The following is a 57671-nucleotide window of genomic DNA, read 5'->3' on the forward strand; positions in this document are numbered from 1 at the left end:
ATGTCGTCGACGGAGACGTCGAGGTGGATCCGCACCTTACCTAGTCGGGGCTCCGGCACTGGCTGGAAAACCAGCCGCGGCTGAGGGTCACCCCGCTCGCCCAGGTAGACCCAGCCCTCCTGCGACGGCCCGGGCTTCCGACCGAGCAGGCCACCCCAGAATCGGGCTACCCGCTCGGGATCACGGCAGTCGATCGTGACACCGGACCAGACGTTCGCCATGTACTGATCCTGACAGTGCGCCGGTGGGTGCGTCGGATGGCGGAGCTGGCGGGGTTAGCATCGGCAGATGGACTCGTCTCTGGACGCGCTTCCGAAGATCGGTGCGCCGGCGACCCGAGCCCTGCACGGCGCCGGGTACACCACCCTGCGGCAACTCGCGGGCATCCCCCGATCGGACCTGGCCGAACTGCACGGCATGGGACCGAAAGCGCTCGGAATCCTCCAAGCCGCCCTTGAGCAGCACGGCCTCAGCCTCGGCTGAGATTCGCACACCCAAGCACAGTTGCGGCTCGCCCGCCGCTCATCGGGTTTCGGCCTCCCCAGGAGGTCAGGCGTCGGCCTGTCGGCCGGCCCCGCTGAGCAGTCGGTCGCCGAGTTCGGTCCGCGAGTAGAGCACCTGCCGGCCCGCCCGGCGCGAGGCGAGCAGCCCGGCGGCGCGCAGCGCCTGGAGGTGCACGCTGAGCGTCGGCGCGGAGAGCGCCATCTGGGTGGCGGCCTGGCTGGTCGACATCGGCAGGTCCAGCTGGGCCAGCAGGGCGGCCCGGGTCTGCCCGAGGACGCCGGCGAGCGCCGAGCCGGTCTGCGCGGGGTGCTCCTGCTCCTCCCAGAGCCGGCCGAGGCCGCGCGGAGAGTAGGAGACGCTGGGGGAGTCCGGCTGCGCGGTCCGCACCAGGACGTCCGGCCAGGCGAAGGCGCACGGCACGAGGAGCAGGCCGCGCCCGCCGCAGTCGGCATGTCCCTCGTAGTACTTGACGATTGTCAGCGTCTGGCCGGCGAACAGGACCGACGGGTGCAGGTTGCTCATCATCCGGTCGACACCACCGTCGGCGAGGGCATCGAGCCGGTAGGCGATGTCGTCGTTGAGCAACGCCTCGATCCGGGGCCAGTCGGGGGCGATCGCGACCCGGTGGTACGCCTCGAGCGCCTCGGTGACGGGCCCGATGCCCGCGTCGGGCCGCTGGAGCAGCGCCTGGAGCAGGGCTTGCCGCCCTTCGCGCCCAGGCCCCTGCTGGGCGACCCGGTGGCCCGCCAGGTGCGCCAACTCCTGCGCCACGACCTCCGGATCGGTGTCGGCGATCCGGGCGAGCGCGTCCGCGAAGGTCGAGGACCGGCGATCCGGCGGCGGCACCAGGAAATCGGGAATGTAGCCCTCCGGACGCACCAGCGCCCGCAGTAGGTCGAGGTCGCGCTTGCGCAGCCGGCCCGATCGCTCGGCGAACCTGTCGATCCAGGGCCGGTGCAGGTGCCGGCCCTGCCTGCCGGCGGCCAGCGCACGAAGGCTGGCGACGGTCTCCGTGAGCGGCGAGGCGGCGAAGCGTACGCGGGTCAGGTCAGCCGCCGTGAAGTGCAGGTGGATCACGCAGCCGCTCCTTCCGATTAGGGCTGAGCCTAATCATGGCCGTGTGGATGCCACCACCGAAGACTGAGGACATCCACTTAGACCACACGGATGGGACATCGAAGATGCGTACGTTGATCCACACCGCCTTCGTCTCGCTGGACGGCGTCGTCGACTCGCCCGGCGGCGGCAGCCGATCCGAGGACCACCGCAGCGGCGGCTGGACCTTCAAGGACATCGAGTTCCGGCCCGAGGCGTACGAGCTCAAGGGTCGGGAGACCGAGGAGGCCACCGCGCTGATGTTCGGCCGGACCAGCTACGAGGCGTTCTCGCCGTTGTGGCCGGACATGGAGGACTTCGCCGCCCTCAAGGATCTGCCGAAGTACGTCGTCTCGACCACCCTCGGCGAGGACGCCCTCGTCGACAACTGGGGCGACATCACGATCCTGCGTTCCCTCGAGGACGTCGCGAAGCTCAAGGAGACCGATGGCGGCCCGATCTTCATTCACGGCAGCGCAACCCTCGCCCGCAACCTCGCCGACGCCGGCCTGATCGACCGCTACCATCTGCTGCTCTACCCGGTGCTGCTCGGAGCCGGCAAGCGGATGTTCAGCGACACCGACAAGGACAAGCAGATGCTGAAGCTGGTCGAGTCCGAGACGTACGCCAACGGCATCACCAAGCTCGTCTACGACGTCGCCCACTGAGGCCGCCGCCGTGCCCGAGCTGACCGGCCGTCCCTGATACCTCGCAAGGGTCAAGTGCTCACGACCTTGGCGCGGGCGGTCGGGCAGCGAACCCCGTACCAGGCGGAGATCCGCACCTGACCCAGCCCGCATGGGCCCGATACGGTTCGAGCGTGATGCCCGGCTCCGCTGACCCGCCCTTGGTCTTCCTCGATGTGGATGGAACGTTGATTCCGTTCAAAGTCCGGCACCCGGGCCGGAAGCCTGCTCTGGGCGGCGTCGCTCAGCCGGTGAACGACACCGGTAATCCTCTGCTCGACAGACTCGACCCGGACGACGGTCGTCGGTTGTTGGCGTTGGGATGCCAACTCGTCTGGGCAACGACATGGATGGTCGGGGCGAATGAGGTCATCTCACCGCGACTCGGGCTTCCGGATCTGCCCGTCGTCGAATGGCCGGACGGCGACGGCGATCCGCCGCACGGCCTGCACTGGAAGATCATCGTCCTGACGCGGTGGGCGGCCGGACGACCCTTCGTGTGGCTTGATGACGAGATAACCGTTGCTGACCGGCTGTGGATCGCAACGCATCATCCGGGGCGGGCGCTGCCGCAGCGTGTCGACCCATACGTCGGCCTGACCGACGCGGATTTCTCAGCAGTACGCGAATGGCTCGAGTCGTGCGACAGCGACTGATCCCGCAAGCTCACATGCCGCAAACTGCTCTGACGAAGCTCTGTCGGACTAGGAGGATGCATGAGAACGGGAAGGGTGCTCGTGATCGGTCTCGATCCCGTCAGGATCCCGGGCTGGGATCCTGAGCCAGTCCTGGCGGCGATCGCACGCGGTCAGGCGCGGTTCGATGATCATGACATCGAGGCCGACATGTGCCTGGTGGCACCCGACGAGAACGCCGAGGGCGCGATCGTCGAGGCGCTGACCCGGAACGAATACGCCTGCGTGGTGGTCGGGGGCGGCATCCGCAAGCATGAGCCGTTGCTCGAGTTCTTCGAGAAGGTGGTGAACCTTGTCCGGCGCCATGCTCCCGGCGCGGCCATCGCCTTCAACAGCAGTCCCGAGGACACTGCCGACGCCGCTCTGCGCTGGCTGCGGTAGCTGAGCCTGGGCGCCGGCCGAGCTGGGAGAAGTCAGCTCAGCGTGGCCGCCTTGCGCAGCAGCACTGAGCGTTCGCGCTGGTTGGCACAGAGCCGGGCCGCCAGCTCCAGCTCGGCACGCGCTTCCGGTCGCCGGCCGAGCCGGGCCAGCAGCTCACCGCGTACGGTCGGAACCAGATGCGAACCGGGGAGCCGATCCGAGGCGATCAGCTCGTCCACCATGGCCAGGGCTTGCGCCGGGCCCGAGGCCATGGCCACGGCGACGGCCCGGTTGAGCTCGACCACCGGCGAGGGCGCGACCCGGCCGAGCGCCTCGTAGAGCACCACGATCCGGTCCCAGTCGGTCGCCTCGACGGAGGGTGCCGACGCGTGGGTGGCGGCGATCGCCGCCTGCAGGCCGTAGGGGCCGAGGCCGCGAGTCGATGCCTTGGCCAGCGCGGCCAGCCCACGGCGGATCGCCGAGAAGTCCCACCGCCGCCGGTCCTGGTCCTCGAGCAGGACCGGCGAACCGTCCGGGCCGGTCCTGGCCGGGAAGCGCGCGGCTGTCAGCTCGCACAACGCGAGCAGGCCGTGCACCTCCGGCTCGTCCGGCTGCAGCGCGGCCAGCGTGCGGGTCAGCCGGATCGCCTCGTACGCGACGTCGGGGCGCAGCAGCCGGTCGCCCGACGTGGCCGTCGACCCCTCGGTGAAGATCACGTAGAGGACGCTGAGCACGCCGCCCAGCCGCTCCCGGCGTTCGACGGCTGGCGGCAGCTCGAACGGCACCCCGGCCGCCGCGATCGTCTTCTTTGCCCGGGTGATGCGGGCCTGCACGGTCGGCACGGGTACGAGGAAGGCGCGGGCGATCTCCTCGCTGGACAGGCCGCCGACCACGCGCAAGGTCAGCGCCACCCGGGCCTCAGGGGACAGCACCGGGTGGCAGCTGACGAACATCAGCGCCAGCACGTCGTCATCGATCCTGTCGGGGTCGACTTCTTCAGCGACCGCCGGGTCGGCCGCCAGCAGGGCGTACCGGTCCTGGAGTGCGGTTCGGCGGCGGATCGCGTCGATCGCCCGTCGTCGGGCCGTGGCCATCAGCCAGCCGGCCGGATTGACCGGAGAGGCGAGCGGCCACGACACCAGCGCCTCGGCCACCGCCTCCTGGGCCGCGTCCTCGGCCAGCCCGAAATCGCCGGTGAACCGGGTCAGCGCGGCGACGATCCGCGCTGACTCGATCCGCCAGACGGCCTCGACGTCGGCCGTACCCATCAGATCTGGCCGTTGCTCTCGCGCCTGGCCCGTTCCTTGACGATCCGCTCGCTGTCCTGCGGGACCTCGTCGTGCCCGGCCACCCGGCGGACCTCGATCTTGGACCCGCGGACCGCCGGGACCCGCCTGGCCCACTCGACCGCCTCCTGCTTCGAGGCGACATCGAGCAGGAAGTAGCCCCCGAACAGTTCCTTGGTCTCGCCGTACGGCCCGTCAGTGACCACCGGGGCCTCGCCGCTGAAGTCGACCACGACGCCCCGGCCCGGATCGTCCAGTCCTTCGGCCGCGAGGAGAACACCGGCCTTGAGCATCTCCTCGATGAACCGGCCGGTCGCGGCCATCGCCTCGTCGATCGAAGCCATCATGGCCGCGTTCGTCTCATCGGTGCCCCGCATGATCAGCATGTACTTCGGCATCGCGTTCTCCTCATCCGGCGGGGCCGTCTCTCGACCCTCGCAGCCACATGTCGAACGGGCGGCCCGCGGATCGACACGGTCCCGGAGAAATCTCTCGCCGCGACGCAGCTGGTCCCTTCGGCCCACGTTCCGTCCGTCAGACCGGCCGCTGAGCGATGGCTGACGCGAGCGCCATGCTGATCAGAAAGCTTAACGGCGCAGCTGCCGCGCGCCAGGTGCTGGCCGCCACGCTGACGGATGACCATCGGGTGATCCAGGTTCCGGCTGCTGTGCTGTCTGCCATGCTCGGCACGCCAGGTGGGACGCAGTGCCGGGCGCCATGCCGGCTGGCCCATGCTGTCAGAGGCCCGTGTAAAGATCGTCGCCGTGACGCGATGGATCTACAACGATCGCCCCGAGGGCGTCAGGTTCCTGACCGACCGGATCGCGGAGCCGGGCCGGACGACGATCGAGGACGAGATCTGGGACTGGGTCGTGCGCGGCCACGACGACGCCGACGACTTCGTCGACTACTTCGACGAGGACGAGGAGCGTCACGGCGCCACCGACGAGGAACTCAGGGCGGCGTACGAGAAGACACTGGCTGCTCGGCGCGAGCAGCAGCGTCAGTGGGGTGAGGTGCGGAGCAACCTCACTATCGCGTTCGCCGAACTCAATGAGGTCGGTGTGTTGGCCAGAGAGAACTTCAGCTGCTGTGGCACCTGCGCGGCCGCCGAGATCCACGACGAACGGGACGACTCCCGGCACTGGCACGGCTACCTCTGGTTCCACCAGCAGGACAAGGAGTCGCTGCTCGCGAGCGAGGACGGCGAGGTCTACCTCGGCTATGGCGCCTATCCCGAGGTGGACTTCGACGAGGTCGCCTACGCGGCCCTGCCGGAGGCCGAGCAGCAGGCCCGCTACCAGGCCGACCTGGAACGGGTGCTGGACGAGATCGCCTTCCCGGTGCTGCGCAGGCACGGCCTGCGGGTCGAGTGGAACCGCAAGCAGTCAAGACGGATCCGGCTCACCGGCGCCCAGTGGTATGCCCCGTTGATATGAGACCCGCTTGCTTGACGTTCTGGACCTACACCCGGCGTGGTGACTGCTCGGCGCCTCCGTCATGAACGTTCTCATGCTCCTCGACGAGGCTCCCGAGGCCCTACGGCAGAGCCCGCCGGAAGCCTGGTTTCACGAGATCGAGCGCTCGCTGGAGGACGCTCCGCAGGCTTGGATCACAGCGATCGCCGCCATCGGCGGACTCAGCGACGAACATGCATGGAGCTTGTTGTCGTGGATCGAGTCCGCTGCGAGCCACGTCGTTCGCGCCCACTCACGAGATGCCTTGGTGACGTCCGCATTCGCTATGGCGCTCGTTCTGCAGGGCGGTCTCGATCGGCGCGACTGCTCGATCGTCCCCTCGCTGCTTCGGAGAGCCGCCGAGATCGGCGGCTTAGACTTCTCCGCCAGTGTGACTCAGGGATGTGGCCGTGCCGGGCCGCTGGGGCAGGAAGCGCTATTTCTCCTTGTCCATGCCTCGGGGGAGACGCCGGCAACCCACGTCGAGTCGGGTTCGGGTAAATCCTTCTCATTCGAGCGGCGGAAGCCCGACTTCGATGTCGAGGCCCTTGAGCGCTGGCTCGAGGGTGATGGCCAATGAGCCGAGCGCCAACGCGTAGATAGGAACAACGCAACTGTGGGTCATGGGCCCCCGGCCGCGGAATTCACTCCGCGCCCATCACCAGGCCCTCGATGGTGTGCTTCTGGCGGATCGGCGTGAGCGTCTCCACCACCGGGCACCGCAGGTGCGCGCGTACCGAGGCGGGCAGGTTCTCCCAGTACTCCCGGGTGACGGCCATGTCGTGGTGCCCGGCGTTGCCCGCGCCGGGCTCGTCCACGCCGAGCACCAGGACCGGGCGGGCGAGCGTGGAGACGTTCGGGGTGCCCCGGTGGATGGTGAGCGCCGAGCGGGCGGAGATGTCACCGCGGCGGGGGTACTTGCGTACGGCTCGCGCCTGGTAGCGGGAGTAGCGCTCCTTGGGCGGGAACATCGCATGGTCGAAGTCGTCGCCCTCGTCCCACTGCGTACCCGGTGCGATTTCGAACGGTCCCATCTCCTCCACGGTGTCGACCGTGGTCAGGTTGAAGGCCAGTGAGGTGAGCCGCCGCTGCCGGCGGGTGTCGGGCGGCATCGGAAAGTCCCGGTGCCACGGCTGCATGGCAGCGCCGGGGAATGGGATGTCGAAGCCGAGCTCGACGATCTCGTACTCGGGCCCGAGCACGGCCTGGCTGACCGCGACCACCCACGGATGGGTGACCAGGTCGACGAAGCCTCGCAGCTGCTCCGGGTGCATTTCCACGTACCACCGCTGCGGGCCGCGCCCGACGGCGCCGTCCGGCCGGGCGCGGGCCTCGCGGAACGCGGTGTCGATGTCCTCGTCCACCCGCTGCACCCAGTCGACGGCGAAGGCGGCCCGGCAGGAGGTGATCCCGTCGCGGTAAAGGTCGCCGAGTGCCTCCACCGGGACCTCCCCGATCTCGACGGACTGCGGGTTACGAACGTCGGCGCTCATCGGATCCTCCCCTGGGTGGCGGCGGTCAGACGAGTATTACAACGTTGTAGAACGGGCGCAAGAGACCGCGAAAGGGGATCGGAGCCCGGGTGTATCCGGTGCACGACCGAGGTGCAGCGCCGCCTCGCGGCCGGGGCTGCTGTTCGGGTCGTCGCCCTGGTCCCGCCGCGGTTTCTTCAGGCCAGCAGACGTTCCCGCATCGTCGCGCCCAGATTGATCGCACCTACCGCGCGAGGGCCGGCCGGATCGTGCACGTGGAGGGTGTTGTTGCGGCGCATCAGCTCACGGACCGCGGGTGGCAGCCGGGGCGGGTCGTCCATGGCCGCGAGGACCTGCGCGGTGCTCGAGATCAGCCGATCGGCCAGGCCGGCGGCGTCGGTGTCGATCCGCACCCGGCCGTACTCCCAGCCGGCGGTGGTCAGATCGAGCACCTCGAACATACGGGTCACGAGCGGGTTCGGGTCGGTCACCCGGTCGAGCCGGGACGCCTGGCTGCCGATCACCGCGACGGCTGCGGACACCTGGGCGTACGGGTGGAAGCCGCTCGGCAATGCGAACAGTGGCCACCGCAGGGCCGGGCCGGCCTCCTTCCACAGCGGCCGGTAGTTCCGACGGTGGACCAGGAGTCGCCGGCCCGTCCGTCGGTGTATCTCCTGGGCCTGGGCCTGTAGGTCGGCGTGGGCCTCATCGGCGACCTGGCTGACGATCCGGGCCGCCACCACGAGGCCGTCGTCGCTGTTCAGCAGCCCGCTGACGGCCTCGACCTGCTCGGAGAACCGGATCTGCGCGCGGGCGCCGTACCGGTACTGGACGTCCTGTAGCAGCACCTGCTGCCGCCCCGCATCGAGCTGGACCCGCCCGCCGCCCAGCAACCGCCGGAGCCAACGCATTTCGCCTCGTTTCAGCAGAGCCGTCCCGGACCGCGGCAATGCTAATGCGTCGTGCCTGTCTCGATGGTGATGGGGTGGGAGGGAGGGACGCTCTGCGCCGCCCCTCGCGGTCGGCTGCCGGCCTGGCGCGTCCCGCACCCCTTCCGCGGAAGCCCTGGTCGGACCGGGGTCCGACCAGGGCTTCACGGCTGTTCTGCTGATCCGATCGTGTCAGGCGACGAAGCGGGTACGGCGACGGCGCGCCACCACGAACAGGGCGGCGCCCGCGGCCAGCAGAGCGGCGGCGCCGCCACCCAGCAGGATGCCGGACTGGCCGGTGATCGGCAGCGACGGGCCGTCCTCGCCCCCGCCGCCCGCACCGCCGGCCGGGTTCACGACCAGCTTGGCCACGTCGTTGTCCGACGTCACGTCAGCGGTCGAGGACTTCGCCGTGACGGTGCCGGTGAGTTCCCCGGCGGCGTCGACCCGCAGCCCGAAGCCCCACGTGACGGCCTGGTCCACCGCGAGCGGGTGGATGGCCGTCCGACAGACGTAGCCGGTGTCCGCCTTCGTGCAGCCGGCGGGCACCGTCGTCACGGTGGTGCCCGACGGCGGCGTGAAGGTGACGGTCGCGGCCGGCTCGGTGATGCCGGAGGCGTACGCGGGACCGAGGTTCTTTGACGCCGACGTTCGCGGTGACCGTGGCGCCCACGGCGGCTCGGACCTCTCCGCCGACGGCGCTCACGTCGGAGCGGTTGGTGCCCTCGACGGTGACGATCACGTGCTGCGTGTCCAGGAAGAACGAGTCCTCGGTCTGGGCGCCCTCGGCACGCAGCCTTCACGTGATGGCGGTGGTCAACTCGCGCCGCCTGGCGACGCCGAAGCCGGTGGTGCCGGCATGAGCGCGCGGCGAATGCTGGTGGTGGGTGCCCACTCGGCCGACTTCGTCTGGCGGGCCGCCGGCGCGATCGCCAAACACACGGGCGCCGGAGGTGAGGCCGTGGTGCTGGCGCTCTCCTACGGCGAACGGGGCGAGTCCGGCGAGCTGTGGAAGGACCCGGACCAGACGGTGGAGAATGTCAAGCGGCTACGGCACCTGGAGGCGGAGCGGGCCGCCGCCGCGGTCGGCGCCCGGTTGGAAGCGTTCGATCTGGGCGACTACCCGTTGCGGATTCGGGACGAGGACGTCGACCGGCTGGCCGGCCTGATGCGTGAGTACGCCCCGCACGTGGTCATCACCCACCCGGACCGCGATCCGTTCAACCCGGACCACCCGGTGGCGCACACGGCGGTGGCGACCGCCCGGCAGCTCACCGCCGGCGCCGGGGTGTCCAGCGGTTTCCGGACCGCCCCGCCCTCGGAGTTCCTGGTCTTCGAGCCTCACCAGCCCGAGCTGTGCGGGTTCGTCCCCACCGTCTTCGTCGACATCACCGGTGCGATGCCGGCCAAGCAGGATGCGATGGCGGCGATGGGCGCCCAGGGCTACCTGCGCGAGTACTACACGCAGCGGGCCGATCAGCGCGGCAACCACGCCCGCCGGGTGACCGGCAACGCCGCCATCCGGCAGGCGGAGGCGTTCCAACGGCTGATCCCGAACGTGGTGGGTGCACTGTGAGCGGCGGCGCGGCGGCCGTCGAGAAGGGCGTGATCGAGACGCTGACCGCCGCCGGGGTGGCCACCGTCTACGAGGCTGCCGGCCGGTGCGGCCTGATCGACGTCGACCTTGTCCAGGTCGTGCCGGGCACCCGGGTCGCCGGGCCGGCCCGGACCGTCCGCTGCGGCCAGGACGACAACCGGGCCGTGCACGAGGCGATGACGCTCGTGCGCCCCGGCGAGGTGCTCGTACTCACCATGCCCGAGCCGGCCCCCGTCGCCCTGCTCGGCGAGCTGCTGGCCACCCAGGCCAAGGTCGCCGGCGCGATCGGCGTGCTGATCGATGCCGCGGTCCGGGACGTCGACGAACTCCGGGAACTCGGACTGCCGATCTGGGCCCGCTGGCGCCGGGTACGCGGAGCGACCAAGCGCGAGCGGGGCTCGCTGGACGTGCCGGTCCGGGTTGGCGGCGCGACCGTCGAGCCGGCAGACATCGTGGTGCTCGACGCCGACGGGGCCGTGGTGGTGGCGCGGAACAGCGCGGCCGACGTCGCCGCCGCGACGAAGACTCGGATCGACAAGGAGACCGGACTGCGCGCCCGGCTGGATGCCGGCGAGTTCAGCTATGACCTGCACGGGTTGCGGACGCAGGACGAGTCCGGCGGCTGACCAGGAGCAGCCCGAGTCATGGTTGCGAGGCGCAGTTCATTGCCCGGCCGAGCACGACACCGCGGCGTTACGTGTAGGGAAGAGGAAGTCGACCGTGCCCGTGCCACCGGGCTGGCCTGGCGGCACGGGTAGACCGGGTTCGCTGTTCAGGACGTAGAACCCGCCGCTCCCGACCAGACGGGGTGTCACGGCCAACATCTGCGCTGCCATGGTCGCTCCGGTCGGCCGCACCACGCTGTCGCGCAGGAGTGTGAAGAGGTCTTCGTTCAGGTTCGCGACGTGACCCGTGCTCGGACGTGGGCAGGGACCCGGGTCACCGCCTGCGTCGGTAGCGCGTTCTCACGGGGCGAGACGGATGCCCGACTGGGTTCTCGTTGCCTCGACCTCCCACCGTTTGCCGAAGGCGGACACGTTGCTGAACTGGATCCGCCCGATCTCGGGCGGGATCTCGGGATCGAGGGTGAGTTGGCCGTCCCTGGGCTCCAGGCCGAGCATGGTGCGCATGAAGAGGATGGGCGCCGCGCTGGCCCAGGCCTGCGGGTTGCAGGCGGTCGGGTAGGGGACGGGGGCGCGGCCGAACGACCGGTCGTAGCCGGAGAAGGCCTCGGGAAGGCGGTGTTCGGAGAACTCTGCGGCGTCGAGCATCGCCATGATGATCCGGTTGGCCTCCTGGCGGAATCCGTAGCGGGCGAGGCCGTGAGCGATGATCGAGTTGTCGTGGGGCCAGACGGTGCCTCGGTGGTAGCCGATGGGGTTGTAGGCACGATCGGCCGTGGAGGTCGTCCGGACGCCCCAGCCGGAGAAGAGGTGTTCGGACATCAGGTGGCCGGCGATGATGGCGGCGCGTTCGGTGGGGACTATGCCGCTCCAGAGCAGGTGGCCCATGTTGGAGGTCATCAGGTCGATCTGCCGGTTGTCGCCGTCGAGACCGAGCGCGTAGTAGCCGCCGCGGTCGTCGATCCAGAAGTCCCGGTTGAAACGGTCGCGCAGGTCGGCTGCCTCCGCGCGGAGTCGGGTGGCCAGTGGGGCGTCGGCGAGCGGGCCGTCGGCGAACTCGGCGAAGCGGAGCTTGGCGTCGTAGGTGTAGCCCTGGATCTCGCAGGTGGCGATGGGGAGGAAGGGCATGGCGCCGGTGGAGAACAGGACGCCGTCCCAGGAGTCGCGCCAGCACTGGTTGCCGAGTCCCTGGGGCGAGCGGGTGGCGTACTCGACGTAGCCGTCGTTGTTGCGGTCGCCGTGTTCCTCGACCCAGCGCAGCGCGGCGTAGGCGTTGTCGCGCAGGTCGCGCACGAACTGGTCGTCGCCGGTCCAACGCCAGTACTCGGAGAGGAGGATCAGCCACAGTTGGGTGGCGTCGGCGCTGCCGTAGTAGGGGTTGTGTGGTTTGAGGCCGAGCCTGGTCAGCTCACCGGATCGGTATTCGTGCAGGATCTTGCCGGGCTCCTGGTCGCTGAAGTCGTCGAACTCGGTGGCCTGGTAGAGGGCGAGCGCGAGCAGTGCGCCGCGCGCCAGGTCCGGGCCGCCGCCCATCGTCTGGTAGGCGGTGATCAGCATGTCCCGGCCGAACACGGTGAGGAACCACGGCAGCCCCGCCGACAGCAGAACGACGGGCTCGTCCTTCAGCCGTATCTCGTTGCGTAGGGCGGTCAGATCCGCGGTGGACTTGCGATACATGGCGCTCAGCACGGCGGAATCCGTGTGCAGGATCGGTTTGGCGTTCTCCCAGCGAGCCAGGGGATCGTCGTGCTCGACGTCGAAGGCCTCGCCGAAGCCGCGGTTGGTCGGTGCGGTCTCCGTCTCGCCGTAGTCCAGTGGTACGCGCAGGTCGCATCGCCACTCCTGGTTGGGTGCCAGGCGTAGCTCCCACACCATCTCGTCGCCCACTATCTCGCTCGCCGGCGGGTCCGCCAGCACCTCGGTGCGGGCCCCGAAGGTGTGGTTGCGGTATATGAAGTCCAACCGCGAGCCGTCGGTGGCGTGTGCGCGGGTGATCTGGTGGGAACGATCCCGGACGGTCTCCTTGATCTCGAACAGGTCGGCGAAGTCCGTGCCCACCGCCAACCGGACCTGGATCGACACCGCCTTTCCGGCGTACGACTGCAGCTCGATGCGTTCGTGCATGCCGTCGCCGATGAACCGCTGCCGGCGTACCCCGATGGCGTTGGCGTGCAGGCCGGGGAGTTCGGGGTTGGCCAGGAAGAACGCCGCCGAGTAGTCCTCCACCGTGCCCGAGCGCAGGACGAGCAGCGGCGACCCGCAGATCGTGAGTTGCCACCGGTTCAGAAAGCGGGTGTCGTCGTGCACCAGCCCGCCGATCGAGCCCGGAGGCACGTCCCCGGCCGCGTCGGAGAACATGAACGTCCGCCGCTCGAGCACACCGACCGCGTCCGGTCCCAACTCGGGTGGGAGATTCCGTACCGTCTCGCTCGGGATGTCACTCGGACGCGTCACATCGGGCATCGGATCGGCCGGGGTGGGTCGGCGAGCGGTGTTCGTCACGGCGCACCTTCCGACGAGCAGAGAACGACCAGACGCGAGATGCCTTCATCGCTCAACGTAACCGCAGGCTGCGGCTGGCTCATCGGAATCCGGCGGCCGGCGGCATCTCCGGAGGCGGGGGCAGCCGCCGGCAGGTCGGCCCGCCACAATCCGGGTCTCGGCGGTACGGTGTCTGATATCGCTGGGTTTCGCCGTTTCGGTGAGCACCTATCGGGTTAAGACCGACGATAAACTTGAACTGTTCCAGAAGAGTGGACTATGTTCGGCAGGTGACGTCCGACTTCGAGGCGCAGCTGCGGGCTGTCTCGTTGCGGGTGACCCGGCCTCGGTTGGCGGTGCTCGCCGCGCTACGAGACCACCGCCACGTCGATACCGACACGGTGATCCGGCTGGTACGGGCTGATCTCCCCACGGTCTCCCACCAGGCGGTCTACGACGTCCTGCGGGCGCTCACCGATGCCGGTCTGGTGCGGCGCATCCAGCCCGCCGGCGCCACCGCCCGCTACGAAGCACGGGTGGCGGACAACCACCACCACATCGTGTGCCGCTCCTGTGGCGCGATCGCCGACGTCGACTGCGCCGTCGGCCACGCCCCATGTCTCACCGCCTCGGACGATCACGGCTTCGTGGTCGACGAGGCGGAGGTCGTCTACTGGGGCACCTGCCCCGACTGCGCGACCGAACGCACCGCCCAGTGATCCGCCAGTTCGGAAGGAAGTAGATGAGCGACACCCAGGACCAGGCCCCCGCCAGCGCGCAGGGCGTGGACAAGAAGGAGGCGGCCGGCTGCCCGGTCGCGCACGACTCCGTGACCTCGCAGGGCAGCGAGAGCGAGAACCCGGGGATCCCCTCGCCGACCCCGAAGACCGGTGGGCGTCCGCGTACCAACCGGGACTGGTGGCCCAACCAGCTCGACCTGTCGGTGCTGCACGCCCACTCCTCGAAGGGCAACCCGCTGGGCGAGAACTTCAGCTACGCCAAGGAGTTCGCCAAGCTCGACGTCGAGGCGCTCAAGCGGGACATCGTGCAGGTGCTCACCACCTCGCAGGACTGGTGGCCGGCCGACTTCGGCCACTACGGCGGTCTGATGATCCGGATGAGCTGGCACTCCGCGGGCACGTACCGGATCCACGACGGTCGCGGCGGCGCCGGCGACGGCGGGCAGCGTTTCGCTCCGCTCAACAGCTGGCCCGACAACGCCAACCTCGACAAGGCGCGCCGCCTGCTGTGGCCGGTGAAGCAGAAGTACGGCCAGAAGATCTCCTGGGCCGACCTGCTCGTGCTCGCCGGCAACGTGTCCCTGGAGTCGATGGGCTTCAAGACGTTCGGCTTCGCCTTCGGCCGGGAGGACGTCTGGGAGCCCGAGGAGATCTTCTGGGGTCCCGAGGACACCTGGCTGGGTGACGAGCGCTACGTCGGCGAGGCCGAGATGGCGCCCGAGGTCGGCGCGACCGAGATGGGCCTCATCTACGTCAACCCGGAGGGCCCGAACGGCAACGCGGACCCGCGGGCGGCGGCGTACTTCATCCGGGAGACCTTCGGCCGGATGGCGATGAACGACGAGGAGACCGTCGCGCTGATCGCCGGCGGCCACACCTTCGGCAAGACCCACGGTGCGGCCCCCGCCGAGAACCACGTGGGCCCGGAGCCCGAGGGTGCCCCGCTGGAGGCGCAGGGCCTAGGCTGGCTGAGCAGCCACGGCAGCGGCAAGGGCCGGGACACGATCACCAGCGGCCTCGAGGTGACGTGGACCGACGTGCCGACGCAGTGGAGCAACCGTTTCTTCGAGATCCTCTTCGGCTTCGAGTGGGAGCTCACCACGAGCGCCGCCGGCGCGAAGCAGTGGGTCGCCAAGGACGCCCCGGAGATCATCCCGGACCCGTTCGACGCGTCGAAGAAGTACAAGCCGACGATGCTCACGACCGACCTGGCGCTGCGTTTCGATCCGGCCTACGAGAAGATCTCGCGCCGCTTCCTGGAGAACCCGGACGAGTTCGCGCTGGCCTTCGCCAAGGCCTGGTACAAGCTGCTGCACCGCGACATGGGTCCGGTCAGCCGCTTCCTCGGCCCGTGGGTCGCCGAGCCGCAGCTGTGGCAGGACCCGGTGCCGGCCGTCGACCACGAGCTCGTGGGTGACGCCGACGTCGCCGCCCTCAAGGCGAAGGTCCTGGAGTCCGGCCTCACGACTGCCCAGCTGGTCTCCACCGCCTGGGCGTCCGCCGCGAGCTACCGCTCCACCGACAAGCGCGGTGGCGCCAACGGCGCCCGGATCCGTCTCGAGCCGCAGCGCAGCTGGGAGGTTAACCAGCCCGAGCAGCTCACGACGGTCCTGGAAACCCTGGAGGGCATCCAGCGGGAGTTCAACCAGGCCGGCGGCGCGAAGATCTCGCTCGCGGACCTGATCGTGCTGGCCGGCGCGGCCGCGGTCGAGAAGGCGGCGCGTGACGGTGGCGTCGAGGTGACCGTGCCGTTCCGCCCGGGCCGCACCGACGCCACGCAGGAGCAGACCGACGTCGAGTCCTTCCGGGTCCTCGAGCCGCGGGCCGACGGGTTCCGCAACTACCTGCGTCCCGGCGAGAAGACCCAGCCGGAGGTGCTGCTCGTCGACCGTGCCTACATGCTCAACCTGACCGCGCCCGAGATGACCGTCCTCGTCGGCGGCCTGCGCGCCCTCGGGAACAACGTCGGCGGCGCACAGCACGGCGTCCTCACCGACCGACCGGGCGTGCTCACCAACGACTTCTTCGCCAACCTGCTCTCCCCGGGCACCCGGTGGAAGGCGTCGGAGTCCGAGCACGTGTACGAGATCCGGGACCTGGCTACCGACGAGGTGAAGTGGACCGCCACCGCGGTCGACCTCATCTTCGGCTCCAACTCCCAGCTGCGGGCCCTCGCGGAGGTCTACGCCAGCCAGGACGCCCGCGAGAAGTTCGTGGCCGACTTCGTCGGCGCGTGGACCAAGGTCATGGAACTCGACCGGTTCGACGCCGCCTGATCCTGCTCCAACCGACGAGCTCCGGTCGATCCACGACGATCGACCGGGGCTCGTCCACCATCGGATGCCGGGCCAGTGGGGCCCGGCATCCTCGGCCCCGCACGTGAACCATCACCGCCGGTGCGCGCTGAGATCCGTCTCGGCGCGCACCGTTCGTCTGCGGGGGATGGTCGGTTGGCCACGGGCAGAGCCGCAGGCCCGCCAGCTCGTCCTGCTCCGACTTTAAGCCGATATGGTCGTTTCATGACGTATCTCGGAAGCGGCGATCCGGCTCGGCGGCGGACCGACTACAACCCGCCCTGGCTCGCCGATCTCGCGGACGACGTGACGATGGAGGGCGCCGTGCTCCACGGTGTCGTCCGCGGCGCCGACGCCGTGCGGACGCTGCTGTCGTACGCGCGGACGCTCTACGAGTACCAGGAGTTCGTCTTCGTCGGGAAGTACGGCGACAACGGCTACGTCGAGGACTACTCGTCCCGCATCCAGGGGCAGCCCATCGCCAACATCGCTGTCGTCTACCGAGGCGACCAGGGCAAGGTCCAGCACCTGGTCATGAATCACCGGCCCCTTCCGGCCGTACTGCTCTTCTCCCGTCTCATGGGCGAGCACTTCCGGGGAACGCCGTACGCCGAGTTCTTCGCCGCCCCCGAGTGAGCCCGAGGAGGACCGGATGTCCGACAACGCGACCCTGCGCTACGACGTGCTCGTCTCCGGCCTCGCGCCGGTACGGGACGATGTGCTGCCCAACGGCGAACGACCGCACTGGTCGCCCCTGGCGCACACGCTGATCCACGGGGCCCGCGAAGCCGTGGTCGTGGATCCGCCGATCACCGTCGCCCAGACGGACGCCCTCGCCGACTGGATCGAATCCTTCGGCAAGCGGCTGACCCACATCTACATCACCCACTGGCACGCCGACCACTGGCTCGGTACCGGGCGGCTGGTCCGGCGATTCCCCGACGCTGTCGCGTACGCCGGCCCGAGGACGGTCGACCGCATCGTGCGCAGTACCCCGGACGGTGTGCCGGCGGCCCTGTGGCGCGATCTGTTTCCGGGGCAGCTCGGTGACCCGCCGATCGAGATTCCGATCGGGCCGGTACCGTCCGGCGGCTTCACCGTCGATGGGCAGCAACTGCTCAGCGTTGAGGTCGGGCACAGTGACACCGACGACTCGACCGTCCTGCACGTGCCGTCGATCGGGCTGGTCGCGGCCGGCGATGTCGTCTACAACGTCCACCAGTATCTCGCCGAGGCGTCCGACGGCGGCCTGGACGGCTGGCGGGCCGCCCTCGACACGGTCGCCGCGCTCGCTCCCACCCATGTCGTCGCCGGGCACAAGGATCCGACTCGGGACGACGACGTCGCAGCCATCGGGCAGACCCGCGAGTATCTCGACGTCGCAGCCGAACTACTTGCCGCTAGGCCATCGCGCGAGGAGTGGTTCTCCCGGATGGTCGAGCGCTACCCCGACCGGGTCAACCCGTACACGGTCTGGCTGTCGGCCCGGCGGCTGCTGAACGCCTGACCAGATCCGGTCCGGTGTCCGGCTACTCGGTAGCACTGCGCGCAGCCGCTGGCGACCTCGCCGGGAAGGTGGCCGGACTCACCCTCTCGGCGGCCAGCAAAAGCGGACGACGTTCGTCCGCTGAGGTACGTTGGCTAAACGGACGAGGGGCGTCCGGATTTCGAGAAGGAACTACCATGTCCACGCGTTTCGTAGACAAAGTCATCTTGATCACCGGTGCCACCTCCGGCATGGGTCGGGCCGTCGCAGAGCGGGTCGCCGCGGAGGGTGCGAGGGTCGTCCTGGCGGCACGCGGCAAGGAAGCGGGTGAAACATTCGCGGCCGACCTGCGCTCCGCCGGGCGAGACGCGATCTTCGTGCCGACCGACGTGACGGTGGCAGCCGAGGTGGAGCAGCTGGTCCGGCAGGCGGTCGAGCACTATGGGCGGCTCGACGGTGCCTTCAACAACGTCGGCGCGGCAACCGCGTACGGCCCGGTCGACGAGATCGACGAGGACGCCTGGAGTGCCGACCTGGCCCTCAACCTCAACAGTGTCTTCTTCGGGCTGAAGTACCAGATTCCCGCGCTGCGGGCCTCCGGCGGCGGTGCGATCGTCAACAACGCCTCCAACCTCGGCGTCACCGGCGCGGCGGGGATGGCGTCCTACGCCGCCGCCAAGCACGGCGTCGTCGGGCTCACCCGATCGGCGGCACTCGACACCGCCGCGACGGGTCTGCGGATCAACGCACTCATCACCGGCGGCGTCGACACCCCGCTGCTGCGCGGCGCGATGGGCGCGAACCCGGAGGAGGCCATCCGTGCCGCCGGCGCGATGCACCCGGTGGGCCGGATCGCGCAGGCCGAGGAGATCGCCGCGTTCGCGGCCTTCCTGCTGAGCGAGGAAGCCAGGTTCATCACCGGGGCCGCGCTCGCGATCGACGGTGGCATGACCGCCGCGTGAGTCGGCCGAGGGTCCTCGGCGCGGTCGCACCCCGGCAGCGGGGTCACCGCAGCAGGCACCGAGGACCCTCCACCGACCGGACGTCAGATCGAGGGTCACGGTCGCTTTGTGCGGCAACGCCCCAATCCGCTGCGCCGGACGTGATACGAATTCTGGGCAGGATTGTCCGGAGGAACGGGGGCGGTGGCGCAGGCGCGGTCGGGGTGGATTCTGCGCGGTCAGGACACCCCCCGCCGGATCTCCTACCTGGAACTCCTCTTCGACCTGGGTCTCATCGTCGCGCTCATGCGGCTGTCCGACCGGCTGACCGGCGACCTCGGTTGGAACCACGCGCTGGAGACTGTGGTCCTGCTCGCCGCGATCTGGTGGGTCTGGACGGTCACCGCGTACACCACCGACTGGTACGACCCCAGTCTGCCGATCGTCCAGCTGATCGTCCTCGGCGTGCTGTTCGGCGGACTGCTGATGTCGCTGGCCATCAGCAGCGCGTTCGAGGGGGTCAACGGCATCGTCTTCGCCGGGGCGTACGTGGGCCTGCACCTCTGTCGCGGGTTCATCCTCATCACCGCCCTGCGCGGTCACGCCCTGCAGAGGCGGCCCATGCGGGTGCTCATCTGGTTCTGCCTCACCGGCGTGCTGTGGGTGGTCGGCGCGTTCCTGCCCAGCCCGTTCCGGTTGGTGCTCTGGGCGGTGGCTATCGCGACGGACTACGCGGTCGGCCTCTTCGGTTATCCGCTGCCCCGGCTCGGCCGCTCCGGCCCGGAGGAACTCCGGGTGGGTGGCGAGCACCTGGCGGAGCGCTACCGGCAGATGTTCATCGTCACCCTCGGCGAGATCATCCTCGTCGGCGTGCGGCTGTACGGCGACCCCCCGTTCGTGTCGCTGCAGACGGGGGGCGTGATCCTGCTCTTCGCCCTGACGGTGACGATGTGGCGGATCTACATCGTCTACGTCGCCGACCATCTCGCCACTGGGATCGACCACGCCAACAATCCCGGCCGGATCGGGCTGGTCGCGGCGTACGCGCATCTGGTCATGGTCGCCGGTGTGGTGTTGGTCGCCGCCGGTGGTGACATCGTCGCGCGAGACCCCGTCGGCGAGACCAGCCCCACGAAGCTGGCCATCGTGGTCGCCGGCCCCGTGGTGTTCCTCGTCGGCCGCACCGTGTACGCGCTGGTCGTGTTCCGCGCGATGCTGTGGCGGCTGCCTATCGGCGTGGTCGCCCTGTCGCTGGCGGCGCCGATGACGCAGGCGCTGCCACCGATCGCGATCGCCGCCCTCATGACCATCGGAATGATGGCGATCGCCTTCCTCCCGCACTGGGGGCAACCGGTGTACCGCACCCGCTGGCACATCCGTACCCGCTGGTGACCCGGCCGCGACGCGTGCGCTCTCGGTCTTTGTGACCCAGGTCACTTTCGATGAACTTTCACCTGCCGGTCACGTCCGGAGCACCGGATACCTCTCGCGTTCATCTAGGGAGAATGATGCGGTCAGTTCGTACGTTATCGGCGCTGGCGCTGCTGGTGCTGGGCGTCTCGGCGGTGGCCCCGGGCGGTGCGCCGGCGTCGGCGAAGCCCCGGGCCGCGAAGCCGGCGACCACACCCGCGGTCGCGTCCGAGCCTCGGACGGTCACTCTGCTCACCGGCGACACCGTCCACGTCGGCACCGTCGACGGCCAGACGACCGTCGACGTCGTGCCGGGCAAGGGACGGGAGCGCATCCCGTTCATCACCCACAGCGCCGGCGAGGACGTGCGGGTCATCCCCGCCGACGCCGTCGGCCTGCTCAACCGGGGCAAGCTCGACGAGCGGCTCTTCGACATCTCGACGCTGGTCAGCTTCGGCTACGACGACACCCGGGCCACCCTGCCGCTCATCGTCCAGCACAGCGGCGCCGCGCCCGCCGGCCTCGCCGGTGCCCGGACCACCCGGGCGCTGCACGGAGCGAGCGCCGTCGCCCAGAGCCGCGCGGACGCGGTCTCCTTCTGGAACACCATCACGTCCACGGCGGGAGGTGCCGAGCGGCAGCTGCGGGCCGGGTTCGACAAGATCTGGCTTGACGGGCTGCGCCGACCCACCCTCGACGTCAGCGTCCCGCTGACCGGCGCGCCGGAGGCCTGGAAGGCGGGCTGGACCGGAACTGGGGTGAAGGTCGGCGTGATCGACACCGGCGTCGACCAGACCCACCCCGACCTCGCCGGCCACGTCGCCGCCGCGGAGAACTTCACCGCCGAAGCGGACGCCCTCGACCGGGTCGGTCACGGTACCCACGTCGCCTCCACCATCGCCGGCACCGCCGCCGCGTCGCAGGGCCGTTACAAGGGAATGGCGCCCGGCGCGACCCTCTACAGCGCCAAGGTCTGCACCCTGGAGGGCTGCCCGGAGTCGGCGATCCTGGCCGGCATGACCTGGGCGGCCGAGCAGGGCGTCAAGGTCGCCAACATGAGCCTCGGCGGCCCGGACAGCCCGGAGACCGACCCGATCGAGGCGGCGGTGGCCGACCTCACCCACCGCTACGGCGTGCTCTTCGTCATCGCCGCGGGCAACAGCGGTGAGGCCGGCGAGTCCACGGTGGACTCGCCGGGCAGTGTGTCCGAGGCGCTGACCGTGGGCGCCGTGACCAAGACGGGCGAGCTGGCCGGGTTCTCCGGCCGGGGACCGCGTGCGGGCGACGCGGGCATCAAGCCGGACGTCACCGCGCCCGGCGTCGGTATCCTCGCCGCCCGCAGCTCGACCTCCGACCTGTGGCCGGACGACGCGAACCCGCAGTACACCAGCATGAACGGCACCTCGATGGCGACTCCGCACGTGGCCGGCGCGGCGGCGATCCTGAGCCAGCAGCACCCGGACTGGACGCCGGAGCGGATCAAGTCCACGCTGATGGCGGCCGCCAAGCCGAGCGCCACGATCGGGGTCTACGAGCAGGGCGCCGGCTTCCTCGACGTCGCCCGGGCGGTCCAGCAGACGGTCACGGCGAGCCCGGTCAGCGTCGCCTTCGAGCGGGGCACCGCGGCACAGACGCGCACGATCACGTACGCGAACAGCGGCTCGTCCCCCCGTACCCTGGCTGTCTCCCTCGACGCCAAGGACGCCGACGGCGCCCCGGCGCCGGCCGGCCTGTTCAGCCTCAGCGCCTCCTCGGTGACCGTCCCGGCCGGCGGCACGGCCACCGTGACCGTCACCGTGCGGGCCAGCGCCGACCTGCCCGACCGCTACTTCGGCGGTGAGGTGACCGCCACCGGCGGCGGCTCGCAGGTGCAGACCCCGGTCGCGCTCGACATCGCCCGCCACCAGCTGAATCTCAAGCTCGTCGGGCCGGACGGCGGCGCGCCCACGCCCGATCAGGGCTGGGTGACGGTCCTGACCGACCTGGACCGGCAGACCCTCCTGGTGCTCGGCGACCCGTCGGCCACCACGTACCGGATCCGCGCGGGCCGCTACCTGGTCCAGACCTACCTGCAGAGCGGCGACCCGTACTTCCCCCAGATCACCTCCCTGGTTCGTCCGAGCCTCGACCTGACCCGGGACCAGGCCCTCACCATGGACACCCGCCTGGCGAAGCCGATCGCGGTGTCGGTGCCGAACCCGAAGGCCACCGCGGTCTTCCAGGAGTCCGGCTGGACGATCCGCACCGAACAGCCGCAGATCTGGGGCAGCAACGACCCGTACGGCACGCTGATGAACGTCCCCTTCGACCACGTGCGGACCGCGCAGATCGGGGCCGGCAAGACCCCGGGCTTCGTCTCCTACGTCCACGGAATGTGGGGCCAGGTGGCCCAGGACGGCAGCCTGCACAACAGCCCGTACGTCTACCGGGTCTACCTCTACGAGCCGGAGAAGATGATGACCGGGCTGACCCGCAAGCTGCGCGCGGGTGACTTCGCCACGGTCCGCTCCCAGATCAGCGCGGACGTGGCCGGCGTGCCGGTGGCGCGTACCGCGGTCGCGCACGCACCCGGCAACTCACCGGTCTACCGCGACGAGCGCACGATCCCGCCGAGCTTCACCTACGACGTGCCGAGCACCATCACCGAGTACTACAACCAGGACAAGAAGGCGGTGTGGCAGTCGACCTCGGCCCAGCAGGGCTACACGTACTACCAGTCGCCGTGGACCAGCTTCAAGCCCGGGCGTACGTACAACGTGAAGTGGGCCAACGCGGTGGCCGGGCCGGTCTTCCCGGAGCCGAACTTCGGCCAGCAGTACGCCACCCGCTACTGGGGCGACACGATCGGCGGGCCGGGCCCGCTGCACGGTGACGGTGCCGGGCACATGGGCTTCCGGCACGTCGTCGGTGGCAGCGTGCAGGTGGACCTCTACCGCAACGGCGTCAAGATCGGCGACGCCAACCAGGCACCCTGGACGTGGGACGTGCCCGCGGCGAAGGGTGACTACCGGCTGGCCGCGACCTTCCGCAGCGACCCGGCGTTCTCCCTGTCGACGCTGGTCGACGCGGAGTGGACCTTCAAGTCCGCGCACGTGGGCGACGGCGACCTGGTCAAGCTGCCGATGACGGCGATCCGGTACACCCCGGAGCTCGACATCGACAACCGGGCGCCGGCCAACCGGCTGTTCGCGATCCCGATCTCGCTCGACCGCCAGGTCGGTGCGGCGCCGGGCCGGACCAGGTCGCTGACCGTCGAGGCGTCCTTCGACGACGGCAAGACCTGGCGGAAGCTGTCCGTGCAGCGTTCCGGCGAGAAGGCGGTCGCCTGGGTGCGCAACCCGGCCGGCACCGGCTTCGTCTCGCTGCGGGCCGCCGCGGCGGACACCAGCGGTAACACGGTCAAGCAGACCGTCATCCGCGCCTACCGGTACTGAGCGTGGCACCCGGACGCGGCGCCCACCGGCGTCGCGTCCGGGTCACCGGTGCCACAGCAACCGGTCGCGGATCCGGCGGGCCATCGGCGAGTCCGTCCCGTCGAGCTCGGCGAGGGCCTCGTTCCACGCCTGCCGAGCCAGGGCCGGCTCGCCGTTGGCGGAGTGGAAGTCGCCGACGGAGACCAGCACCTCCGCGGTGTGATGGGTGGCCCGTACGCCGCGGAAGGTGTCGATCGCCTGTTGCCAGCTCGCCAGCGCGTGCGGCAGGTTGTCGATCATCGAGTACGTGTGCGCCAGCCAGGACTGGGTGGTACCCACCCCGTGCAGGTCGCCGAGCGCCTCGAACTGCCGCCGCGCCTCGACGAACCTGCTCAGCGCCTCGGCGTGCCGGCCGAGCCCGCCCTGTGCCCGCCCGATGGCCAGCAGGGCAGTGGTCGCACCCCGCACATTTCCCTCGGCCTGAAAGAGTGCCCGGGCGGCCTCGGAGTGCCGTATCGCCTCGTGGTAGCGCCGCTGCTCCAGCCGGATCTCGGCGATGTTGTTCTCCACGTGCCCCTGCTCGGTACGCCGCCCGAGCCGCTCGAAGAGCGTCCGGGCGTGTTGCAGGTGCGACAGCCCCCGGTCCAGATCCGCCAGGAAGTAGCAGGCGCCGGCGAGGCTGCGGTGCAGCAGGGCCTGCGCGGCGGGGTCGTCCCCGGTCGCGGCGAGGGCGCTGCCCACCACTGCCGCCCACTGCTTGAACTGCGCGGTGTCCTGGAAGAAGTTCTGCAGGGCCAACGCGATCTGCCAGGCCGTGCGAGGCCGCCCTCGCTCCTTGGCCCGCGCGACGATGTCGGTCAGCACCCGCTGCTCGGCGGCGAACCAGGCCATCGCGTCGTCCCGCCCGGTGAAGCCCCGTCCGGTGACCCCACGCTCGGACGGTTCCGGCTCCGGCAGCGGCACCTGCGGCAGCAGGAGCAGCTGCGCCGCGTACGCGCTGAGCTGGTAGTAGTCGTAGACCCGCTCGATGGCGGCGGCCCGCTCGGCCGGGTCGTCGTGCTCCTCCCCGAGCTCCATGGCGTAGGCGCGCAGCAGGTCGTGCATCCGCCACCGGCCGTCGCCGGGCTGGACCAGCAGCTGCGCCCCGAGTTCGGCGAGCAGGCCGCGGGCGGAGCGCAGGGACAGCCCGCCCAGCGCGGCCGCCGCTTCGATGCTCAGCTCCCCGGCCGGGTGCAGGGGCAGCAGCCGGAAGAGTCGGGCTGCCTCGGGAGTCAGGGCCTGGTAGGACCAGGAGAAGACCGCTTCCAGGTCGGCGTGCGAGTCTCCGAAGCCGGCCAGCCGGCCGTCGGCCTCGGCCAGCTCACCGGCGACCGCGGGCAGACTGATCCCGGGCCGGCCGACGCTGCGGGTGGCGACCAGCGCCAGGGCCAGCGGCAGCCGGCCGCACCGCGCGATGATCTCGCCGACGGCGGCCGCGTCGGCGTCCGCCGCGTCGCCGAGCCGGCGGGTGAGCAGCTCGCGGGCCTCGGCGTCGGTCAGCAGGTCGAGGTGCAGCGGGTGGGCGCCCGCCGGGCCCGTCACGCCGGTGATCCGCCGGCGGCTGGTGGCGATGACGAGACTGTCGCCGCTGCCGGGCAGCAGGTGCCGGATCTGGTCCCAGTCGCGGCAGTTGTCGAGCAGGATGAGCATCCGGCGCTCGGCCAGGATGCTGCGGTAGAGGCCGGCCTGGGCGTGCAGTTCGGCCGGGATGGCGGCCGGCGCGACCCCGAGGGACCACAGGAAGCCGCGCAACGCCTCCGCGGGTGTCATCACCGAGTCGCCGGAGTCGAAACCGCGTAGGTCCGCGTGCAACTGCCCGTCGGGGTAGCGGGCGGCCACCCGGTGGGCCAGGTGCACCGCGAGGGTGCTCTTCCCGACGCCGGGCATCCCGTCGATGACCAGCGCGGTGGTCCGCCTGTCTCCGGCCAGCAGCTCTTCCACGGCGGCCACGACGCCGCCGCGGCCGGTGAAGTAGGGGTGGTCGGGCGGCAGCTGCGCCGGCGGCTCGGCCCGGGTCGACGCCGGGGCGTCCTGGTCGAGCAGGCTGTCCCGGGCCGCGCGTAGTTCGCCGCCGGGTTGGATGCCGAGCTCGTCGGCGAGCCGGTGCTCGATGTCGGCGTACGCCGCGAGAGCCTCGGCCCGCCGGCCGTCGGCGGCGAGGGCGAGCAGCAGCCGCGCCTGCAGCGCCTCGTCCAACGGCTCGTGTTCGGCGGCCAGCCGGATCGTGGGCAGCACCGCGTGGGCGCGTCCGGCCCGCAGGGCGGCATCGGTCGCCGCCCGGACGGCCGCGAACCACTCGCCGTCGACGGCGATGAACTCCGGGTGGGCCCGTCCGCCGGCCCGCAGGCCCGCGGCGCACCGGTCGCGCCACAGCGCCAGCGCCTCCCGGTAGAGCTCGACGGCCGGCTCGCCGGAGCTGTCGGCGGCCTCGGCGACCAGGCGCCGAAAACGCAGCAGGTCGAGTGACTCTCCGTCGATCCGCAGCTGGTATTCGGCGCCGTCACGGATCAGCACCGTGCCCGCTGCCCGCGTCGGCAGGCCCGGCTCGAAGCGCCGCCGGAGCATCCCGACGTGCCGGTGCACCACGTTGACCGCGCTGGGTGGGGGATCGGACTCCCAGAGCAGGTCGACGATCTCGGCGACGCTGACCGCGCAGCCGGCCCGGACGAGCAGCAACGCCAGGATCAGCCGCTGCTGCCGGGTGCCCAGGTCGATTTCGGACTGGCCGCGCCAGGCCCGTACCGGGCCGAGAACGGCGAAAGAGAGCGGGTCGGTCATCGTGATGCGATCCGTCTGGGGCTGGTTGCCACGTCGCCGAAGCGTGGCAGGGCCCGAGCCGTGAGCCGGGCGCACGTTGCGGCACTGTGAGCTGCGACTCAGCGCCCGATCTCCGGCCGGGTGGGAATCGTGGCTGATCAGGCCGCTTCGAGGCCGGTGCGTAGGGCCCGCAACGCGTAGTGGGTCCGGGACTTCACCGTGCCGATCGGGACTCCCAGCCGGCCCGCGACCTCTTCCGGTGACCGCCCGACCAGGTAGACCTCGGAGAGCAGACTGCGCTGCGCCGGGCTCAGCCGGCCGAGCGCTCGCCGGATGGCGTGCGACGCCAGGGCGGTTCCGGTCGTGTCGTCCCCGGCGGGAATCCAGCTCATGTCGACGAGATGGACCTCGGCCGGGCGGCCCCGCCGCAGCCGGACGCCGTCGATGACGAGCCGCCGGGCGACGGTGAAGAGCCACCGGCGGGCGGCGTCGGGCTCGGTCGGCACCGAGTCGAGGTGCCGCCAGGCACGCAGCATCGTCTCCTGGAGCAGATCCTCGGCGCTCTGCCGCTGGCCGTGGGTCAGCACGAGCAGGAGTCGCAGCACGGCGCGCGCGTGCTCCGCATGCAGCGCGGTCAGGCGCTCGGCCGGGCCGGCCGGTGATTCGTCGGATGCCTGCAGCACGGCATGTCCCCCACACGCAGGAGCAACGGTGACTGAGGCAGGAGCCTAGGGACGATCCATGCGAATGGACTGACGCGGAAGTGCGGATCGAGTGCCGTCGCCGTCCGCGTTCGGTCACGGACCGGACGTGACCGCCGCGAGCAGGCCGGCCAGCCGCCGGCCGGTCGGGGTTTGTGCGTACGGGATCAGGGCCAGCGCCTCCTGCCACGCCCGCACCGCGGCGTCCTGCTTGCCGGTGGCGGCGAGGGCGTCGCCGAGCATCGCCAGCACCTCGGCGGCCGGCGCCGGCGCCGCGGCCTCCTGGTAGGCGACGGCCGCCTCGCGCCAGCAGTCGACCGCCGCACCGAGCTCCCGGCGAGCGGAATGCGCCTGGCCGAGCACCTCCCACGCCTCGGCGATGCCCAGCCTGTACCGCGCAGCGCTCGACAGCGCCATCGCCTGCTCGGCGCAGCGCACGGCCTCGTCCGCCCGGCCCAGCTCGGCGTTGCTCGCGGCCATGATCACCAGGGTGTCTGCGAGCAGTTTGTCGTCTCCGACCGCCCGGGCCGGCCCCAGCGCCGCAGCAAGCGTCCGGAGGACCTCCTCGTGTCGCCCCTGGGCGCCCAGGATCATCGCCCGGTTGATCCTGGCCCGGGGCTCGTCGGGCAGGCCGAGCCGGGCGAGCAGCTCGACCGCCCTATCGAGATGCCCGACCGCGGTCTCGTGCTCCCGCCGGAAGTACGCCGCCCCGGCCAGGCTGCGGTGCATCCGGGCCTGCCCGACCAGGTCGCCGCCCGCCTGGGCGGCCTCGAGGGCCACCTGGCCGGTCGTCGTCCATTCGGCCCACCGGCCACTGCGGTCGAAGAAGTGCTGCATGCCCAGGGCGAGCTGCCAGGCCTCGGTGTGCCGGCCCTGGCGGGCGGCCCGACCGACCAGCGCGATCAGGACCTGCCGCTCGGCGGCGAACCAGCGCATGGCGTCGCCGTGGCCGGCGAAGCGCAACAGGGGTTCGCCCGGCCCCGGCTCGATCATCGGATGGTCCTCGGAGGTCAGCAGCCGTCGGTCCGCCTGATAGCAGGTGGCCCGGTAGAACTGCAGGCAACGCAGCTCCGCGGCGGCGCGCTCGGCCGGGCTGTCAATCTCCTCGCCGAGCTCCCTGGCGTAGGCCAGCAGCAGGTCGTGGGTGCGGTAGCGGCCCGGCAGCTCCTCGCTGATCAGGTGCGCTCGGCTCAGCTCGCCGATCAGCGCCCGCCCACTGCGCACCGGGACGCCGGCCAGGCCCGCCGCTCCGGCGATCGAGATGTCGGGGCCGGGATGGATCGGCAGCAGCCGGAAGAGCCGGGCGGCCGGGGCGGAGAGTGCCTGGTAGGACCAGGAAAAGACGGCACGCAGGCCGTTCTGCGGGTCGTCGCCGTCGAATCCGTCCAGGCTTGAGGGCGCGTGGGCCAGCTCGGCGGCGATCTGCGCCGGTGGCGTCCGCGGCAGGCTCGCTGCGCGGGCGGCCACCACGGCCAGCGCGAGCGGCAGCCGCCCGCAGCTGGCGATGATGGCGTCGATCGCGGCCGGGTCCGCCGCGACGGGCTCGGCGCCGAGCGGCCCGAGGAGCGCCGCGCGGGCCTCGTCGAGGCTCGGCAGGCCGACCGGCAGCGGGTGGGCGCCGGTCGTGGTCAGCAGCGTACTGAGCCGGCTGCGGCTGGTGACGATCACCAGACAGTCGGGGCTGCCGGGCAGCAGGTGCCGGATCTGTTCGGCGTCGCGGCAGTTGTCGAGCACGATCAGCAGGCGCCGGCCGGCAAGGCTGCTGCGGTACATGCCCGCCAGGGCGTGCAACTCGGCGGGAATGCCCTGCTGGGGCACCCCGAGCGAGCCGAGGAAGCCGCGCAGCGCCTCGGCCGGGCTCATCGCCGGGTCCCGCCCGTCGTATCCGCGCAGGTCGACATAGAGCTGCCCGTCCGGGTAGCCGGCGGCGAACTCGTGAGCGAGGTGGACGGCGAGGGCGGTCTTACCGACCCCGGGCATGCCGTCGATCGCGAGCACCGCCGGCCCGCCCGGGCGCGCGACCGCCGCGCGGGCCTGGGCGATGAGTTCGTCCCGGCCGCTGAAGAAGGGCAGGTCCGGCGGCAGCTGCGCGGGCCGGGGCAGCGGCGACGGTGACTCGGTACGCGCCGGGCCGGTGCGCTGGTGCAGCAGCCGGTCGTACGCCTCCCGCAGCTCCTCGCCCGGATCGATGCCCAGGTCGTCGGCGAGCCGGCGGCGCACCACCCGGTACATCTCGACGGCTTCGGCCTGGCGGCCGTCGGCGGCGAGCGCGAGCAGCAACCGGCTCTGCAGCGACTCGTCGAGCGGGTGCTGCTCGGCCGCCTGCCGCAACGGCGCCAGCACCGCGCTCAGCCGGCCGCAGCGCTCGGCGGCGTCGGCGGCCTCGCGTACCGCCTGGGCGCGTTCGGCCTCCACGGCGAGGAACGCGGGATGCAGGCGCGACGCCGGTTCCAGGCCCGCGGCGCACCGGCCGCGCCACAGTCGCAGCCCGTCGAGGGAATGCCGCAGCGCCGTTTCCGGGTCGCCGTCCTGCAGGCTCCGGCCGGCCAGCCGGCTCAGCGACCGGAACTTCAGCAGGTCAAGAGACTCCTCGTCGGCGCGAAGCCGGTAGCCCGAGAGCTCCCGCAGGATGTGCCGGCCCGTCGAGCGAGTGGGCAGGCCGGGTTCGAACAGCCGCCGGAGCATCCCGACGTGCCGGTGTACGACGTTCGCGGCGCTGGCGGGGGCCTCCTCGTCCCAGAGCAGGTCGACCAGCTCGGCCAGGGAGACCGGTGAACCGGCTCGGGCCAGCAGCAGTGCGAGGACCAGGCGCTGCTGGCGGGCGCCCAGATGCAGCTCGGCGCCGGCGCGGACGACCCTGATCGACCCGAGCACCGAGAACCTGATCGTCTCGCCCGCCTGCGCCCGCACGCCGGCAACGGTAACCGGCCGATCGGCCGCCTTGGCGACCGCAGGCCCGGGGTGGGACGACCATCAAGCGCCAACTTTTATTTCTACATGCAAAAGTTTCGTTGTATCGATCTAAAGTGATAGTGTCTGCGATCAATCTTTCGTTCGCGAGATCCGTACTGACCGGTCCCCGGGAGGACGTGGCACGGCTCCCTCCAGGCAGGGACCCCCACCCACAGGAGGAACCATGACCGCACCGAAGCGGTGGCGCTGGCGCCGCCGATCCGTGCTCGTGGCCGCAGGGGCCGCTCTGGCTACCGTGCTCGCCGCGGCCCCCTTCGCCCCGGCGACGGCCGCACCCGTCGCCGCCGACGTCCCGCCCCAGGAACCCGGCGTCACCCTGCGCTCGTACGACATGGGAACCGCGCTGTCGGCGCTGTGCACCCTGAAGCCGGCGCAGACGCCGAACGTCGACAAGCTCATGCCGCAGGTCAACTGGACTACCACGGACGAGTTCGGGCTCTCCGACCGGTTCATCAGCCACGTCATCGCCAACCTCGCCGTGCCCGCCGACGGTGACTACACCTTCCGGCTAACCAGCGACGACGGATCACGGCTGACGATCGGCGATCAGCGGGTCGTCGACCACGACGGGCTGCACGGCGAGACCGCCAAGGAAGGGGCGGCCACCCTCAGCGCCGGCCTGCACCCATTGCGCCTGGAGTTCTTCGACAACGGCGGTGGCCAGGTGCTGCGCCTCGAATGGCGCCGCCCGGGGGCGGCCGACTTCGAACTCGTACCGAACTCCGCGTTGAGCACCGACGCCGGCGTCGTACGCGTCACGGCGCCGGGATGGAAGTACTGCGAGGGGGCGACCGACTCGGCCGGCGACGGCCTGCCGCTCGACCGGGTGCACCCGGGCTACACCCTCACCGACCTGCGCCCCGAAGGGCTCCAGCCGCAGGTCACCGGCATGGCGTTCCGGCCCGACGGCGACCTGGTGATGTCCACCTGGGGCGGCACCGACAACGCGACCGGCGAGATCTACGTGGTCGAGGGCGTCACCGGCCAGACCAGCCCCGAGCAGGTGACCTACCGCAAGTTCGCGGACGGGCTGCGCGAGCCCCAGGGCGTCGCGGTGGTCGACGGCGTCGTCTACGTCAGCCAGAAGCACGAGCTGACGGCCCTGCGCGACACCGACGGCGACGGCCTCGCCGACGACCGTCGCACGGTCGCCACCTGGCCCTGGGGCGGCAACTTCCACGAGTTCGCGTTCGGCCTGTTGCACCGGGACGGCTACTTCTACCTCAACCTCTCCGTCGCCATCAACCAGGGCGGCGCCACCACCGTGCCCCAGCCCGCGCCGAACCGCGGCACCTCGATCAAGGTGAACGCGAAGACCGGCGAGATCACCTACGTCGCCGGCGGGCTGCGCACCCCCAACGGGATCGGATGGGGCCCGCGTGGCGAGGTCCTCGTCACCGACAACCAGGGCGGCTGGCTGCCCGCCTCCAAGCTGGTCCAGATCCAGCAGGGGGCGTTCTACAACCACTACACGACGCCCGCGGGTCCGTTCGACGACAAGCCCGTGACGCGTCCCATCGTCTGGATCCCGCAGAACGAGATCGGCAACTCCCCGTCCACTCCGGTGCTGTTGAAGCAGGGACCGTACGCGGGGCAGCTGGTCGTTGGCGACGTGACCTACGGCGGCCTGCAGCGGGTCTTCCTCGAGAAGATCGAGGGGCAGTACCAGGGAGCGGTGTTCCGGCACACGCAGGGCCTGGAGGCCGGCGTCAACGAGGTCACCCTCGGCCCCGACGGCGCGCTCTACACCGGCGGCCTGGGCGCCGGTGGCAACTGGGGTCAGGAGGGCAAGCTCACCTACGGCCTGCAGAAGCTCACACCCAACGGCACCTCGGTCTTCGAGGTCAAGCAGATGCGCGCGTCGCACGTCGGGTTCGAGCTGGAATACACCAAGCCGCTGTCGGCCGAGACCGCGCAGGATCTCGCCGACGCGTACCAGGTGACGCAGTGGCGCTACGGCGCGACGAGCCAGTACGGCGGTCCCAAGCTCGAGCTGGAGACGCTCAAGGTGGCCAAGGCCGAGCTGTCTGCCGACGGCCGCACCGTCAAGCTCAAGATCCCGGGCCTGAAGGAGAACCGCGTGGTGCACGTGCGCTCCCCGCGTCCGTTCTCGTCCGCCGGCGGCGAGGAGCTGTGGAACACTGAGGCCTGGTACACGCTCAACGAGATCCCGGGCCGGGTGGTGCAGCCGCAGACCTTCTTCGAGGCCGAGGAGGGCCGTACGGTCGGCGTCGGCATGGCGACCGACCACGCCGCCTACTCCGGCGCAGGCTTCGCGGCCGGGTTCGCCGGCGACGGCGCGTCGACCCGCATGTCCGTCGATGTTCGCGAGGCCGGGACGTACGACCTGGCGATGCGCTACAGCAACGGCCCGAACCCCTACTCGGGCGAGAAGCAGCTGAGCCTGTACGTCAACGGGAAACGGGTCGAGCAGACGGTCTTCCCCTCCACGGTGACCTGGGAGGAGTGGGGCACCGTCAACACCACGGTGCGCCTGGACAAGGGTCGCAACCTGGTCGAGTATCGCAAGGAGGCCGCGGATTCCGGGCACGTGAACCTCGACGTGCTCGCCGTCCGGCCGCACGGCAAGCGCATCACGCTGTTCAACGGTGGCGAGCTGACCGAGTGGCAGCACACCGACGGGCGCGAGCCCGAGTGGGCGGTCGCGGACGGTGCCATGACGGTGCGCAACGGGGATCTGCGCACGGTGCAGGCCTTCGGCGACTTCCGCCTGCACGTGGAGTTCAACCTGCCGCTCTACCCGCCGGACGTGACCGGCCAGGCGCGCGCCAACAGCGGCGTCTACCTGCAGGACCGCTACGAGATCCAGGTGCTGGACTCGTTCGGCATCGACCCGCCGCAGACCAACGACGCCGCAGCCATCTACACCCAGAAGGCCCCCGACGTGAACGCGGCGCTGCCGCCCGAGACCTGGCAGACGTACGACATCGACTACCGCCAGGCCCGCTACGACGCGGCCGGCAAGAAGGTGGCGAACCCGCGCGTCACCGTGGTGTGGAACGGCGTCACGGTGCACGACGACGTCGAGATCCTCGGCCCGACCGGTGGCAGCCGGCCCGAGGGTCCGGCCGCGGGCGCCGTCCGGCTCCAGGATCACGGCAACCCGGTCCAGTACCGCAACATCTGGATCGAGCCGCTCGCCGGCTAGTTTCGCCGGTGCTCAGCATGCGGGCGGCCGGACCGGCTATCCGGTCCGGCCGTCCGCACGCGGCCGCGCAGCGACTCGGACGGAACGGCTCCCGTTGTGCCTTCGGCCCCGCGGGCTCAGCTCTCCGGCGCCGGCTCTGGCCCCTGGTCCGTCCGATCCTCGGGCCTGATCTCGGCCGAGTCACGGGGCGCGTCGCCGTCCTGGCGTCGGATGGCCAACTCCTCCGCCGCGACCATCACGGCGATCACCACGATGAGGCAGACGACCGCGGCGAGGGCCGGCATCAGCGTGGCCAGCGGGAACAGCAGCAGGCAGGCGGCGCCCGCGCCACCCCGACGCCAGGCGATCCGGTGATGGATTCGCCAGTGGGTGTAGGCGAACGTGAACAGGAACAGCGCGCAGCCACCGAAGAGGAGCATCGCCTCACGGGGTGGCAGTGCGTGCAGCGGAGCGGGCACCGCGTCGGCCAGCCCGACGGCGAGGGTGATGATCCCGAAGCTGAAGGACAGGTGGCCGTAGACGAGGATCGCGCGCCGTACGTCCGGCTGGTCCCGGGCCTGCTCCAGCGCTCGCCGGAGTCGGACAGGCCGTAGCCGAAGTACGCCCACCAGAGCGCGCCCACCAGGACGTAGGCGGCACCGATGGCGGTGAGCCGGGCGAAGGTCAGTTGGCCGTCGACGGCCACCGCCCCGACCTGGATCACGGACTCGCCGAACACGAGGATGATCAGTAGTCCGTAGCGGTGCGTGAAGTGCACCGGCCGCACCCTGGTCTGCGCGACGAGGTGACGCGCCACCCAGGGGCTCAGCAGGTCGATGGTCGCCGCAGCGGCCCACAGGGCGATCCGGGCTGTTCCCTGCATGAGGGCGCCCGCCAGCAGCAGCGGCCCGGTGAGCAGGAAAACGCCGTAGGACCGACGAAGAGGACCCGCCAGACCGGGCGCTTGCGCAGGGCGAGCCCGGCGAGCAGCACCCGGCCGGCGAGGTAGATGGCAACGAAGAGCAGGCCGTGCTCGTGGTAGGCCCGAGGGATCGTCAGGGCCATCAACAGGCTGCAGAGCCCGAGCGTGAAGATCCCGACGCGGTCCAGCACCGGATTGACGTCGCGTTGGTTGGTGTAGAGCGTCACGCCGCCCCAGGCCCAGTAGACCGGCACGAAGAGGATCAGCGTCAGGCCGATCCCACCCCAGCTGTGGTCCTCGTGCAGCAGGTGGGAGAACTGGGTGAGCGCGAAGACGAACGCGAGGTCGAAGAAGAGCTCTTCCCAGGTCACCCCTTTGCCGCCTGGTCCGGGTCGCATCGCCGGCCGTCACCCGTCGGCTGCGGCGCGGGCAGGTGGCGCCGTGACCGTGGGCGGCGCTGCGGGCCTGCCACCCGCCGTCTGCGCGAGCGTCGCCACCACGCTGCCTCCCACCGTCGCATCGCCGACGAGGCGAGGTTAACCGCGGTGATCGTCGTGCCGTGGTCGAATGCGGCGGGGTCGCCGGGAGGGGCGGTTGGTCGTCCGCCGTCGACGGTGACCGATCGCCTCGCACGCCGAAGCATCGCCACATCAGTGCCTTAACCAGCCGTTTCGGCCGGTTCTCGACCGGGAATCATCTGGAGTGCCCGGCAGAGACGAGAGGTGACGATGAGCGACCACGCGGCGCGCCCGAAGACCCTCGCCCGGCGAGCGCGCGTGCTGCCGCTGGTCATCGCCCTGATGCTTCCCGCCGGGTGCGGCGCCGGCGAGGATGCGGCCGATCCGGCTCCGTCGCTCACCGCGGCGCCGACCGCAACGGCACCATCGAGCCCGGCCGACCGCCCGTCACCCACCGCGGACGCGCAGGTCGTCATCCCCACCTCCGCCTTCATCGAGCTGCCAGCGGACATGCGGAAGGTGCCCCGAAGGTCGACGCCCACCGAGCAGGCCCTGCCGAAGCTGTGCGGCAACGAATTTGGTACGGGCGGCCGACAGGTGAGTGCGAGCGCCTCGATGACCGTCACCTACAAGCGGCCCGGCGATCCCGCCAGTAACGTCCCGCAGGGCATGCTCCACCAGACGATCTTCACGTTCGACGGCACGGGCGCCGTGGACTACCTGCGACGGGTTCGCGACGCCGTGGAGGCGTGTCCCTCCTACGCCGAAGCGGGATACACCGTCACCGTCGAGAGCCGGCCACTGCCCGGCGTCGGTGACGAGGCGATCCTGCTGACCCGGACCTGGCCGCAGACGAGCCTGAACGGGGAGCGCACCGGTGGCGACGCGAGCGGCCAGATCGCGGTGATCCGCGTCGGCGCGGTCGCGACCGTCCTCGACGACCGGGGTTGGGAGGGCACCAGCGGCAGCCCCGATGTCATGGACCGCGCGGTGCGCGAGGCCGTCCGCGCCGTCGAGGCCTGGCGAGGCTAGGCCGCATCGGCTTACGGCCTGAACGGCGCCGGCGGACGGGGGCGCGAATTCGGTGCGCGCGGGCGCCCACTGTCCTTTTCACTTCCGCTGGCGGATACCCCTGAGAGGGTTCAACCTCTCAATCCGGACGAAGAGGCCTGGCGACAGGCGCGGAGTCGGCCGTTCTGCTCAACGTTCATGAAGCTTTGGGTCGGGTAACGGCAGGGAATGGCGCAGTACACGAATCCGGAGCTCAGACAGCAGATCAAAGAGGAGATAAAGGCCTCCGACAAGGGCGGGCGGCAGGGGCAGTGGTCAGCGCGCAAGTCGCAGTTGCTCACCAAGGAGTACGAGAAGCGCGGCGGGGGCTACCAGGGGCCGAGAGACGAGCGGCAGAAATCACTGCAGCGGTGGGGCGCCGAGAAATGGCAGACCAAGGAGGGGTCCACCCGGGCCCGCCGCAACGGTGAAACAAGCCGCTACCTGCCCAAGCAGGCGTGGCAGGAACTCTCCGAGGAGCAACGGCGCTCCGACGACGCCAAGAAGCGGCGGGCGTCCCGGACCGGCAAGCAGTACGTCTCCAATACGGGCGCGGCCAAGCAGGCACGTAAGGACGCCTCGTCGGCCGAGCAGTTGTCAGGCCTGCCGGTCGCTGAGGCGATCAAGCTCGTCCCGGGCCTCGACACCCGCCAGCTCAAGGCGGCGCTGCGGCGCGAGCGCGACGGCAAGGCCCGCAAGACGCTGATGCGGCGGATGGAGTCGGAACTCGACCGGCGCTGACCGCGGGAACGGCACAGGGACCAGGCTTGCCAACATCAATCACGCTTCGGGTAGCCGTGCCAGGAGTGCCACAGGGCGGCATAGGCACCGTCGGCGCGAGCGAGGTCTTCGTGGCTGCCGAGTTCGGTGATCCGGCCGTCCTCGAGCACTGCCACCCGATCGGCGTCGTGGGCGGTGTTGAGACGGTGTGCGATGGCGATGACCGTGCGCCCGGTGATGACGGCGGCGAGTGCCCGCTCGGTGCGCCGGGCGGTTGTCGGATCGAGCGCGGCGGTCGCCTCGTCGAGGATCAGCGTGTGCGGGTCGGCGAGTACGAGCCGGGCCAGCGCGAGTTGCTGGGCGTCGGCGGCGGCGAGTTCGCGGGCGCCGTCGCCGAGTTGCGTGTCGAGGCCGTCGGCCAGGTCGGCATACCAGTCGGCGCCGACGGAAAGCAGTGCGGAGTGCATCTGTGCGTCGGACGCGTCAGGCGCGGCGAAGGCGAGGTTGTCGCGCAGCGATCCGATGAAGACGTGGTGCTCCTGGGTGACGAGGGCGATCCGACGCCGCCGCTCGGCCGGGCTCAGGTCGGTGACCGGGTGGCCGCCAAGGCTCACCACACCCTCGCGCGGCGCGTCGATTCCGGCGAGCAGCCGGGCGAGGGTCGACTTCCCGGCGCCCGAAGGGCCCACGATGGCGAGACGTTCGCCGGGGCGCACCTCGAGGTCGATTCCGTGCAGCACGTCGTGGCCGTCGGCGTACGAGAACCGCACCCCGCGTACCACGAGTCGCTGCGCGGACGCCGCGTTGCGCGCTTCCGGTATCCCGGCGGGGCCAGCGGCGGCCGTGACGGAGCGCGACCCGCTTTCCGGTTCGGTCTTCCTTCCGACGCCCAGCACGCGGGCGAACGACGCGAGGCCACGTTGTGCCTGCTCCATCCACTGCAGCAGCCGGTCCAGAGGCTCGATCGCCTGCTGGAGATAGAGCGCGGCGGCGACGACCTCGCCGAGCGTCACCATCCCGTTGGTCAGGAAGAATCCGCCGATGAGCAGCACCGCGGCGATCGGAAGCGCATAGCTCGCCTCCACCACCGGGAAGAACACGGACCGCAGGGCCAGGGTTGCCCGGCGGGTGGCCCACACCTGACCGATGCGCCGTGTGCCGTACGCGATGCGGTCGGCACTGAGGCGGAGCGCCTCGACGGTGCGGGCACCCTCCGCGGTCGTGGTCAGCGCCTCGGTCAGCTCGGCGGTCGCGGCCCCCTCGGCCAGGTACGCCGGCCTGGCGCGACGCAGATACCAGCGGGTGACCGCGAAGATCGACGGTAGTCCGGTCAAGGCGACCAAGCCGAGCAACGGATGCAGCAGGAAGATCGCGCCGAACAGGAGCGACAGTTGTGCCGAGGCGATGACGATGACAGGCACCACGTCCCGGACGGTGGTGCCGACGGTTGTCACGTCCACGGAGCTGCGGGTGGCAAGGTCGCCGGTGCCGGCGCGCTCGACGACGGAGATGGGCAGGTCGAGCGCCCGCGAGACGAAGTCCTCGCGCAGCCGGGCGACGGCGCGCTCACCGAATCGGTGGCCGGCGTACTGGGCGTACCTGGTGAGCAGTCCCTGGGCGAGCACGCATCCGCCGATCGTGAGCGCCAGGCGGTCGACCGCGCCGGCGCCGGCACCGGCGGCGACCTCGTCCACGATCCGGCCCAGCAGCCACGGTGCGGCGAGCCCGGTGACAGCCGCGGCGCCGTGCAGCAGCAACACGACGGCGACCGCGCGGCGGTCCCGGGCGATGAGGTCCCGCGCGGCGCGGCGGACCGCGGTGCGGTCCGCGACGGGGAGTCCGGTCACCGCAGCGCGCTGTCGACGTCGGAGGAGTCGCTGTCCCGGGATACCAGCGCCCGGTAGCTCGGGTCCCGCTCCAGCAGCTCGACGTGGGTGCCGACGGCCGCAATCCGGCCTTCGCGCAGGTGCGCGACGCTGTCCGCGCAGCCGAGCAGCAACGGCGACGTTGCCAGCACGATCGTCGTTCGCCCGGCCCGCGCCGCGCGCAGTCGCTGCGCGATGCGCGCCTCGGTGTGCGCGTCCACGGCCGACGTCGGGTCGATGAGGATCAGCACGTCCGGTTCGGCGAGCAGGGCACGGGCGAGGCGTATGCGTTGTCGCTGGCCGCCGGAGAGGGTACGGGCGCGCGAGCCGACCGGCGTGGCGAGCCCGTCCGGTAGAGCGTCCACGACGTCCTGAGCCGACGCCGCACGCAGGGCCGCTCCGATGTCGGCGTCGCCGATGCCCGCCCGGGTTGACAACATCTCGCGCAGCGTCCCGGCGAACAGGTAGGAGTCGTGGTCGGCGACGAGGATCCGGGCCCGTACCTCGTCGAGTGCGATCCCGGCCAGCGGTACCCCGCCCCACGTCACGTCGCTGGCGACGAACCTTCCGAGGCGGTCGGCCAGCGCGACAGCCTCGGCCGGGTCGGCGGCGGCGATGGCGAGCAGCCGACCGGCGGGCACCGTCAGCCCGGTGGTGGGATCGTGCAGTTCGGCGGATCGGTCCGGCGCGGGCAGGACGTCCGTCCCGCCGGCGTGCGACGGCGGCGTGGCGTCATCCGGGGCAAGGTTGAGCAGAGCGACGATGCGCCGGGCCGCGACCCGGCCCCGGATCAGCTGGTAGCCGCCCTCCAGCAGGAACCAGACCGGCACGATGAGGACCGCCACGTACCCGTACACGGCCACCATCTGCCCGATGGTGATGTCGCCGGCCGCGGCCATCCGTGCCGCCAGCCAGACCACGGCGGCCAGGAAGAGACCCGGGATGACGATCGTCAGCGCCTCGATCCAGCTGTTCACGGCGCCGACCCGGTATCCCTCGGTCAGCAGATTCTGGGAGCGGGCCGCGTACCGGCGGGCGAAGAGACCACGGCCACCGACCCCGGCGAGTACGCGCAGCCCGGCCACGATGTCCCCGGCGCGGGTGGTGAGTACGCCCTGCTGGTGCCGGTAGACCGACTCGACCCGTTCAAGGCGGCGTAGCAGCGGCCCGACGACCAGCACCACCGCGGGTGCGCCGAGCAGCACGAACAGCGCGAGAATCGGGGAAACCGACCACAGCACGACGGCGACGAACGCGTACGCGAGGACCGCGCCGACGCCCGGCCCGGTCAAAGTCAGCACCGCCGAGGTGTGCGTGACATCGGTGCCGCCGACGGTGGCGACCTCCCCGACGGCGAGCTTGCGCGGCAGCACGGCGCCGATCCGGGACAGGTGACGCAGCAGGACGGCCGCGGAGCGGGCCGACGCATCCTCCCGGACGAACGTCATCGTGCGGTGCCGCATGATGCCCAGGTAGGCCAGGCCCACGCCCGCGACGACGATCGCGGCCACCCACCACAACAGCGCCCGATGGTCGTGCGTACGCAGCCCGTCGTCGATGGCGCGGGCTACGAGGTAGGGCCGGACCGACAACCCGAGCATCCAGGCGGTACCGATCAGACTGCCACGCAGCACCCGCCACGGCTGGCAGCGGACCAGCCACCAGATGTACCACATCGGCCCCCTCGTATCCGGTGAGCCGGGCTCGGGATGAGGAAGCTGTGGGGGCACCTGCTCAGGCTACCGATCAGCTCAGGACCATCCAGCTGTCGCCGCGTCCCATCCGCATCTCCGCAGAGACCCAGCAGCTCCCAACTTGGTAGGAATCGTCGCCGAATCGGGTGTCCCGGATGCCCTCGAGGACGCCGCCGCACCGCTCGATCGTCGTCGTGTCGACGGCGGTGCCGTAGAGAAGCACGGCGTCATAGCCGGCGATGAAGCCGCTGGTGCCCGAACCGTTCGGCGCGGTTGTAGACGCGTTCGGCGAGGCCGTTGACAGCGTCTGCGACGTCGCGGGGTCGGCCCGGCGATGAGCAGCTCGGGGTTGACGCGTGTGGTCGGCCCGGCTGCCCTGGGCCTGGGGAGGGCTACGCTTCTGCCGTGATTGACGTGCAGGGTCGAGGGAGCGACGAGCGGCTGCGTCGTATTGAGGCCGTCACAGATGCGGCTCTGTCCCAGCTTGACGTCAGCGATCTTCTCGAAGAGCTCCTCGACCGTATTCGAGAGGTGCTGCGGGTTGATACTGCTGCCATGCTGCTGTTGGACGTGCACGCCCAGCAGTTCGTGGCCGTGGCGGTGAGGGGGCTGGAGGAGGAGGTCCGGCAGGGCTCTCGGATCTCGGTCGGCCGCGGCTTCGCCGGTCGGATCGCTCGTGAGAAGCAGCCCGTCAGCCTGGACGACGTCACTGCCGGCGACGACCCGATCCTGTTCGACAGGGGGACTCGCTCGCTCTTGGGTGTGCCCATGTTCGCCAGCGGCGAGGTCATTGGCGTATTGCATGTCGGCTGCCTGCGGCCGCACCGATTCACCGCTGACGACGTGCAATTGCTGCAACTCGCGGCCGAGCGGGCAAGCCTTGCCAGCCGAACCCAGGCCAGCAGCCTTGACCGCACCGCCGCCCTTGCATTGCAACGCAGCCTGCTGCCCACCCACCTACCCAACGCGCCCGGTGTGGACATGGCCGCCCGCTATGTTCCCGGGCACGACGCTGGCGTCGGCGGCGACTGGTACGACGTGTTCACCCTCCCCTCCGGCTGGCTGGGCGTCGTCATCGGCGACGTGACCGGACACGGACTGCCCTCGGCAGTCGTGATGGGCCGCCTCCGCAGCGCGCTGCGCGCCTACGCCCTGGTCTGCGACGACCCGGCCCAGGCGTTGACGCTGCTCGACCGTAAGATCCACCATTTCGAGACCGGGAACCTCGCCACGGTCCTGTACGCCATGATCTCCCCGGACCGCGCCACCATGCAGATGTCCCTGGCGGGGCATCTGCAACCCATACTGGCCACACCAGGACAGCCGGCCGCCACGCTGAACATTCCAGTCGATCTTCCATTAGGTATTGGCCCACATCGAGCTGTCCGTCGGCGCACCGAGGTCGCATTCCCCGTCGGGTCGGTGCTGATCTGTTACACCGACGGGCTCGTCGAACGCCGCGGTGAAATCATTGATGTTGGCATCGAACGGCTCCGCTCAGCCGTCGAACCAGGTCCCGCCGAGACGGTCTGCGCCCGCCTCATGGCCGCACTCGCCACCCAACAGACCACCGACGACATCGCCCTGCTCGCCATCCACGCAACCGACAAGGCGACGCTTGAAGAAGCCTGAGCCGATGTGTCGATTTGTGGCTCCGGTTGGGGGAATGGCCGGCAACATAATGCGCCGCGGTTGCCTGTGCCAACCCCGCTACCGGGGCAGGTGAACCCGATCCGACTGTCAGCCCGCGGTTCGGGCGTGGTGATTCAGCCCTCGGGACCTATCGTTACTGGACGCCGCTGACCTGCCCCTGCCGCGACTCGCTCGCCCAGCCGCAGCGGCAGCCCCGGCCGGTTCACTCTGACCGGCCGCTCCAGCGCCGTCGCCCGTACACTGCATCTGACCGGTGCCAGCCACGTCTCCGGACTCACCGTGCTGTGGCCAACAAGGCGGCTGGACACGCACCTCGGAGGCCACCGCATGAGACTGTCCGTCGCCACCCGGACCGATAGTTTCGTTCATCCCGCCCTCCTCTACAGCGACCGCGAGGAGTACCTGGCCGGCATCGTGCCGTTCATCCAGGCCGGCCTCGCGGCCGATGAGCCGGTCATGGTCGCCGTACCGGGGGACAATCTTCACCACATTCGCACCGCGCTTGCCGGTGATGCGGACAGGGTCCAGTTGCACGACATGAGCGTGGCCGGGCGCAACCCCGGGCGGATCATTCCCGGCGTCCTGCTCGCCTTCGCGGCCGCCCACAGCGGGAAGCGGGTGCGCATCATCGGCGAACCCATCTGGGCCGGCCGTACCGCTGTCGAATACCCCGCCTGCGCCCAGCATGAGGCCCTGATCAACACGGCGTTCGTTGGCCGGCAGGCCACCATCCTCTGTCCGTACGACACCAGTCGCCTGGACCGGAGCTGGCTCGACGACGCCTACCGGACCCATCCGATCCTCCAGACGGGCAGCACGGTGTGGGCGAGCCCTGATTACGCCGACCCGATCGCAGTGGCCGCCGGGTTCAACCTGCCGCTGCAGGACCCGCCCGCCCACGCGAGCACCATCACCGTCAATTTGCATGCCCTCCCGGGCATCCGCCGGCTCGTTACCGCCGAGGCCATCGCGGCCGGCCTGCCTCCGGACCGAGTGTCCGACCTGACTCTGGCAGTCAACGAACTAGCTGCGAATACGGTCAAACACACCACCGCCGGCGGCACCCTCGCGGTCTGGACCGACCACACCCGGCTGATCTGCCAGCTCACCGACACGGGGCACATCACGAATCCGCTCGCCGGCCGAATTCCCGTGCCACCGCAGCAGCCCGGCAGCCGTGGACTCGTCCTGGTCAATCAACTCTGCGATCTCGTCCGCGTCCACACCAGGCCGGGTTCCACCACGATCCGCCTTCACATGCACCGCTAGCGCTCGTCTGGGCGGTGGGGCACCCGGGCCCGACCTGGACGCGACCGCGTCCCATGTTGCTACTTCTTGTTCTGTCGCAGGGCTTCCTCGAGTTGGTCTTCGAGGATGACGATCCGGCAAGCGGCGTCCAGGGCGGTGCCCTGGTCGACCATCTCGCGGGCCCGGGCGGCCAGCCGCAGTTGGTAGCGGGAGTATCGGCGGTGCCCCCCAGTGGAGCGGTGGGGGTCGATCAGCTTCGCCTCGTCCAACCGGCGCAGGAAATCCTGCGAGGTGCCGAGCATCTCCGCGGCCTGACCAATGGTGTAGGCGGGGTAGTCCTCGTCGCCGAACATGTCATCGGGGTTTTGCGTCATGTCACCTCCACGTCGAGGGCCCCGGCGCTCAAGCGCCGGGGCCCAGGGTTACGGGTCAGAACACCATCTGCCGACATGAGCGTCGGCTCGTCGTATCCGCACCTGCCGGAACTGAAGGCTTCAGGTGCGAGGATCGCATAAGCGTGACCGGAGACCACCTCTCGTTCGATGGAAACTGCGGTGTCCGCCTGAGCCAGGATTGATGGCCGACGGCGGGCGATCCAACGGTGCGCGGCCCTCCCTTTCCTCTACTTTCATTTCCCTTGCCGATGTGCGGTCCACCGGTGTCGGAGCCCACGCGACTTCATGGCCCCGTACAGGTACGGCGGACATCAGCTGGAGCCCCGAAGGAACCTTGGCCCCACCTGCGTTGCCCCGTCGCGCGTCACGTCGGGGCTGACGTGCTTCTACTGCCGTTCGGGAAAACTCTCCCGCTCCTGCGCCCGTCGTGACCCCACGGCCGGGCGGTCCGTCTGCGTCTTGGTGGTTCTCTGCTCTCGACTCGAGGAACATTATCCCGTGCCGCCGAGGATGTCTAGTTGTTCCGGCATAGATTTCCTGGCTGGCGGTCAGTAGGCTCAGCGGCTGGCCGAGAGGCATCAGGGGGAGCTGGCGGGTGACACGGTGCAGATCACCACGGACGTCGACATGAACGGTGTCGCCATTCTCGGTCCCGCCGGCGATCTCGATGCCGATACCGGCGAAGACCTCACCGAGGTGATCGCCACTGTCCTGACCCACTACCGGGTGACGCACCTGGTGGTGGACCTCGCCCAGGTGTCGTCGCTTGAGCCGGCCGCTCTGAGCACCCTGCTGCGGGCGCGGCGAATGGTCCTGGAAGCCGGCGCCACCTTCAGGGTCATGCGCCCGCACCACACGGTCCGACGGCTGCTGCACCTCGCCGGCACATGCCAGCTACTCATGCACGGACGGCCACCGGCGAGACTTGACGGCGAGACCTGACCTCGCCTGGGGCGGCCGGCTGCCGGCTGGGGACCGAGCGCATGTCCGAGCTCATGGCGTTCGGGTCGTGCTGGGTGGGCGGGTGGTCCCGTCCGAGGTCGTGGCGGGGGCGTCCCCCCGCCTCCTCGTGCATCGCGCCATATTGCGCTTCGGTCACGGCAAATGGAACCCGCGGCCGTACGCGCAGGTGTCACACCCGCCGGGCACCCGGCTTGCCGTCGTCGGTGACGAGCGTGGTGAGGGTGTACATCGGTGCCTCGGGGTTCAGGACGGTGTCGGAGACCCGGAAGTCGACCCGCCACTGTTCCGGCGTGACGTCGACCCGCATGTAGCCGCGCTGGTTGTTGGAGAACACCATGTGCGGGTTGTCCGCTGTGGGGCCGTAGATGGTCGAGATCGGACCGTCCCCTCCGCTGCTGATCGAGGTGCCGAGGTATTCGGTGGCCAGCGTCTCGGAGTTCGGGTCGCTGAAGTCTGCCTTGAGGTTGAACACCCAGTTGCGGTGCGCGTCGCCGGTGATGACGATCGGGTTGGACGGCCGATGGCTGGCGATGAACTGAAGCAATTGGTCGCGGTCGGCGACGTACCCCTCACCCCAGCTGTCCACCGAGTCGAAGGTCACGCCCGAACCGGCTTTGTGGTCGAACGGCGCAAACTTGGTCTGGTTTCCGATGACATTCCACCGGCTCGTCGAAGCCGCCAGACCTTCCTGGAGCCATTGCTCCTGGGCGTCGCCCAGGATCGTCCGATTCGGGTCGAGTGCGCCCGGGGAATAGCCCTTGACTGCTTGGGCGGCGTTCCACTTGGCCTGACGGGACCGGTACTGCCTGGTGTCGATCAGGTGGAACTGGGCAAGGTCACCGAAGCGCACACGCCGGTAGAGCTGCATGTCCGGGCCGTTCGGCAGGGACGACCGCCGCAGCGGCATGTTCTCGTAGTACGCCTGATAGGCAGCCGCGCGGCGAGCGAGGAACACCTCGCCTTCGGCGCCACCGCCCGCGTCGTCGGCGTAGTTGTTGGTCACCTCGTGGTCATCGGGAATGACGATGAAGGGCGCCGAGCTGTGGGCGGCCTGCAGGTTCGGGTCGGTCTTGTACTGCGCGTGCCGGATCCGGTAGTCGGCCAACGTCATGATCTCGACGTCGGGCACGTGGGGACGGTTGATCGCGGGGTTGCCGGCAGAGGGCCCTTGGTAGATGTAGTCGCCCAGGTGTACGACCAGGTCCAGGTTTTGGGTGCCGATGTCCCGGTAGCCGACGAAGTAGCCGGCCGGGTAGTTCTGACAGCTTGTCACGGCAAGCCGCAGCCGCGAGACGGACGCGTGGAAGGCCGGAGCGGTCTTCGTCCGGCCCACCGGGCTGATCACCGGGCCGAAGCGGAACCGATAGAAGTACTCCCGTGCTGGTTCCAGGCCGGAAAGCTCGACGTGTACCGAGTGACCGAGCTCCGGTGTTGCCTCAACCGCCCCGCGGCGGACGATCCGAGCGAACCTCTCGTCCTCGGCTACCTCGTAGCGAACCCCGAACGTTTCCCGAGGCATACCGCCGTTGCCGTCCAAAGCGAGTGGGTCGGGGGCGAGTCGGGTCCAGAGGACGACACCGTCGGGCAGGGGATCGCCGGACGCCACGCCCAGGCTGAACGGGTGGTCGAAGAAGGGTGGCCCGGCTGCTGCCCGCCCAGGATTGGTGACCGCGCCGCCGACAACCGCGGCAGCTGTTCCGAGTCCTCCCAGGGCCAGCAACTTTCGCCGGCTCAGACCAGACGTCGTGGGGAGTGAGGCGTCGGGGTGGTCCATATTGATCGGTCGTCCTTCCGTCCTGGTCCAGCGGCCCAGGTCATCCTGAGGAGTTGGCCGCGAGCAGCCAGGGCGGCGTCGTCGGTCGGCCTTGTTTGGCGGCACGGGTCTGGCCTGGATCCCACCGGGCCAGGGCCGCGGCGGCGGTACGCCGCCCACGACCGGCCCGAAATTCCGCGTTCGACCGTCGCAGCTGGCGGTACAGAGCCGATCAACGGGACACCACCGGCAGGGAAACACTGGCTTGCTAGATGATCTTTACGGCGGCAGGCACCGAGAAATCTGACGCCGGATCGTCGGTGCCCAGGCTCCGGGCACGCCGGCGGCACGGTGCCTGAGCAACCAACGTCCCGACCGCTTGGGGTTCCCTTGCCCTGGGCGACAGCGACGAGGGTTCGCAATCGTCTCGCGTTCGAGGGCGCGTGAGTGGGGCCGCCCGCGGGGCCGCCCCACTCACCGCGTCAGCCCTGCGCGACCAGGTAGATCTCCTGAGTGCGGTCTCGCTGGGTACGCATCGCACGCCGGTCGCTGGTGAAGACCACTGCTCCCTTGTCGACAGCCGGCCACGTGCCGTTGCCCAGGGTGCTCACCTGGACCGGAGGGGTCCAGCCCGAGGCCGTCCTGCGAGAGGTGAAAACCTTCCAGCGCCAATCCGCGGAACGGGAGTCGTACCAGACGGCCCGGACGGTTCCGTCACGGTCGGCGGCGAGCCGGGGCCGTTGGCTCATCGCGTTCGGGTCGAGCGCGACCGCCTCCGACGGCGACCACATCACGCCGTCGGCGGACCGGCTCGCGCGCAGCATGAGGTTCACCCCGGCGGCCGAGAGGGCCTTGGTCTCCCACATGACGACGTAGCCGCCGTCCCGGTCCACCGCGACGCTCGGGTGTCGGTCGGCCGCGTCGTCGTTGGCGCTGACCCGGACCGGGGCACCCCAAACGCTGCTCGCGCCTGGCCGCACCGCGGCCAGGATCTCCCAGTTGTCGGGGTTGGTGCCGCCGCTGGCCGGCTGGCCGGCCGGCGGGGTGTGGCCGGTCCAACCCGCGTCCGGGTCGAACCGGTTGTCCTGCCAGGTCACGAGGATCCGCCGGTCCTCGGTCACCGCGACGGCGGGGAAGAGCGAGGCCGGGTGGATCGGCGAACGGGCGTCGGCGGGCGTACCGGGGGCGATGACCTTGCCGGCGGCGGAGACGTTCACCGGCGCCCGGTCGACACCGACGACCTGGACGTGGACGTCGAACGCCCCGCCGCTGTTCTCCGCCCACGCGACGACCGGGTGTTCGCCGTCGAGGAGGGCGAGCGCCGGGTGCTCGGCCCGGCCCTGCCCGGTGCTCAGCTTGACGGCGGACGCGAAGCTGCGTCCGCCGTTGCGGCTGTGGCGCAACCAGATGCCCGGCCGGTGTGGTTGCTCCTGGCCCTGGGCGTCCTGCCAGACAACCCATACGTCGTTGCCGGCGGCCACCACGCGGGGCGCGCGGGCGGTGCCGGAGTGGCCGGACAGGACGACTCCCTTGTCGGCGTGCGTGTCCCCGTACCCGTCGAGCCGGCGGTAGACCACCGACGTCCGGTGGTCCTCGTGGACCTCGGCGACGACGTGGGTGACGCGACCCTCCACGGCGACGTCAGCGAACCCGGCGAAGCCATCGCGCTCGCCCACCACCAGGTCGGCCCGGTCGTCCGTGCCGGCCGGCGCGGGTAGCGCGATCTCGGGGGCCGGCACAGCGGGCCGCCGCACCGACAGGAAGACCGGCGACGTGGCGCCGCGCAACTGGTCGGGCAGGTTCTGGTCCGCCTCGCGTCCGGACAGCTCGCCCGGGGCGCGGACCTCCACCCGGTACCAGGTGTGGTCACCGGTCACGGTGAGCGGAACCAGGTAGGTGTGGTCGTCCCTCTCCGGGACACAGGTGGCGACCGGTCCTGCCGAGCGGCCCGGGGCGGCGTAGACGAGCACCTTCATACCGGCGGCCCGCTTGACCCGTACCCGCAGTGCCGCGCGCTTCGGCAGGCGCTGGTCGTCCAGGATCACCTCGTCGCCGCCCATCGCCTCGAACCGGCCGTCACCGTCGACGTCGGCCTCGATGGTGACGAACGGCCCGTCCGTACCGAACGACAAGGTGGTACGGCCGGCCTTCAGCGCGTCGAGGATCGCGCGGACCGAGCGCTCGGCGGCGAAGACCCAAGTGGTGGGTCGGCCGGGGGCGCTGGCCGGGCGCAGCTCCTTGAAGTGACTGTCGCTCGCCGCGACCGCGCCGAAGCGGAAACCGTGGTTCCAGCGGTTCTCGGCGTACTCGATCTCGACGTCGGGGTTGCTGCTGGCGTTCCACAGCTCGACGGCGTCGATGCCCTGCGCGCTCGCGTTGGCGTTCGGCCCGGCGGCGGGGGTGTACTCGCCGTCGTCCGGGTGCGCGACCGACCAGAACGCGTCCTGGGCGTGCGCGTCCCAGATCGACTGCTGGACGTGCCGGAAGGTGGCCGAGCCGGGCGGGTTGGCGCCGTCCACCACGGTGTCGACTGCGCCGAGCACCACGGCGTGCGGCGAGCCGTTCACCTCCTCGCCGGTGAGCAGCAGCATCTTGTCGGACCGCCACAGCGGGTCCCAGTGCTGGTCGAACGTGCGGTGGTCGGTCAGCGGCAGGAACGCCAGGCCGACCGACTCTGCGTAGCTGATCTGTTCGCTGACCGGGAGGTTCCCCGGGTCCCGCTGGTTCGACAGCTGCCGCGGCGCGCTGCCGTCGGACGAGTGATCGTCATGAACGTGGGTGTCACCCGGCAGCCACATGCCGTCCGGCTCGCCTCGCCCACCGGGCTTACGCTCCTCGTCCGCGTCCGCCTGGGCGGCGGTGGCGGGCAGCAGCCCCGCGGCGGCGACGGCGGCGCCACCCATGGCGATGAACTGTCTGCGGTCTAGCTCCATGCGGCCCTCATCTCGTGCGAACCCCCTGGCGCACATGTCCTGGTGAGGCGGCCGTGGGCGGGGCTCATTTGATCATGCGAAGGCAACGCTAGCCGGCCGGATGCGCAGGTCCCGTGAATCGTCGGTGAAGATCGAATGACGACGAACGGAGCTACGGCACAGGCCCGGCCGCCTGCGACGACCAACACGAAACGGACATACAGCGCAGCAGGTGACTGTTTCGCCGTTCCCCCCGGTCCCGGCCGTCGATTGCGCCATGATGGCCGCGGAGCCGCCCCCGCCAGACCTTCGTGTCGACACCGGGAGAGCGGAAACGTGAACGTACGGAATGCGTCGGTCGAGCCGGCGGTCGCCGAAGCGCGACTGGCGGGCCTGGCCGACATGGTGTGGGACAACGCGCGGACGGATCCCGACGAGGTGCAGTTCCTGCGCCCTGACCCGATCCCTCGATCGTGGCCGGCCTCCCGGACGCTGCGCGACGGGCCGTCGCCGGTGACCTGCGGGCAGTTCCGCGACGACGTGCTGACCCTGGCCCGTGGGTTCGTCGCCGCCGGGGTGGGTCGGGGCGACCGGATCGGGTTGATGAGCAGCACCCGCTACGAGTGGACCCTCATCGACTACGCCCTGTGGTCGATCGGCGCGATCACCGTCCCGGTGTACGACAACTCGAGCGTCGAGCAGACGCAGTGGATCCTGGCCGACTCGGGCGCGGTCGGCTGCGTGGTCGAGACCGCCGAGCACGAGGCGATGGTGCACGACGTACGCCAGGACCTGCCCGGGCTGCGCCAGGTGTGGCGGATCGACGGCGGCGACCTGATCGCGCTGGCCGGGCAGGGGCGCACCGTCGACGACGCGGAGGTCGAGGGCCGGCGACGGGCGGTCAACGGCGGGGACGTCGCGTCGATCGTCTACACCAGCGGCACCACCGGGCGGCCGAAGGGCTGTGTGCTGACGCACCGCGGCATCCACTGTGACGTCCTCGCTGCCACCGAGGCGCTGAAGGAACTGCTGCACCCGGGCGCGTCGACGGTGTTGTTCCTGCCGCTGGCCCACGCCTTCGCGCGGCTGATCCAGGTCGGCATGGTGTACCGGCGGGCGACGATGGTGCACTGCCCCGACCTGGCCGCGGTGCCGGCACAGCTGCGGAGGTACCGGCCGACGTTCCTCCTCACCGTGCCCCGGATGTTGGAGAAGGCGCACGACAAGGCTCGGCGGCGGGCCGACGACGGGCACCGGGGACGGCTGTTCGGCCTCGCCGAGCGCGTGGCGGTCCGCTACAGCCGGGCCCTGGACCGGCGCCGGGGGCCGGGACTGCTGCTGCTGCGACCGGCGCACGCGGTGTTCGAGGTTCTCGTGTACCGGAAGCTGCGGGGCGCCTTCGGCGGCCGCTGCCGGATGGCCATCGTCGGCGGGGCGCCGCTGGGGGAGCGGCTGGGGCACTTCTTCCGCGGCGCGGGTCTGACCGTGCTGGAAGGGTACGGGCTGACCGAGACCTCCCCGGCGCTGACGACCAACACGCCTTCCGCGATGCGGATCGGCACCGCAGGCCGTCCGCTGGCCGGCGTCCAGATCCGGGTCGCCGACGACGGCGAGGTCCTCGCCCGCGGGCCGGTCGTGTTCCAGGGCTACTGGAACAACCCCGAGGCCACCCGGGAGACGTTCACCGGCGACGGCTGGCTGCGCACCGGCGACCTGGGCAGCGTCGACACCGACGGATACCTGCGCATCACCGGCCGCAAGAAGGAGATCATGGTGACGGCGGCGGGACAGACCCTCGCGCCGGCCCAGATCGAGGAGCGGATCCGCGAGCACCCGCTGGTCAGTCAGGTCATGCTCGTCGGCGACCGCCGCCCCTACGTGGCCGCCCTGGTCACCATCGACGAGCAGGCGTGGCCGCGGTGGCGGGCCGCGCACGAGCTGCCCGCCGTGTCGGTCGGGCAGCTGCGGCGCAGCCCGGAGCTACGCGGCGAGATCCAGGCCGCCATCGAGCGGGCCAACGCGACGGTGTCGCACGCGGAACAGGTCAAGACCTTCGACATCCTGCCCCGGGACTTCACCGAGGACACCGGCGAACTCACCCCCACGCTGAAGATCAAGCGGGAGGCCGTGCAGGCGCACTACGGGGCGGACATCGACGCCCTCTACCGCGGCCACTGACGGCTAGCCGAGCTGCGCGGCGAGCTCCCGCAGCGCGTCCCGGAATGCCTTCTGGTTGTGATACGGCTGGTGTCCCTCGATGGGCGGTGGCACGGTGTCGTCCGGCTCGGGAACGAGGTCCCGCGGGTCGCGGATCCGGATGTCGACGGCGCCGGCTGGATCGTCGGCACGGTGGTATGCGGGGAAGACGGGACCGCCGACGCTGTCGGTGTCCCGCCAGAGGTTGCGCCACCGCCAGTCGAGGCGATCGCCCAGGTCGCGCAGGACGTGCTCGCCGAGGTAGGCCGGACACACCCGGGCGTAGAGACGCTGCAGCGGGCACCCGTGGGTGAGCAGTGCGACGCGTCCCAGGGCCTCCGGTGGGAGCCGGAGCACGGCGGCGGCGGCGAGTACCGAGCCATGGCTGTGCCCGGAGATGACGACCCCGGTCCGGCGGGTCAACGCGGTCACCCGCCGGGCCAGTTCGGGCACGGCCCGCTTGCCGTACGAGGGCGGCGCGAACGGATGGATCGTCCTGGGCCAGAACGTGCCGAGGTCCCACAGGGCCGCCAATGTCCCCCGCTTGTCCGGATTGCGGTAGACCGTGACGCTGAAAACCACCAGACCGACGACGACCGCGCCGATGAGGTAGATCCCGGCGTCGGTCAGATACGCCGCAATGCGCGCCGCCTGGCTCTTGTCGTTGCTGAGCTCGGCCGCGAGCTGGGTCGGCCCGGTACCGATCAGGTCGAGGACGATCGTGCCCAGCCCCACCGAGGAGATCAGGAGCAGGGCGACGAGCGTCGGACCGAACACCTCGGTGGCCTGGGACCGGGCAATCGCCAGCTCGACGGTCACCAGCCGCGACCGGGCCTCGGGCGGCACCTCGGGAAAGTCCCGCCGCACGATGCGCTCCGCGTCGCGCCGCCGGCGTCTCCTGGTCAGCAGAAGCGACGAGGCCATCGCCGCGGCGGCGATCAGCAGGCCGACGACGGCCGCCGTGGCAGCCCACCAGTCGGCCGCGGGCGGCGCCAGCGGCGGGGCGCCCGGCAGCGGCGCCCGCACCGGATTGGGGATCGCGCCCCGGTCGAGCAGGTCGGCCGCGCGGTACACGAACGTGGCGGAGTACGCCGCGGCGACGATCACCGCCGCCGCGGCCAGCGCCGGCGTGCCCATGCCGAGCAGGATCGGAGGGGTCTCGGTCCTGGTCCGGCGCCGGTATCGCACGGTCAGGGCGGCAAGCCCCAGCAGCAGCAGGCCCTGGCTGGTCGCCAGCGCGGCCGTGGCGCCGTCGATGCCGGGCATGTTCCCGTGCGGCAGCGGAGCGACTCTCGGCACCAGCGCGTAGCTGAGCGTCAGGACGGTCAGCGCGATGCTCGCCAGCCGCAGCGCCCGCACCAGCCGGCGGGTGGCCGGGTGGTGCAGACGGCCCCAGATCAACAGTGCCGTGCAGGACAGCAGCAGCAGGCCACAAGCGCCCAGCAGCAGCAGTGCGGCATTGTCCGGGGACGGTGACATGGTGCCGGCGACCAGTCCGGCGTCGATGATCGCCGTGGCGATGGCGAAGTGGATCCACCGCAGCCGGCCGGCGAGGTGATCGTCGTCCCAGAACAACGGGTCGGAGAGCCCGTCGGCGGCCCTGCCGTCCGTGACGGGCTGGTGGATGTCGCCCATGTTGCGGGCTCGCCGGGAGCCGATCCACCAGATCAGTCGGATCGCGAGGAACGGCAGCACCGCCAGCAGGACGATACGCACGCCGTGCGGCAGCGACCCGAGCCAGGACAGCAGCGGTCGGTCGGACGTGCAGTAGGCCCTTGCGGCGCACTGGTACCCGACGAGGTCCATGGCGACGCTGACCATGGACAGCGCGTACGCCGCGGTCAACGTGCCGGCGAGCAGCCGACACATGGCCGTCAGCACGCCATGGCGGCTTGGACCGGCCGGGCGCATCCACACCGCCACGTTGGACAACATGAACGGAAGCAGGAGCAGGGTCAGCAGCTTCAGCAGCGGGGCGCCGCCGGTGAGGTCACCCCAGCGGTACGCCTCGACGGTGATTCCGGGGACGTCCTTGCGGCCTTCCAACCCGGGCCGGATCCGGTAGAAGCCGGCCCGGCGGTCGCCCGCGACCCGCACCACGACCGGATGGTCGAGGATGGTCTCCGCACGGGCGCCAGCAACGCCGTGTACCCGTACCTCGACCTTCTCCGTCACCAGTAGAGATTCCCAAACCGCCGCCCAGCCTTCCGGGATTCCCCGGATTCGGGGCAGGCACCGACAGATCGGCGGCAGTGGGCGACGCCTACTGTCACCCCAGCCGAGGGTCAGGGGATCGGCGGTACGCCGAGCGTCATTTCTCCCACGTGGCCTTTCCGCGGCGGTCGATGCCGCGGACCGGCATCGCGGACCGGGGGTTGACCCGGCCGGCGCTGACGACGGCCGCGGTGATGTCGACGATGACGTGCGCGGTCACGCTGGAGTAGACGTTGATCAGGTCGGTGGCGTAGTGGCTGCTGTCATTGTCACTACCGACTCCGCAAACGAACGCGTTGGAGAGGATCTGGTTGGGCGCGAAGTTGATCGATGAGAAGTCGGTGGGCCGGGAAATTCCAAACGGGTAGACCTGGGCGAAGCCGGCGAGAGTCGGCTGCACCACGGTCACTGTCCCGAAGACCGCGTCCGCGTAGTACAGGTGATCGGTGAGCCGGAGGCTGATCGACCGGCCGGCGAGCAGCCGGCCGCTGGAGTCCAGGTAGCCAGGCTCGCGGACCAGCCCTCGAGAGCTGGCGTACCGGGTGTCGAGTACCCGCTGCGGCACCAGCGGCACGATCCGGTTGCTGTTGGCGCTCGTGTGGATGATGTGCGATTCGTTGAGGGTGCTGCCATTGCCCTTGGTGACGACCCAGATGTTGCCGTCGATGGCCATGCTGATCGAGCCGGCCTCGGCGAGGTCGGAGATGGTCGTCCCGCTCGGCCTGATCTGCAATGCGGGCTCGGCGGAAACCCTTCCATCTGGATTGGGCCCGTAGGTCTTGTCGTTCGCCAGTCGTAAGGCCGCCCGAACACCGGTGTTCCGTAGGGTGGTGGCGGTCTCGACGACGTTGTCCACACCCTGGATCACCGGATCGCCCGCGGCGGCCTGTGCCGGAGTGGCGCTGGCGGCGCCCGCGACGCCCGCGCCGGCCATCCCGGCCGCGACCGCGCCCGCGCGGCGAAGCAACCGTCGGCGGCCGATGCTCTTCTCCTCGTCCTGCTTCCTCAACATCCTCTTAGCCCCCGTAGCTCTGGTGACGAACAAGCCAAGCGATCATGCCGCATCGGGAATGGCCGGACAACATCTGTTGATGTCATCCCGAGCCTCGTGAGCGCAGTCCGGCGAGAGCCAGTTGGGACACGTCAAGAGAAGGAGTTGCCCGCGGCCTGTCCAGCCGCGGGCAGCTCATCGATGGAATGGGGCGACTAGGGCAGCTCTCGTCCCCGGTAGACCTACTTGACCATGACCACGTCGGTCGGGCGCTTCACCTTCACCTCGACGCCGTAGTCGAACAGTTCGAGCGTGGAGGCGAACGTGCCCTTGTCGAGCCGGCCCTTCGCGGTCGTCTGCCAGGTGCCGGTGATCGCCACCTTCGCGATCCGGCCGTCGCCGTCGAGCGTGACGTCACCGCGGGTGTTGGTCGAACCCTTCTCGGCCGAGGTCACGTACTCGAAGTGCAGCGTGCCGTCCGGGTTCTCGGTGATGGTCGCGTTCGCGCTCTTCAGTGCTTCGAACAGCGCTGCCGGGTCGGGCGCCGCGGCCCCGAGGACGTTGCTCCCGTCGGCGTAGAGGGACAGTCGGTCGTACGTGCCGGGGTACTGGCCGTACCGGCCGTACGTCTCGCCCGGGCCCTTGTCGCTCGGTAGTGGGCCGTGCGGTCGTTCGCCGCCCTCGTACCGGGTGCCGCCGATCAGCAGCTCGGTCATGATCGAGTCGTCCAGGGCCACCCGGACGTACCCGGTGGCGGTCGTCGGGTCGAAGGCCCCCTCGTACCGCAGCCCGCCCGGCCCGGAGTTGGTCAGCCGGATCCGGTAGCTGATGTTCTCGCTGGCGGTGACGGCCGAGACCAGCTCCATCGCCGGCGAGGCCGGCCGGGCCGGCGGCGATCCCTCGGCGCTGACGCCGGGACGGCCGGGGTTCGGCATCGTCACGACGGTCGCCGCCGTGGCGGCACCCAGCGCCAGCAGCGCGCAGGTCGCGCTGACCATCGTGGTGGTCCGGCGCCGCCGGGCCCGCCGGCCGCGTTCGAGCAGTGCGCCCGTCGGGGGTACGGAGTCCGGCTCACCGTCGACGATGTCGTGCAGCCGGTGAGCGAGTTGCTCATCAAGGGTGTTCATGACGTGTCACCTGCTTAGCGTGTAGGAGGGTTCATCGAGAAGGTGGCGGAGCTTGTCCAGCGCGCGTGCGTTCTGGCTCTTGACCGTGCCCACCGAGCAGCCGAGCACCCGAGCGACCTCGCGCTCGGTCAGGTCCTCGTAGTGGCGCAGCACCACGACCGCGCGCTGCTTCGCCGGCAGCGACATCAGCGCGCGGCGCACGACGACGGCGTCGGGGCCGAGGTCACCTGCCGGAGCGGCCCGGTCGGGGACGTCCGCGACGAGACTCTCCCGCCGCCGACGCCGCCAACTGGACGTGTGGTTGTTGACCAGCGCGCGGCGCAGGTAGGCGTGCAGGTCGTCGAGCCGCGACAGTCGTCGCCACCGCTCGTACACCTTGACGAGGCTGTCCTGGAGCAGCTCCTCGGCCCGCCACCGGTCGCCGGTCAGCAGCATGGCCAGCCGGATGTGGCGCTGCCAGGCCACTTCAACGAATGCCACGTACGACTCGTCCGCCGCCGAGAGTGGCTTGGTTTGGTCCGTCACGCCCCTACCACGCAGCCGCGCCCCGGAAGGTTGCCTCGGGGCGGCTGGCTGATGCGCGAGGACATCCACCGCGGCGCGGCTCGTCCGATCAGCTGGGGATTCAGCCGGCCGACGGGGGGTGCGTGTCGAGTGCCTGGCCCATGCGGGTGACGGCTTCGGTGAGGATCGCGGGTGAGGTGGCGAAGTTGAGTCGCACGAAGCCGGCTCCGCCGGTGCCGAAGACGTGTCCGGAGCTGAGGGCGACCCGCGCGCGGTCGAGGAACATCTGCGCCGGCCCCGCGAGATCGCTGGCCGCGCCGGGTTCGCCGGCCGGCTGCGCGGTCGCGACGCCGAGCGCCGTGCAGTCCAACCAGGCCAGGTAGGTGCCCTCAGGGCGGTGGTACCCCACGGACGGGAGGTGCTTGGCGAGCAGCGTCGCCAGGAGCGTGCGGTTGGCGTCGAGGCCGTCGAGGAGGAGATCGAGCCACGGACCGCCGGCACGGAAGGCGGCGGTGTGCGCGATGACGCCGAGGTGGCTGGGTCCGTGGCCGACCTCTTCCGGCATCCGGTCGAGGTCCGCGGCGGCCCGCGGCCCGGCGACCACCAGCGCCGCCTTGAGGCCGGCGAGGTTCCACGCCTTCGAGGCCGAGATCAGGGCGAACGCGTTCTCCGCGCCGGCCACCGTGAGGTACGGGGTGAAGTGCGTCCCGGGGAGCACCAGGGGCGCGTGGATCTCGTCGGAGATCACCCGCACGCCGTGCCGGGCGGCCAGTTCCGCAACGTCCTCGAGCTCGTCCCGGCGATGGACGACGCCGGTCGGGTTGTGCGGATTGCACATCAGGAACGCCGGCCGACGGCCGCAGGCCCGGGCCTGGCGGAAGGCCTCGTCGAGAGCGGCGGGGTCCATGCGCAGGTCGGCGCCGAGCGGGGCCTCGATCACCTGCCGGCCGGCGTGGCTGACGAAGGCGTAGAAGGGCTGGTAGACGGGGGAGCAGACCACCACCGCGTCCGCCGGGTCGGTCACGAGCCGCAGCACCTCGACGATACCCATCATCACGTCGGGTACGACCGCGGTGTGGCCGACGCGGAAGTCGTGCCAGTCCCAGCGCCGGGCGGCGAAGTCGCCGAGCGCCTCGGCGTACGCCGTCCCGTGCGGGTAACCGGTGTCACCGAGGTCGATCGCGCGGCGAAGCGCGTCGGCCACGGGGGGAGCGAGGGGTACGTCCATTTCCGCGACCCAGAGGGGGAGCACGTCGGGCGGGTGCATGCGCCACTTCACGCTGGTGCGCTGCCGAAGTTCGTCGAGCGTGAGCAGGGTCAGCGGATTTTCGGCCGTCGGACCGTCGGGGGAGGGGGCGGGGCTTCCCATGCCGCCCACCCTAGGCCGTACGGCGAATTCCGAAGGCGTCAGCGATCGACGAGGACGCCGGGGTTGAGGATCCAGGACGGGTCGAGCGTGCTCTTGGCGGCGCGCAGTGCGAGCGCGACCGGGTCCGGACGCTGCCGGTCGTACCACGGTCGGTGGTCGCGGCCGACGGCGTGGTGGTGCGTGATCGTGCCGCCGGCGGCGAGCAGCGCGTCGGAGACGGCCTGCTTGATCTGGTCCCACTGGTCGAGGGTCGCGCCCCAGCGCCCGGTGGCGTAGACGCCGAAGTAGGGGGCGGGGCCATCCGGGTAGACGTGCGTGAAGCGGCAGGTGACCACACCGGTCGCGGCGACGGCGCGGAGCGCGTCGCCGGCCGCGTCGAGAACGGCCGCTCGCAGGGCGGGGAATCGGTCCCAGGTGCAGGCGGTCTCGAACGTCTCCACGATCATCGACCGGGCGGCGAGCGCGTCGCGTTGGTACGGCATCCGCAGGAACGCCGACCGCCACGCGTCGGCGACGGTCCGCTGCCCCGGGCCGGGGTTGTCGCTGCGGC

At 70.7% G+C, this 57671-nt stretch carries 46 protein-coding genes and 1 pseudogene (2 of these 47 running past the window's edge); 22 read left to right on the top strand and 25 right to left on the bottom strand.

Features of this window, described 5'->3' with window-relative positions; all coding sequences use genetic code 11:
• Positions 1-221, bottom strand: partial view of a VOC family protein gene (locus tag ACIBBA_RS12045; protein ID WP_396696362.1) — the 5' portion only. 136 nt of this gene lie to the left of the window's left edge; the window shows 221 of its 357 coding nt (coding positions 1-221); its start codon is at positions 219-221; its stop codon lies beyond the left edge, outside the window.
• Between the two features lie 67 nt (positions 222-288).
• Here ACIBBA_RS12045 and ACIBBA_RS12050 point away from each other — a divergent pair, with 67 nt between their 5' ends.
• Positions 289-483, top strand: a complete 195-nt coding sequence (locus tag ACIBBA_RS12050) for a DNA-binding protein (protein WP_396696364.1) — start codon at positions 289-291, stop codon at positions 481-483.
• A 66-nt stretch (positions 484-549) separates the two neighbouring features.
• Here the strand turns inward: ACIBBA_RS12050 and ACIBBA_RS12055 are convergent, their stop codons facing one another.
• Complete coding sequence (locus tag ACIBBA_RS12055; protein WP_396696366.1) at positions 550-1581, bottom strand: DUF5937 family protein; 1032 nt, start codon at positions 1579-1581, stop codon at positions 550-552.
• A 104-nt stretch (positions 1582-1685) separates the two neighbouring features.
• Between ACIBBA_RS12055 and ACIBBA_RS12060 the strand changes: the two genes are divergently transcribed.
• The 3 genes from ACIBBA_RS12060 (at position 1686) to ACIBBA_RS12070 (ending at position 3361) form a co-directional block, all read left to right on the top strand.
• Complete coding sequence (locus ACIBBA_RS12060) at positions 1686-2267, top strand: dihydrofolate reductase family protein (RefSeq protein ID WP_396696368.1); 582 nt, start codon at positions 1686-1688, stop codon at positions 2265-2267.
• 155 nt (positions 2268-2422) lie between these two features.
• The gene (locus ACIBBA_RS12065; RefSeq protein WP_396696513.1) at positions 2423-2941 is read left to right on the top strand and encodes an HAD domain-containing protein; all 519 of its coding nucleotides are present in this window, start codon (positions 2423-2425) and stop codon (positions 2939-2941) included.
• 60 nt (positions 2942-3001) lie between these two features.
• On the top strand, positions 3002-3361 hold the full coding sequence (locus ACIBBA_RS12070; RefSeq protein WP_396696370.1) for a hypothetical protein: 360 nt from the start codon (positions 3002-3004) through the stop codon (positions 3359-3361).
• Between the two features lie 32 nt (positions 3362-3393).
• Here ACIBBA_RS12070 and ACIBBA_RS12075 read toward each other — a convergent pair whose 3' ends face one another.
• Together ACIBBA_RS12075 and ACIBBA_RS12080 are read right to left on the bottom strand one after the other, a co-directional pair.
• Positions 3394-4608 carry an RNA polymerase sigma factor gene (locus ACIBBA_RS12075; protein WP_396696372.1) on the bottom strand — a complete coding sequence of 405 codons (1215 nt, stop codon included), beginning with the start codon at positions 4606-4608 and terminating at the stop codon, positions 3394-3396.
• On the bottom strand, positions 4608-5024 hold the full coding sequence (locus tag ACIBBA_RS12080) for a YciI family protein (protein ID WP_396696374.1): 417 nt from the start codon (positions 5022-5024) through the stop codon (positions 4608-4610). Before ACIBBA_RS12080 ends, ACIBBA_RS12075 begins: the two co-directional genes overlap by 1 nt.
• A gap of 366 nt (positions 5025-5390) precedes the next feature.
• Here ACIBBA_RS12080 and ACIBBA_RS12085 point away from each other — a divergent pair, with 366 nt between their 5' ends.
• Both ACIBBA_RS12085 and ACIBBA_RS12090 read left to right on the top strand, forming a co-directional pair.
• The gene (locus tag ACIBBA_RS12085) at positions 5391-6065 is read left to right on the top strand and encodes a DUF6891 domain-containing protein (protein ID WP_396696376.1); all 675 of its coding nucleotides are present in this window, start codon (positions 5391-5393) and stop codon (positions 6063-6065) included.
• Between the two features lie 73 nt (positions 6066-6138).
• Complete coding sequence (locus ACIBBA_RS12090; protein ID WP_396696378.1) at positions 6139-6663, top strand: hypothetical protein; 525 nt, start codon at positions 6139-6141, stop codon at positions 6661-6663.
• 64 nt (positions 6664-6727) lie between these two features.
• On the opposite strand, the gene ACIBBA_RS12095 is transcribed toward ACIBBA_RS12090, so the two are convergent.
• The 3 genes from ACIBBA_RS12095 to ACIBBA_RS12105 all read right to left on the bottom strand — a co-directional run bounded on the left by ACIBBA_RS12095 (position 6728) and on the right by ACIBBA_RS12105 (position 9033).
• Positions 6728-7576 carry a phytanoyl-CoA dioxygenase family protein gene (locus ACIBBA_RS12095; RefSeq protein ID WP_396696380.1) on the bottom strand — a complete coding sequence of 283 codons (849 nt, stop codon included), beginning with the start codon at positions 7574-7576 and terminating at the stop codon, positions 6728-6730.
• A 176-nt stretch (positions 7577-7752) separates the two neighbouring features.
• Complete coding sequence (locus ACIBBA_RS12100; RefSeq protein WP_396696382.1) at positions 7753-8466, bottom strand: hypothetical protein; 714 nt, start codon at positions 8464-8466, stop codon at positions 7753-7755.
• A 210-nt stretch (positions 8467-8676) separates the two neighbouring features.
• Positions 8677-9033: an LPXTG cell wall anchor domain-containing protein gene (locus tag ACIBBA_RS12105; protein WP_396696384.1), complete on the bottom strand. Its 357-nt coding sequence runs from the start codon at positions 9031-9033 to the stop codon at positions 8677-8679.
• Positions 9034-9343: 310 nt separating this feature from the next.
• Between ACIBBA_RS12105 and ACIBBA_RS12110 the strand changes: the two genes are divergently transcribed.
• Both ACIBBA_RS12110 and ACIBBA_RS12115 read left to right on the top strand, forming a co-directional pair.
• Positions 9344-10060 (top strand): PIG-L deacetylase family protein, encoded by a 717-nt coding sequence (locus ACIBBA_RS12110; protein WP_396696386.1) that lies wholly within the window; start codon positions 9344-9346, stop codon positions 10058-10060.
• Entirely contained in the window at positions 10057-10707 is a 651-nt protein-coding gene (locus tag ACIBBA_RS12115; RefSeq protein ID WP_396696388.1) for an RraA family protein, read from the top strand. The genes ACIBBA_RS12110 and ACIBBA_RS12115 overlap by 4 nt, the downstream gene beginning before the upstream one ends.
• Positions 10708-11046: 339 nt before the next feature.
• Here the strand turns inward: ACIBBA_RS12115 and ACIBBA_RS12120 are convergent, their stop codons facing one another.
• Positions 11047-13167: a glycogen debranching N-terminal domain-containing protein gene (locus ACIBBA_RS12120; protein ID WP_396696515.1), complete on the bottom strand. Its 2121-nt coding sequence runs from the start codon at positions 13165-13167 to the stop codon at positions 11047-11049.
• A 308-nt stretch (positions 13168-13475) separates the two neighbouring features.
• Here ACIBBA_RS12120 and ACIBBA_RS12125 point away from each other — a divergent pair, with 308 nt between their 5' ends.
• The 7 genes from ACIBBA_RS12125 to ACIBBA_RS12155 all read left to right on the top strand — a co-directional run bounded on the left by ACIBBA_RS12125 (position 13476) and on the right by ACIBBA_RS12155 (position 23490).
• A complete protein-coding gene (locus tag ACIBBA_RS12125; protein WP_396696390.1) occupies positions 13476-13904 on the top strand; it encodes a Fur family transcriptional regulator in 429 nt (142 codons plus the stop codon).
• Positions 13905-13927: 23 nt separating this feature from the next.
• Positions 13928-16201 (top strand): catalase/peroxidase HPI, encoded by a 2274-nt coding sequence (gene katG / locus ACIBBA_RS12130; protein ID WP_396696392.1) that lies wholly within the window; start codon positions 13928-13930, stop codon positions 16199-16201.
• A 243-nt stretch (positions 16202-16444) separates the two neighbouring features.
• On the top strand, positions 16445-16855 hold the full coding sequence (locus ACIBBA_RS12135; protein ID WP_396696394.1) for a hypothetical protein: 411 nt from the start codon (positions 16445-16447) through the stop codon (positions 16853-16855).
• A gap of 16 nt (positions 16856-16871) precedes the next feature.
• Positions 16872-17726: an MBL fold metallo-hydrolase gene (locus ACIBBA_RS12140; protein ID WP_396696396.1), complete on the top strand. Its 855-nt coding sequence runs from the start codon at positions 16872-16874 to the stop codon at positions 17724-17726.
• Between the two features lie 176 nt (positions 17727-17902).
• A complete protein-coding gene (locus ACIBBA_RS12145; protein ID WP_396696398.1) occupies positions 17903-18667 on the top strand; it encodes an SDR family oxidoreductase in 765 nt (254 codons plus the stop codon).
• Between the two features lie 183 nt (positions 18668-18850).
• On the top strand, positions 18851-20038 hold the full coding sequence (locus tag ACIBBA_RS12150; RefSeq protein ID WP_396696400.1) for a low temperature requirement protein A: 1188 nt from the start codon (positions 18851-18853) through the stop codon (positions 20036-20038).
• A gap of 116 nt (positions 20039-20154) precedes the next feature.
• Positions 20155-23490: a S8 family peptidase gene (locus tag ACIBBA_RS12155; protein ID WP_396696402.1), complete on the top strand. Its 3336-nt coding sequence runs from the start codon at positions 20155-20157 to the stop codon at positions 23488-23490.
• A gap of 42 nt (positions 23491-23532) precedes the next feature.
• On the opposite strand, the gene ACIBBA_RS12160 is transcribed toward ACIBBA_RS12155, so the two are convergent.
• The 3 genes from ACIBBA_RS12160 to ACIBBA_RS12170 form a co-directional block, all read right to left on the bottom strand.
• Positions 23533-26286 (bottom strand): BTAD domain-containing putative transcriptional regulator, encoded by a 2754-nt coding sequence (locus ACIBBA_RS12160; RefSeq protein WP_396696404.1) that lies wholly within the window; start codon positions 26284-26286, stop codon positions 23533-23535.
• A gap of 137 nt (positions 26287-26423) precedes the next feature.
• Positions 26424-26948: a sigma-70 family RNA polymerase sigma factor gene (locus ACIBBA_RS12165; RefSeq protein WP_396696406.1), complete on the bottom strand. Its 525-nt coding sequence runs from the start codon at positions 26946-26948 to the stop codon at positions 26424-26426.
• Positions 26949-27062: 114 nt separating this feature from the next.
• Entirely contained in the window at positions 27063-29876 is a 2814-nt protein-coding gene (locus ACIBBA_RS12170; RefSeq protein ID WP_396696408.1) for an AfsR/SARP family transcriptional regulator, read from the bottom strand.
• 226 nt (positions 29877-30102) lie between these two features.
• On the opposite strand from ACIBBA_RS12170, the gene ACIBBA_RS12175 reads away from it, so the two are divergent.
• Positions 30103-33108 carry a family 16 glycoside hydrolase gene (locus ACIBBA_RS12175; RefSeq protein ID WP_396696410.1) on the top strand — a complete coding sequence of 1002 codons (3006 nt, stop codon included), beginning with the start codon at positions 30103-30105 and terminating at the stop codon, positions 33106-33108.
• 116 nt (positions 33109-33224) lie between these two features.
• Here the strand turns inward: ACIBBA_RS12175 and ACIBBA_RS12180 are convergent, their stop codons facing one another.
• From ACIBBA_RS12180 to ACIBBA_RS12190, 3 genes and pseudogenes are all read right to left on the bottom strand, one after another.
• Entirely contained in the window at positions 33225-33716 is a 492-nt protein-coding gene (locus ACIBBA_RS12180) for a low temperature requirement protein A (RefSeq protein WP_396696412.1), read from the bottom strand.
• Between the two features lie 35 nt (positions 33717-33751).
• Positions 33752-34006 (bottom strand): annotated as a pseudogene (locus tag ACIBBA_RS12185) (low temperature requirement protein A); the annotation flags it as partial.
• The gene (locus ACIBBA_RS12190; RefSeq protein ID WP_396696414.1) at positions 33913-34380 is read right to left on the bottom strand and encodes a low temperature requirement protein A; all 468 of its coding nucleotides are present in this window, start codon (positions 34378-34380) and stop codon (positions 33913-33915) included. The pseudogene ACIBBA_RS12185 and the gene ACIBBA_RS12190, both read right to left, overlap by 94 nt.
• Positions 34381-34737: 357 nt before the next feature.
• Between ACIBBA_RS12190 and ACIBBA_RS12195 the strand changes: the two genes are divergently transcribed.
• Entirely contained in the window at positions 34738-35499 is a 762-nt protein-coding gene (locus ACIBBA_RS12195; RefSeq protein WP_396696416.1) for a hypothetical protein, read from the top strand.
• A 207-nt stretch (positions 35500-35706) separates the two neighbouring features.
• Positions 35707-36258 (top strand): DUF5872 domain-containing protein, encoded by a 552-nt coding sequence (locus ACIBBA_RS12200; RefSeq protein ID WP_396696418.1) that lies wholly within the window; start codon positions 35707-35709, stop codon positions 36256-36258.
• Between the two features lie 35 nt (positions 36259-36293).
• Here the strand turns inward: ACIBBA_RS12200 and ACIBBA_RS12205 are convergent, their stop codons facing one another.
• Positions 36294-38084 carry an ABC transporter ATP-binding protein gene (locus ACIBBA_RS12205; RefSeq protein WP_396696420.1) on the bottom strand — a complete coding sequence of 597 codons (1791 nt, stop codon included), beginning with the start codon at positions 38082-38084 and terminating at the stop codon, positions 36294-36296.
• On the bottom strand, positions 38081-39778 hold the full coding sequence (locus ACIBBA_RS12210; RefSeq protein WP_396696422.1) for an ABC transporter ATP-binding protein: 1698 nt from the start codon (positions 39776-39778) through the stop codon (positions 38081-38083). Before ACIBBA_RS12210 ends, ACIBBA_RS12205 begins: the two co-directional genes overlap by 4 nt.
• 423 nt (positions 39779-40201) lie before the next feature.
• Here ACIBBA_RS12210 and ACIBBA_RS12215 point away from each other — a divergent pair, with 423 nt between their 5' ends.
• Positions 40202-41428, top strand: coding sequence for a PP2C family protein-serine/threonine phosphatase (locus ACIBBA_RS12215; protein WP_396696424.1), 1227 nt, complete (start codon positions 40202-40204; stop codon positions 41426-41428).
• A gap of 348 nt (positions 41429-41776) precedes the next feature.
• Positions 41777-42718, top strand: coding sequence for an anti-sigma factor RsbA family regulatory protein (locus ACIBBA_RS12220; RefSeq protein WP_396696426.1), 942 nt, complete (start codon positions 41777-41779; stop codon positions 42716-42718).
• A 59-nt stretch (positions 42719-42777) separates the two neighbouring features.
• Here the strand turns inward: ACIBBA_RS12220 and ACIBBA_RS12225 are convergent, their stop codons facing one another.
• Positions 42778-43071: a helix-turn-helix domain-containing protein gene (locus tag ACIBBA_RS12225; RefSeq protein WP_396696428.1), complete on the bottom strand. Its 294-nt coding sequence runs from the start codon at positions 43069-43071 to the stop codon at positions 42778-42780.
• Between the two features lie 624 nt (positions 43072-43695).
• Between ACIBBA_RS12225 and ACIBBA_RS12230 the strand changes: the two genes are divergently transcribed.
• The gene (locus ACIBBA_RS12230) at positions 43696-44034 is read left to right on the top strand and encodes an STAS domain-containing protein (RefSeq protein WP_396696430.1); all 339 of its coding nucleotides are present in this window, start codon (positions 43696-43698) and stop codon (positions 44032-44034) included.
• Between the two features lie 190 nt (positions 44035-44224).
• Here ACIBBA_RS12230 and ACIBBA_RS12235 read toward each other — a convergent pair whose 3' ends face one another.
• Both ACIBBA_RS12235 and ACIBBA_RS12240 read right to left on the bottom strand, forming a co-directional pair.
• Positions 44225-45829, bottom strand: coding sequence for an alkaline phosphatase D family protein (locus ACIBBA_RS12235; protein ID WP_396696432.1), 1605 nt, complete (start codon positions 45827-45829; stop codon positions 44225-44227).
• A 461-nt stretch (positions 45830-46290) separates the two neighbouring features.
• Positions 46291-48741 (bottom strand): CehA/McbA family metallohydrolase, encoded by a 2451-nt coding sequence (locus ACIBBA_RS12240; protein ID WP_396696434.1) that lies wholly within the window; start codon positions 48739-48741, stop codon positions 46291-46293.
• A 381-nt stretch (positions 48742-49122) separates the two neighbouring features.
• Between ACIBBA_RS12240 and ACIBBA_RS12245 the strand changes: the two genes are divergently transcribed.
• Positions 49123-50898 carry an AMP-dependent synthetase/ligase gene (locus ACIBBA_RS12245; RefSeq protein ID WP_396696517.1) on the top strand — a complete coding sequence of 592 codons (1776 nt, stop codon included), beginning with the start codon at positions 49123-49125 and terminating at the stop codon, positions 50896-50898.
• 3 nt (positions 50899-50901) lie between these two features.
• Here ACIBBA_RS12245 and ACIBBA_RS12250 read toward each other — a convergent pair whose 3' ends face one another.
• The 6 genes from ACIBBA_RS12250 to ACIBBA_RS12275 all read right to left on the bottom strand — a co-directional run.
• Positions 50902-53091 (bottom strand): hypothetical protein, encoded by a 2190-nt coding sequence (locus ACIBBA_RS12250; protein WP_396696436.1) that lies wholly within the window; start codon positions 53089-53091, stop codon positions 50902-50904.
• Positions 53092-53227: 136 nt separating this feature from the next.
• The gene (locus ACIBBA_RS12255; RefSeq protein WP_396696438.1) at positions 53228-54142 is read right to left on the bottom strand and encodes a hypothetical protein; all 915 of its coding nucleotides are present in this window, start codon (positions 54140-54142) and stop codon (positions 53228-53230) included.
• A 221-nt stretch (positions 54143-54363) separates the two neighbouring features.
• Positions 54364-55248, bottom strand: a complete 885-nt coding sequence (locus ACIBBA_RS12260; RefSeq protein WP_396696440.1) for a hypothetical protein — start codon at positions 55246-55248, stop codon at positions 54364-54366.
• Positions 55249-55254: 6 nt separating this feature from the next.
• Complete coding sequence (locus ACIBBA_RS12265; RefSeq protein WP_396696442.1) at positions 55255-55773, bottom strand: SigE family RNA polymerase sigma factor; 519 nt, start codon at positions 55771-55773, stop codon at positions 55255-55257.
• Between the two features lie 100 nt (positions 55774-55873).
• Complete coding sequence (locus ACIBBA_RS12270; protein WP_396696444.1) at positions 55874-57121, bottom strand: MalY/PatB family protein; 1248 nt, start codon at positions 57119-57121, stop codon at positions 55874-55876.
• Between the two features lie 38 nt (positions 57122-57159).
• A protein-coding gene (locus ACIBBA_RS12275; protein ID WP_396696446.1) for an FAD-binding oxidoreductase crosses the window boundary here: on the bottom strand, positions 57160-57671 show its end. Its footprint extends 1090 nt past the window's final position; the window shows 512 of its 1602 coding nt (coding positions 1091-1602); its start codon lies off the right edge, out of view; the stop codon is at positions 57160-57162.

The sequence above is a fragment of the Micromonospora sp. NPDC051006 genome, from assembly GCF_044456245.1.
In the GTDB taxonomy this organism is placed as follows: domain Bacteria; phylum Actinomycetota; class Actinomycetes; order Mycobacteriales; family Micromonosporaceae; genus Micromonospora.

Coding starts and splice junctions, on each gene's coding strand:
- ACIBBA_RS12050 (WP_396696364.1), top strand. CDS start 289: ATGGACTCGTCTCTGGACGCGCTTCCGAAGATCGGTGCGCCGGCGACC.
- ACIBBA_RS12060 (WP_396696368.1), top strand. CDS start 1,686: ATGCGTACGTTGATCCACACCGCCTTCGTCTCGCTGGACGGCGTCGTC.
- ACIBBA_RS12065 (WP_396696513.1), top strand. CDS start 2,423: ATGCCCGGCTCCGCTGACCCGCCCTTGGTCTTCCTCGATGTGGATGGA.
- ACIBBA_RS12070 (WP_396696370.1), top strand. CDS start 3,002: ATGAGAACGGGAAGGGTGCTCGTGATCGGTCTCGATCCCGTCAGGATC.
- ACIBBA_RS12075 (WP_396696372.1), bottom strand. CDS start 4,608: ATGGGTACGGCCGACGTCGAGGCCGTCTGGCGGATCGAGTCAGCGCGG.
- ACIBBA_RS12080 (WP_396696374.1), bottom strand. CDS start 5,024: ATGCCGAAGTACATGCTGATCATGCGGGGCACCGATGAGACGAACGCG.
- ACIBBA_RS12090 (WP_396696378.1), top strand. CDS start 6,139: ATGCTCCTCGACGAGGCTCCCGAGGCCCTACGGCAGAGCCCGCCGGAA.
- ACIBBA_RS12095 (WP_396696380.1), bottom strand. CDS start 7,576: ATGAGCGCCGACGTTCGTAACCCGCAGTCCGTCGAGATCGGGGAGGTC.
- ACIBBA_RS12100 (WP_396696382.1), bottom strand. CDS start 8,466: ATGCGTTGGCTCCGGCGGTTGCTGGGCGGCGGGCGGGTCCAGCTCGAT.
- ACIBBA_RS12110 (WP_396696386.1), top strand. CDS start 9,344: ATGAGCGCGCGGCGAATGCTGGTGGTGGGTGCCCACTCGGCCGACTTC.
- ACIBBA_RS12120 (WP_396696515.1), bottom strand. CDS start 13,167: ATGCCCGATGTGACGCGTCCGAGTGACATCCCGAGCGAGACGGTACGG.
- katG (WP_396696392.1), top strand. CDS start 13,928: ATGAGCGACACCCAGGACCAGGCCCCCGCCAGCGCGCAGGGCGTGGAC.
- ACIBBA_RS12135 (WP_396696394.1), top strand. CDS start 16,445: ATGACGTATCTCGGAAGCGGCGATCCGGCTCGGCGGCGGACCGACTAC.
- ACIBBA_RS12140 (WP_396696396.1), top strand. CDS start 16,872: ATGTCCGACAACGCGACCCTGCGCTACGACGTGCTCGTCTCCGGCCTC.
- ACIBBA_RS12145 (WP_396696398.1), top strand. CDS start 17,903: ATGTCCACGCGTTTCGTAGACAAAGTCATCTTGATCACCGGTGCCACC.
- ACIBBA_RS12155 (WP_396696402.1), top strand. CDS start 20,155: ATGCGGTCAGTTCGTACGTTATCGGCGCTGGCGCTGCTGGTGCTGGGC.
- ACIBBA_RS12160 (WP_396696404.1), bottom strand. CDS start 26,286: ATGACCGACCCGCTCTCTTTCGCCGTTCTCGGCCCGGTACGGGCCTGG.
- ACIBBA_RS12175 (WP_396696410.1), top strand. CDS start 30,103: ATGACCGCACCGAAGCGGTGGCGCTGGCGCCGCCGATCCGTGCTCGTG.
- ACIBBA_RS12195 (WP_396696416.1), top strand. CDS start 34,738: ATGAGCGACCACGCGGCGCGCCCGAAGACCCTCGCCCGGCGAGCGCGC.
- ACIBBA_RS12200 (WP_396696418.1), top strand. CDS start 35,707: ATGGCGCAGTACACGAATCCGGAGCTCAGACAGCAGATCAAAGAGGAG.
- ACIBBA_RS12210 (WP_396696422.1), bottom strand. CDS start 39,778: ATGTGGTACATCTGGTGGCTGGTCCGCTGCCAGCCGTGGCGGGTGCTG.
- ACIBBA_RS12220 (WP_396696426.1), top strand. CDS start 41,777: ATGAGACTGTCCGTCGCCACCCGGACCGATAGTTTCGTTCATCCCGCC.
- ACIBBA_RS12225 (WP_396696428.1), bottom strand. CDS start 43,071: ATGACGCAAAACCCCGATGACATGTTCGGCGACGAGGACTACCCCGCC.
- ACIBBA_RS12235 (WP_396696432.1), bottom strand. CDS start 45,829: ATGGACCACCCCGACGCCTCACTCCCCACGACGTCTGGTCTGAGCCGG.
- ACIBBA_RS12240 (WP_396696434.1), bottom strand. CDS start 48,741: ATGGAGCTAGACCGCAGACAGTTCATCGCCATGGGTGGCGCCGCCGTC.
- ACIBBA_RS12245 (WP_396696517.1), top strand. CDS start 49,123: ATGGTGTGGGACAACGCGCGGACGGATCCCGACGAGGTGCAGTTCCTG.
- ACIBBA_RS12255 (WP_396696438.1), bottom strand. CDS start 54,142: ATGTTGAGGAAGCAGGACGAGGAGAAGAGCATCGGCCGCCGACGGTTG.
- ACIBBA_RS12260 (WP_396696440.1), bottom strand. CDS start 55,248: ATGAACACCCTTGATGAGCAACTCGCTCACCGGCTGCACGACATCGTC.
- ACIBBA_RS12270 (WP_396696444.1), bottom strand. CDS start 57,121: ATGGGAAGCCCCGCCCCCTCCCCCGACGGTCCGACGGCCGAAAATCCG.